The following is a 57,671-nucleotide window of genomic DNA, read 5'->3' on the forward strand; positions in this document are numbered from 1 at the left end:
AGTGCTCTACCAACTGAGCTATCAGGGAACGTTAAATAGAATACTAATAATTTATCATGACTTCTTAGGGGAGTCAAGCGATAGAAGTGTAAGACGTCCGCTGCACTTTCCGCACCTGTACCGGGCCGGGTTCATCTTCCGTTTCCGCAAATACTCGGTCCCGCAGGCGCTGCAGCGCAGCATATAGCGGTAAGGTTCCGGCTGGCGGCCCGTTGCCCTGCCCTTCGGCAAAGATTTGCAGAATCGGCTTCCTCCAACGGCTTGCAGCAATTTTTTGAAATCGGCATCCCGATGCTGATACCCCCTCCCTGCAATATGCAAATGGTAATGGCACAGCTCATGCTTAATAATCTTCTCGACCTCTTCCCTGCCGTGCGTAGCAAGCTGATGCGGATTGATCTCGATATGATGGCTCTTCATAAAATACCGGCCGCCCGTTGAGGACAAACGCCGGTTAAAGGTCGCCTGATGCCTGAACGGAACCCGGAAGCTCTCCAGCGAAATTTTCTCAACCCAAGCCTGCAGTTCTTCATTGCTCATCTCGTTCATCATAACAATATCTGATCCTTCCTTTACCTTATAAATGCTACTTGAATTTTAACTTCTCTCTGGGCTACACTGTCAAGTAGAAAGTATGGAGGGAGAACCTGCAATCATGCCGAACATGCGTTACGTTATATTAAAGGGACACGAGGGGCTGCAGTTCGTCGAAATGCCTGGTGACCACGCTTACCAGCTCAGTGCTCTGAATTTACGCCTTAACAAGGAAATCGATAAACTCACCGCTCCAGGCAAACCTCAGCTGCCTCTTGCTGTAGCTGAATGCGACAATCTTGATCTGCTGCAGGAATCGCTGAGCATTCAAGGTGGTCTGGACTACATAAATGAGCTTGAGCAGGCTTTTGCTTCCCTTAACGAAACAGAGTATCCACTCATCTCACTGCTAACCGAGATTCGGGCTCTTCAAGCCCAGCTTGAGCAGTGGTACGAGGAAGAGGCGTAATAATCGAGGTAGACCTGCACGCTTTGGGCTTTTTCCCCATATGCTATCCATACAGATGGAATTAGCAAGAGGAGGAGATACCCTTGCCGCAATGGCTCTGCAATCAATTGATACGTGCTTTCCGTAAAAAGGACAGACGTCAGATCAAGCTGCTGAACGAGTGCTGGTACTTTTACCGGAATTCACCGGGCGAAGAGAATTCGAATGCCCGATAGGGCGCTGCAACCGATCCATAAGTATGACAATAAGCCGGACTGCTGTCCGGCTTATTTTTGTGTGTATTTTATCATGATAGCTGAAGGGGAGCACGATCTACTGCAACTTACAGAAAGCTGCGCTTAGCCGGCCAGGAGCCTTGCAGCTTCCGCAGAAAAATAATTTGTCCCGTATGGTATGCATCATGCGTAATTAAGCTGGCTATCCGCTGTGGAGATTCGGTGATCTCTTCTTCCGGCATCTGCTCTATTTTTTGTCTTAACGCAGTATGAACTTCCTTCAGCTGCTCCTGAGCTGTTTCCCACGCCTGCTGGCTTGGATCGTGTATGAGAAAGGTCTCGTCATTGCCGATTCCTTCGTTACTAAGGGGTGTCCCTTCCAATCTTGCGAGCAGCCGCTGCTTATAATACAGCAAATGCTGCACGTTCTCCCAAATGGAATTCGCGGCCTCCCCCTCCGGTTTCCAAAGAGCCTGCTCAGCCGTCACATCCTTCAGCGCAGGAAGAATCGGCGGATACCAGTCCTCCTGCTCCATAACGTTATCCCAGTAAAGTAACAACAATTCTCGCATGTTCATATTCGATCGCCTCCATTTTAATATGTAACCACCTTAAATAAAATAGATCGTTACACATAAACTAACATACTGCCACCTCCATTACAAGTAACTAGCAACATAAATTTTTACTTGTTACAATAATGGAATGAGAAAGGATGAGTTTCATGTTGTGGGATGATTTTCTGAACAGTGAATGGCATGACTGGAGAGGTAGCGGCCGGTCAGAGGACAGACTTTATCGTGAGGATTGGCTCACCGATTTTATAGACGAATATCATCTTCAAATGACCCTGCCATTAAAAACGGATGAACTGGATCTGTTAAAACAGCTTCGCTCCTTCCTCCGAAAATGCGTGCAGCACATCGTTGCGGGAGAACCCCCTTCCCGCCAGCAATTGGAGGAATTGAACCGCTGGATGGCCGCAGGGCCAGTCGTGCGCCAGCTTGGGATGCAGGGGGACCAGAAATTCGTGCTGACCTACACCCCTGTAACTCCGGATCTTCAGACGTTTTCCGCGGAGATAGCGGGTTCTTTTGCGCAAACCTTGGAACAAGGCGAGCTGGCTCGATTCCGCATCTGCACCAACCCGGATTGTCTGTGGGTGTATTACGACGATACGCGCAACCGCTCCAAGCGATACTGTGATGACAAGGCCTGTGGCAACCTCATGAAAGTGAGACGGTTTCGGGCGAAGAAAAAGCAGCAAGCCGATATCGAGAACTAAGCTAGGGTTAGGGCGCTCAGTAGATCGTTTCTTATATTTAAATGGGTTGGAGGTAAAAATCATGAGTATAAAGAGGGTTACTGAAGCAGAATTAGCTTGGGTTAACCGGCAGTATGAACAAATCGGATTTATGCCAAGCAAGCTACAGAATGAAATCATTGCCATCGTTATGTCTCAAGGCCACTATGCCGGTGTTGGCAGACTGGTTATGTTGAATGCGCATGAGGCTGAGATGGGCGGCATTTATATACTGGATGCATTTCGAGGACAATTCCTTGCACAAGAGCTCGTTTCATACCTGGTAGAAGAATCGAAAAGACAGAACCTCAAGACGGTGTATTGCATTCCGTTTGAAGAGTTGCAGCATTTCTATGAGAAATTCGGCTTTCATGCATTCGATGCCCCTGCCTCCAATGCCAATCCCCGGATTTTAGAAAAATATCACTGGTGCCTCAAAACATACGATAAAAACGTCCTGCTTCTAAAGCTGACCCATGACGGGTAAGCTCTGGGTAATAAAAAGCAGCGGTATGCCGCTGTCTGAGCTTCACAAGCAGTAGAACGAATAAGAGCCGTAACTCCCAATGGGAGATACGGCTCTTTCATCATTTTATACGCCATTGCGTAAGGTTCGTTCGATCCGGGGATTGCTTGGATTGCTGTCGGCCAGGTGTTGAACTAATATGGGATCCTGTTACTGGTCCTTTGGCTTACGCATCGTCAAACCGACGCGGCCTTTCTTCAAATCAACGTTCAGCACCCATACCGTAACGTTATCTCCCACGGAGACAACATCCATCGGATGTTTCACAAATCCATCACTCAGCTGGGAAATATGCACCAGACCGTCGCTCTTGATGCCGATATCAACAAAAGCACCAAAGTCGATAACATTGCGCACCGTTCCCTGAAGCTCCATTCCCGGCAGAAGATCTTCGATCTTCAGTACGTCCTGACGGAAGATTGGCAGCGGCAGTTCCTCACGCGGATCGCGTCCCGGACGCTGCAAGCTGTCCAGAATATCACGCAGCGTTGGCACGCCAACCTCCAGCTTCACCGCGAGGTTCTCCGGCTGCTGCGCATCCAGCAGCTCAGCCAGCTCCTTGCTTCCGAGCTTGTCCAGCCCTACCTGAAGCTCCCGGAACAAACGGTCAACGACCGCATATGATTCCGGGTGAATCGGCGTACGGTCCAGAACGTTCTCCCCTTCCGAAATCCGCATAAAGCCCACGCACTGCTCAAACGTCTTGGCGCCTAGCCGCGGAACCTTTTGCAGCTGCTTGCGGCTTACAAACTTCCCGTTCTCCTCCCGATATTTCACGATATTCTTGGCAATGGTTGCGTTGATCCCTGCCACGTACGAAAGCAGGGATGGCGATGCGGTATTCACGTCAACTCCGACATGGTTAACCGCAGACTCCACGACAGCTTTCAGGCTTTCCTCCAGATGCTTCTGGGTTACATCATGCTGATATTGACCCACGCCGATCGATTTCGGATCGATCTTCACCAGCTCGGCAAGCGGATCTTGTACCCTGCGCGCAATTGAAGCCGCGCTGCGCTCGGCTACATCCAGATCCGGGAATTCTTCCTGTGCCAGCTTGGAGGCAGAGTACACACTTGCTCCGGCTTCATTAACGATGAGGTAAGCAAGCTCAGGGTCAGCGATTTCCGCAATAACCTCTTCTGCTACAAATTGCTCCGTCTCACGGGACGCCGTCCCGTTGCCAATGACAATGAGCTTGATCCCGTATTTCGCAATCAGCTGTTTGAATTTCGCAGCAGCCTCCTGCCTCTTGTTCGCTGGCGGCGTCGGGTACGTTACCGCTACTTCAAGCAGCTTGCCCGTGTCATCAACCACAGCAAGCTTGCAGCCGGTGCGATAGGCCGGATCGACACCCAATACACAGCGTCCCTTCACCGGTGGCTGCAGCAGCAAGCTGCGCAGGTTCCCTGCAAAAATAGAGATCGCCTGATTCTCCCCTTTTTCCGTAAGCTCGCCCCGAACCTCCCGTTCAATGGATGGTGCGATGAGTCGCTTGTACGAATCCTCGATCACCGCGGTAAGAATATCCGATACGGATGACGGGCCCTTAAGCACCTGTTTGCCGATGTACCCATGAATGGATTCGGAAGGAACCTCAAGCCCCACCTTCAGAATGTTCTCGCGCTCCCCGCGGTTAATGGCCAAAATCCGGTGTGGTGGCATTTTCTTCGCCAGTTCCCGGTAGTTGTAATAGTTCTCATACACGGATTCTGCCTCGGTATCCTTCGCCTCTGAAGTCAATATGCCATGGTCCATACTGAATCTGCGCACCCAGGAACGAACGGTTGCATCGTCGGCTATATTTTCAGCCAAAATATCCATCGCTCCTTGCACTGCCTCTTCGGCCGAAGCCACACCCTTCTCTTCATCAACATACTTGACGGCCTCAAGCATCACATCGGCTTGCTTCGGCTGCGACCAAATCCACTCGGACAGCGGCTCGAGCCCCTTTTCCTTCGCGACGCTTGCCCGTGTCTTGCGCTTCTGCTTATACGGACGGTATAAATCTTCTACTTCCTGAAGCTTGACAGCAGCCGTGATCGACTTCCTCAGCTCTTCCGTCAGCTTGCCCTGCTCCTCTATGATGCGAATGACTTCCCGCTTACGGACTTCCAAATTGCGCAAATAGTTTGTCCGCTCTTCAATGTCACGTAATTGATTCTCATCCAGCTCGCCTGTCATTTCCTTACGATAACGTGCAATAAACGGTATGGTATTGCCCTCATCCAGAAGCTCAACGGTCGTACGCACCTGTTTCTCGGACAATTGAAGCTCTTTCGCCATTTGCTTGACGATCCGTTTTAATTCTTCCTTGCGAATCTGTTCTTCATTTACTTCCACAACAGCTTCTAATTCAGACAATGATATCCCTCTTTCTTCAATGAAACTATATTACCTATTATCCCAAACTTAAGCGCTCATTTCCACCTCATAGCTTACATCATAAGGGTTTAAGCTGTTTTTAATGTCGATTTCATCTCATTTTAAGATTCGCTTTATATTCTTAATAGTAAGAAAATGCTGCTGCCGGATATCCACACCTTCATGATGATCAGGGGGTCACCTTAGATGAATGACAAACAAGCCATTGCCTGGTCCGTTGCCTGCCTCCTGTTTATTGCAGTCGCGGTCACCACGGCCTACATTCTCATCCCAACTAACACCTAAATACGAATCTTCAATAAGAAGCGTGCTCCCAGCTTCTCATACGCATCGCAGGCAGATGGCAGTGCGGCCATCTACGTAAAAACCCTCAAGGAGTTCGTCCTTGAGGGTTTTTATGGCCATCGTTCTATGTGGAACATGCAACGCTTGGATTGAATTAAAAATCAATCAAGCCCAGACTTATTTGCAGGGAATCATCCACCTTGCTCATCATTTCATCATCAAGATGGGTGATTTTGTCAGTTAGCCGCTGCTTATCAATCGTCCGGATCTGCTCTAGCAAAATGACGGAATCCCGATCAAATCCATGCGACGCCGCGTCGATTTCGACGTGAGTCGGCAGCTTGGCTTTTTGAATCTGTGCCGTAATGGCTGCAACAATCACAGTCGGACTAAACCGGTTGCCGATATCGTTCTGGATCACAAGAACCGGCCTTACGCCGCCCTGCTCCGAACCGACAACGGGTGATAAATCCGCAAAAAATACGTCGCCCCGTTTAACGATCACTGTCTACACCCCGCTTACTAAGCGGTCTAGAGTGTTGTCTGCATCTTCCTCCGCGTGAAACGCCTCAGAAGCCATGGTCAGGTTAATTTTGGCCATTTCCATATAACCTCGCTGCATGGATTCACGAATGTAACGTTTCTTCCGTTCATTCAGGTACAACTTCATGGCCTGCCTAATAAGCTCACTGCGGTTGGAATTTTCCAGCTGAGCGATCCCGTCCACTTCCTGCAAAAGATGATCCGGCAAACTGATCATGATTCGTTTGGTGTTCTGCATATTGGCCACCTTCTATCACACCCCCACAACCTTCTCGCCCTGTGCACCAGTATTACATTATTCAAGGAAATTTATACAAAAGAATATATATGCCGAAGGTATATCAAGTATGCTGCATATCATTATAAACTACAATCGACACTTTCGTACAGACTTTAGCGACATATTCCTATTTCGAGGGTGTCTGTACGTATTCCTTCTTTCCTGAATAAATTACTTGGGGCACAAAAGGCCTTTAAAGGTGATTCCAGAGTGCATTTACCGTCTTAACGGGTATATCGTCGCGTATATACTGACGTGGTACCCGGTGGGCAATCATGCAGACGACCTCGTAGTGGATCGTTCCCAGCTTGGCTGCCAGCTCATCTGCCGTGATGCATTCGCCAGATTGCTGGCCGATGAGTACAACCTCTTCACCAGCTTTAATTTGTTCCGCCTCCTCGGCGAAAGGTTTGAGCGATACCATACATTGGTCCATACAGATATTTCCGACTACAGGGGCGCGGCGGCCGCGTATCAGCACTTCCGCTTTACCGCTCAGCATACGTGAGAAACCGTCGGCGTAACCGATAGGAAGGGTTCCAATTCTCTCTTCCTGCTCTGTTACATATTTCGACCCGTAACTGATACCGGAATGCGGAGGCAGATTTTTGACGTAGACAAGCTTGGTCTTTAACGTCATGACAGGGCGGAGGCTCACTGCCTTCCGATTCACCTCATCCGAAGGATACAATCCATACAGGCTAATGCCAATACGAACCATATTATAAGATAATTCGGGTGTATCGATGGCAGCAGCGCTGTTACCCGTATGTATGATCGGGATATGGTAGCCCTTATCCCGAAGAGCGTCCGCTACGCCCTGAAAACGGCGGTACTGTTCCAATGTATAGTCTTTGTTGTGTTCATCCGCTCTTGCAAAATGGGTAAACATTCCTTCGACAACAACCTGCGGCAGTGAACATGCTTCTTCTATAAAAGTAAGAGCATCTTCACCAGGAAGCAGGCCCAAACGACCCATTCCGCTGTCAATCTTGATGTGTACCTTAAGTGGCTTCTCCGGCTTGACCGGCAGTGCCTTTATCGCTTTGAGCACTTCCGAACTGAACAGGGTTATGGTTACATCATACTCATAAGCGGTCTCTACCGCCTCCGGTGGTGTATAACCGAGCACCAGGATCGGAATAGAGATGCCTCCTTGCCGAAGCTCGAGCGCCTCATCAAGGAAAGCTACGCTCAAGTAAGCCGCTCCCAGTTGCTGAAGTTCGCGTGCCACTTCTACAGCTCCGTGACCATACGCGTTAGCCTTCACACATGCAAGCAACTCCATGTGCTTGGGCAGCGCCTCACGAAAAACGTTATAGTTAGCGCGCAGATGGTCCAGGTTGATTTCCGCCAGGGTAGGTCGATATATCGCTTGCAATTCCAGTCACCTTCTTACCATTTTGAAAAAAGCATTAGGTTTACATTAGATTAATGGTAATGTTCCCGCGAGCAACTGTCAATTGAGCCAAACTGCTTATTTCTGAAGCTCGCGGTACCCTTGTAGTGACGAAACTTGGTGAAACATCGGAATATCTGCAAGAAATGCAGGCAGAACCCCTGACGGATTGCCTTTATTTGGAAAATAGGCGAATGGCCCCATTGTCGGAATTTTGCCCTCCTTCAATGCTTGGTATCCGCCTACTTTGTATTATTTACCCGATTCTCCCTGCATGGAAGCAGCGACTTTCACCATTTCACTCACAGGAAGATTTGCGCTGGTGATTCGGTATTCGACTCCTTCTGTATTCCAGGTCAGCGTTCTTTGCTGATCGCCAGTGAGCAGCCCTACCGTTGTGAAGTCGATGTAAATCGCTTCGCCCGGTACGAGGGAAACCGCACGATCCACCGGTCTGGATTCCATAATCGTGTATTGGTACACGCCGTCATACTTCAGGATGACCGCATGATCCTTGCTCTCTGCAACCTCCATGGTGTCCTTATTGGTAACCCCGGCAGGAAGATACTCCGGATAAATAATGCCGAACGATCCCATGTCGCCGCCGGAGGCCGTTGGCGTCAAACCATCTGTTCCCTGGGCCCCATTGCCATCTGCTCCGGAAGCCACCGGCACTCCATTCTCGTCCACTTCCGCAAGCGTTCCCTTCGCATCACTCATTGCGCTCAGATTCTTGTTGGTATCAAACGATTCCTTCGTCAGATTGGTGTCAAATGTAAAGGTATTGAATTTAACCTCAACCACGACATTAGCTTCCGAATCCGATACTTGTACCTGTTTCGGAGTGTAATTGTCCTTGGCGAGCCATATCTTCTGACGAATCAGGGAATGGCTGTGGTAGTTCGCCGCCACTATCGAACACGTAGCTATCCTTATCCTCGGCAAACTGACGGGTATTGTCGCTCAGAATGCTGCCCAGCAGCGTCTGATACAGATATACCTGTCCCTGATTATCCGGCCAGTCGCTCTTGAAGCGGAAGCTCTTGTTCAGGCTTGGCGTCAGGACGAACACACCGTCATCATTACGAAGCACGATTTGCGTAATATCCTTTTGCCCATTCGTTAAACTGATCCGGTAGTAAGATGGTGACTGATACCATACCTCCACCTGGTACTCCTGCGGCGCCGAACCGGTATGTATGGTCATAACGCCCGCTCCCTGGTAAGCACCCTTGGCACTTTCCAGCTTATCAGCCACCTTGCCCAGATCCTTCACAACGCTGTCCGCATTTTTCTTCCCGCATCCCGCCAGTATTGTTGTTAAGCATAATACTACCGCGAGCAGCACCCATGAAATCCGGCGCATGTCATCATCCCCTTCAACACTTGTTTTGACTTGATTGATACATGTCTATGAGGGACTTGGTCACATTATGCAGACTAGCCTGACAAGCACCGTTACGGCAGGCCTCGCAAGGGGTTCATTGTCTGGGACAAGAAAAAAAGCCCTGGCGGATTCAGCGGATCGTTGATTCCATAAGGGCATATTTTCTTAAAACATCTTGATTGCTCTCATAAGTCATCCAGAGCATCCCCTCTTAAGGAGCTGAGTGAAGAGCAACAGACTCATCAGGGACAGCATTCGTATAGGGCGCGAACCATTCCTCATCCACATGGTCTGGAGATGGAAGGCCTCGTGTCATCGGATCAAAAATCCAGAATATACCTACAGCGAGGACAGCAGCCCCACACCCGGCGATCACAGATGAACCAGCAAACACAACACCCAGGGTTCCTCCGATCAAACTTCCCAGCGGCATCGCAATCCCGCTGATTCCGCTGGCTGCCGCCAATACGGTTCCCAGTCTCTTCTCGGGAATTGCCTTCTGGATGACCGAAATAATGATGACGTTCGTAACGCCTCCAGGAAACCAGGCCAAGCCGTACACCAAAACGACAAGCCAGGTCCATGGGGTAAATACGCTTAATCCCCAGGCAGCTCCGGACAAACAGAATGCACCGGCAAACAGATAGCCGAGCGGTAAGCGCTCAAGCTTCATATAAGGCGTCAATATGGCACCCAGGAGGCTTCCGCAAGCCGAAGCCATAAGCAGCATTCCATAGATGCTGGCCCCACCAAGACTGTCAGCAAATGCTGGCATGACCGTAAATGTTGCCCCGCCTGCTGCATTAATGACGATAATCCCGATTTGGATCCGTGCAAGAGGCGTTGCCAGCATGTAGCGAAGCCCTTCCTTCATGTCACTCCAATAACTTCCCATCGTGTTCCGAATACTTTTAGATTTTGATGAACTCGCCTCTGATATATTATTATCGTTGTTATCAGAAGTTTTGGTGGATTTCTTGATCTTCAATTGCGCGAACAACAGCGCACCGATGAAAAATCCGGCCGAATTCCATAAGTAGAGTGAAACTGCACCTAAAACCACAATCAGTACGCCGGAGATGGCGTTACATGCAACATCTATGCCCTGATTTGCAATCGAGAACAACGAATTGCCCTGTGTCAGCTGTCTTTTCTCAAGAATACGGGGCAGCGCCGTCATTTGCGCCGGATAGACCCACATATTCAGTGTCGATAAAATCGGGGTGATGGTCAGGACCAGACCAACCGTCAAGAAGTCAAAATAGAACGCAAGCGGTATGATCAATAACATTAAGGCCTGAACCAGCTGGGTGTTTACCAGCAGTCCACGTAAGGGAACACGATCAATCATCGGACCGGACAGAATCTGAATGATTCGCGGCAGGATGGACAGGAAGCCGGCAATTCCGGTATACAAGGTTGAACCGCCGAGGTCATAGACCAGCCACATCGCTGCAACCGCATATAAACTGTCACCAATATTCGTTAAAATCCGGCCGATAAACAGCAGCACAAAATTTCGGTTCTTGAAAATTTCCATTCAGCTTCTCTCCATTTCGAAGTTTAATAGTTAAGCCTGGTAGAGGCCGTGTTGGCCTCTATTTATCTTCGAGCTCCGTTGAAATCACATTGATTCCGATTGCAAATTCCTGACTGTCGCTTGATTTCGTCGCGATGGTTTTGTTCACCCATTTCTCGAGCAGTTCCTTGAATTCCGTAGTCATCTCTTGATATTGATCGCCGTTCAGCTGCAGCCTCAGGCTTATCCTGGTTCGGGTCGCCGCCGCATAATCGTCGGCAAGGACGGGGTCCATCATTTGCGTTCCCTTGGTGTTAAACCACTTGGCTTTGGATTTATAATATTTCTCTACAATGCCGCCGACAGTCCGGGTCTCCACCAAATCTATTAATCCGCCGTCGTATAACTTCTGAATATGATAGTGAATGCTTCCTGGCGATTCTCCCAATTCGTCCGCTACTTGCTTGGCGGTTTTGGCCGTATCCAGCATGGTTCCGAGAATCTTCACGCGTTGTGCACTGCCGAGCAGCTTGGCTTGTTCCACCGATATCTCAATGCTCTGATTATGATCTTGATCCATGTTTGCCAGCACTCCATTCTAATTGAATTGTTCATTCCAATTCTGTAATTTGATTTGTTATTTCCGTTCATTCCATTTTAGTTTATCATTCTAATTTTCTAGATCGGTATGTCACAATAATAAACCACCTATTACCATTTGTAAATAGGCGGTTTATTTTTTTGTGTTTTTTTTCTAAAGAGGTTTGACCATGTGGTAATAAACGTGCCCGTTAATCATAATTTCCTTATCCGTGCTGTACCCTCTTCTTTCATATAAAGAATGAGCGCGATGATTGTCCGTCACAACAGCGAGCGCGATTTTATCATACTGAAGTTCCTTCGCCTTTTTCTCCGCATGGCTGATAAGTGCCGAACCTATTCCCTTTCCGCCAAACTGCGGGGAAACGGATAAGGTATCGATATAATACTCATCCTCATCGGATTCTTTATCCAGGGCGATGGCCTTGTCATTCTTCAGCTTCCGCAAACGCTCCAGGATCGGACGATCCAGTTCCGCCACCTTATCTCCCCCGTATGCCACGATAATGCCCGCTACTTCGCCGTCTACCTCTTTTACGGCAGCCTGCCGGTGACTGAGCCTGCCTTCATCCGCACGAAAATATTGCTCCAGCACTCCAATCGCCTTCTCTTCGCTTTCTTCCCCTGTCAATTGGTGCGCTACATCGTGCAGCGCATCATACAATAGCCTTACCGCTGCAGGAGCATCTTGTTGTCTTGCTAATCTGATTGTCATGTCAGTTAAGCCTCCGATTACATTCAATAATTCAAACATCCCAGTCCTCAACCTCATAAAATAAATCTATCTCGGATGAAGCTGTAAAGGATCGACGGTTTAATCCGCTGGTTCCGATCTTCTCATGCAGTCCAAAACCTCTGGATACCTTGAAAGCAAAAGTTAAACCATGAGGTATCATTGCACTTCCTCTATACAAACCCTCTCCGCAGTATGGAAGCTCAAATCCGGCATAAATGGATGGATAGGGCGGTGTGGATGGTGGCACTTTCACCTGGACGGTGACCTTCACAAACTCGGGCATCTCATCCACGACCCTCATTTCTTTATCCGCGGTCAAACCCCCATATTGAAGAAACATACGGGTGCTGCCAAGTGCTCTGGGTGTGATGCTTCCGTCAGGCCATACACGAAGCACATCCGGATCCTCGACATGGAATGTCCCGTTCATGAGCGTTTGAACAAATCCACTGGTATATGTAATAACCGGATTCAGCTGTTTGAGAGGTCCGTTTATGCCCACAACGCTATCCCCATGGAGTTGAATAGAAGCTGGTTCTCCGATATGGCCAAAAAAATATAACAACGGCGCTTGAGCTCTGCCTGCCCAGTCTCTCTGACTGTGGCCTGCGCCCGGATCGAGGAACAGCATAAGATCCTCTCCCGGTACAAAGCCGTCATGAATGAGTCGCTCTGCTTCCACTCTGGCGTATTTTTCCATGAAGACCCCTTCTGCTCCGCCCATATCCAGCCATATTCGCAGGTTCGGATGCGTACCGTATCTTTGGTAAAATGGATATTCCTGCAGTTGGCCCTCAGTGTCAAACTCAGTCTTCACGAAAAAGGGTGACATCACGGCGATGCTTCCAAAAATCTCCGGACGGCGAAATCCTATGTTATAGGTGACAATGCCGCCTGCCGAGGAACCCATCATAGCCGTGTATTCCGGCCCTTGCAGCGTTCGAAAGGTTGCATTCATGTAGGGCATCACTTCTTCAATGATAAAGGCTTCATATTGTTCACCCGCAAACGGGGGGTCGGTCACCTCATGCATCCTTGGATTGTCATGGAAGTATTCGTTCAGTCTTTGATGGGGAACCGTTGCGATACCAACGATAATAATCTCCTCCATCCGTCCTTCGGAAACAAGTACGATCTGCTGTCTCATGCATCTCCCAGGACTCCCCGGTCACGTCTGCAGAAAAAACATGCTGCCCATCATGCATATAGAGTACAGCATAACGCTTCTCCGTATTCACATGATAGCTGGGCGGAAGATATACATACAAACTTCGGGTATTACCAAGGTTAACCGATGGAAAATCCGCGATTTCCACCATTCTTGAGGACATACTGACCATTCTAACCCCTCCTGCCTATTTTTGCACCACAAGGACCACTAAATGCTGCTTACACTGGCAAAAAACGTTACCTGAACAACAAAAAAGGCACAACCCGATAAATCAGGTTGTACCTCTGAGGTAAGCATTGCCTTACCCGTCATTATACTGGGGAATTTCCCCAATTTCAATATCAGGATTTACCCTCGGGCGGCTCTTTGGGCACATAATTAAAGATATCGCCATCCACAAAAGTATCGATCAAACGCTCCAGCCATTTATAATAGGCGACGGCCTCACGCATTTTAGCCTGATCCTCTTGCAGCACCGCTGCCAATACTTCATCATGCTCATGCTCCTTATGGAGCTTCTCGGTTTCATCCAGCGCTTTGCGCAGAACCATAATGTTGCTCTCCACCGATTTTCGCCACTTAATATCAAAGAAGTCCACGAAGCTCTGATACCAATCGTACTCGACTTCATACAGATCTTTGCGGGAACCCTTCTCCCACACTTTGTTTACCATTTTATAATCGAGCAGTGTCCGCACGCCTGTACTCATGCTGGTCTTGCTCATCTTCATTTCCTGTCCCATTTCATCCAGGTTCATCGGTTTATCCGCAAAATAAAGCAGTCCGTATAAATGCCCCGTTGAGAGTGGAATGCCGTACAAATCCATATTTCGTCCAATATTCTCAATGACACGCTTACGAATCTTATGCACGGCTGCCTGCCGTTCATCATCTAAATGGTACAAGCCCATGCTTGCAGCCTCCTCTATCTGTAGCCATCCAAGAAGTCATATCAACCTAACCAAACCAGGTGGACTCGAATTGTAGTGTGAACGATCTCAAAGAAATCTAATCAATCCCAATTCCACACACATTCTCTGATCTATTGTAGGGAAAGCTATTTTAAAAGTAAAGAAGATCGCTCCAGAGGATATAGGAGCATATGGGAGCATATGAAAGGATAACTTTGTACAGTTTTTACTGTACGTACTTTATGTACGGATATAACGTTTGATACTTTACGTATCGGTTGTTACAATGGGTGACATGGGTTTACGAGACGACATCGGTACAGACTCGGTCAATTGGACGCGTCTCTATACATTCTAAAAGGAGGAGTACTTTTGGCTATTCTGCAAGTTAACAAGGTCAGCAAATTGTTCGGCACGAATCCGGAACAAGGGATTCAACTGCTTGAGCAGGGCTGGGGTAAAACGCGAATTGCGAAAGAGAAAAATATAACGGTTGGCGTTAACCGTGTCAGCTTCGACATTCATGAAGGCGAAATCTTTGTCATCATGGGGCTGTCCGGCAGCGGCAAGTCTACATTGGTCCGTTTGCTAAATCGGTTGATTGAACCAACATCGGGTGAAATATTGATTCATGGCAAAGATCTTCGAAAAATGAATAAGGAACAGCTGCGGGAGGTTCGACGCAAGAAAATCAGCATGGTGTTCCAGAAGTTCGCTTTGTTTCCCCATCGCTCGGTTGTAGAAAATGTGGAGTACGGATTAGAGATTCAAAAGGTAGACAAGAGCAAGAGACGCGAAGCCGCCATGAAGTCACTTGAGCTCGTAGGCTTGAAGGGCTGGGAAGAAAAAATGCCCGACCAGCTTAGTGGCGGGATGCAGCAGCGCGTCGGGCTTGCCCGCGCACTGGCCAATGATCCAGAGATTCTGCTTATGGATGAAGCATTCAGCGCACTCGATCCCCTCATCCGCCGAGATATGCAGGACGAATTGATTGAGCTTCAGGACAAAATGAAGAAGACGATTGTGTTCATCACGCATGACCTGGACGAAGCCCTGCGAATCGGCGATCGCATTGCCCTGATGAAGGACGGCTCCATCGTTCAAATCGGAACACCTGAAGAGATCCTGACTCAGCCTGCCAACGACTACGTGGAACGTTTCGTGGAAGATGTGGATCTGTCCAAGGTGCTCACGGCTTCCCGGGTTATGCGCCGTCCCGAGACCATTACGATGGATCGCGGACCACGCGTTGCACTTGAGCTTATGCGCGAACGTGGAATCTCGAACCTGTTTGTCATTGACCGTTCCAAGAAGCTGCTTGGCGTCATAACGGCCGAAGATGCATCCGATGCGATGAAGAATAACCGCAAGCTTGAGGACATTCTTATCACGGACGGCCCGAGCGTCGGACCCGATACACTGCTGAATGAATTGTTTGAAATTACAAGTATGTCCAAAGTGCCATTAGCCGTTGTGGATGATAACGGCAGGTTGATGGGCGTCATCGTCCGCGGTGCTGTGCTCGGTGCTCTGGCTGGAGAAAGCAAGAGTGGGGAGGTGACGCAAGATGCCTAAGATTCCTCTCGCAAGCTGGGTTGATTCACTGGTCGAATGGATGGGAGACGTGTTCTCCGGCTTCTTTGACGCGATCTCTTTGATCATCGAGAAAATCGTGCAGCTGTTTACGGATCTGTTCATGCTTCCTCATCCGTATCTGTTCATTGTCATTCTGGCTGTCATCGCCTATTTCTTGGGCCGCCTGCCACTGACTTTATTCACGGCGATCGGTTTTCTGCTCATTGATAACCTCGGCTACTGGTCGCAAACGATGAGCACGCTGAGTCTGGTCATCACGGCAGCTTTAATATCGGTTCTACTGGGTGTTCCGCTTGGGATATGGGCGGCTTACAGCAGGTCCGCATCCCGGATTATTATACCGGTTCTCGATTTTATGCAGACGATGCCGGCGTTTGTATACTTACTCCCTGCCGTCACATTCTTCAGTCTGGGTGTTGTTCCAGGGGTTATTGCTTCGGTTATCTTCGCGATTCCGCCAACGATTCGTCTGACTCGTCTCGGGATTATGCAGGTATCCGGTGAATTAACGGAGGCTGCGGATGCATTCGGTTCGACTTCCGGACAGAAATTGTTCAAGGTTCAGCTTCCGCTGGCCATGCCAACCCTGATGGCCGGTATTAATCAGACCATCATGCTGTCCTTGTCGATGGTCGTTATCGCTTCGATGATCGGTGCTCAAGGCATTGGTGCCGAAGTTTATCGTGCAGTGACTCAGCTGCAAATCGGGAAAGGGTTTGAAGCTGGCTTGGCCGTCGTTATTTTGGCGATTGTCCTCGACCGCTTTACACAAAATATATTTAAATCGAAAAAAAGGGGTGCTTAATTTTGAAAAATCAAAAGTTTTGGTTGTCGCTAAGCTTGGTCGCTATTTTAATCCTGTCCGCATGCGGCGGAAACGGCGGTACGGATGGAACTACGGATAATGGAGCAAACAGCGGCTCCACCGCTTCCCTCGGCGAACAAGTAAAACATGAAATCATCGGTATTGATCCAGGTGCAGGTATTATGAAAGCAACGGCTGCTGCTATCGAGGAATATGGATTGACAGACTGGAAACTGATCGAGGGTTCCGGTGCAGCCATGACGGCAACACTGAATAAAGCTATCAAGAACGAGGATCCTATCATCATTACCGGTTGGACGCCTCACTGGATGTTCGCCAAATATGATCTGAAGTATCTGGAAGATCCGAAAAAAGTATTCGGCGAAGCTGAAGAAATTCACACGATTGCCCGTCTCGGACTGAAGGAAGATCATCCGGAAGCTTACAAATTCCTAAGCAATTTCAAATGGACCTCTGACGATATGGGTCAAATTATGACTGCTATTCAAGAAGGGCAAGATCCGGAAGCTGCTGCTAAGGAATGGGCTGACAGCAACACAGAGAAAGTGGATGCCTGGCTTGAAGGCGTGCAGCCGGTTGAAGGAAAAACTTTCAAATTCAGTTATGTCGCATGGGATTCCGAGATTGCCAGCACCAACCTGCTGAAGGTCATCATGGAAGACAAACTGGGCTATAAAGTAGAGGCGCTTCAGGTCGAAGCAGGCCCGATGTGGACCGGCGTTGCCAACGGCGACGTTGATGCAACCGTAGCAGCTTGGCTGCCATTGACGCATGCCGACTACTGGGATAAATTCAAGGACAAGGTCGAAGACCTTGGCGCTAACATGGAAGGTGTAAAAACCGGCCTGGTGGTTCCATCCTACGTGGAAGCTAATTCGATTGAGGATTTAAAATAAATACTTGTGAAGCCATCCCATGGAATATGGGGTGGCTTTTCTTCTAAAGAATGAGTCAAGATTGTCGGCCTGTGTTGGAGAGAGGATGTATCCGTTCCGGTCGCGTTGAAACCAGGAAAACAGGATGATACTCTTGCGGCATTTTCCCGGTTTCAAAGGCGAACGCCAGGTCTCCTCCACAGATACATCCTCTTTTCTTGACTTCGGCCTCCAATCTTTCCACGTAAAAAGAGCCATCCCATTCATCTTGGGATGGCTCTTTGCGGTGGCGGGACTTGGCTGACCCGTATTCTACACGGTCAGCTAGCCTGAGTTATTGCCAGGCAAGCTGTGAGGTCCCCATTGGGGCTCACAGGCTTGCCGGCCGCTTCTTGCGGGCTGTAAGTCCCTTTAAGAGACTTGCAGCTTTTGCTGGCGCGCACGCGGCTAATCTTTTATCGTTACCGTTACTGGCGAGTATTCGGCGATCACGGTTTGACCGTGCACCGATACGCTGCCTTGCGGCGTGAGGTCTTTTTCAGTCATGATGCCAAGGGCAATGGTGAATTTATTGAATTTGATCGGGATGTTGTTCTCCCGGCGAATTTCTTCTCCATTTACGTAGAACACCGCTTCGTCCTCGGCACGGTTATACGTAATTTTGTAAGTATTGAACTCCAGTGGTGTAAAGTGTGTGTCTTCCTCTTTAAAAATACAGAAGTAGCGGGTCTTGTCCGATTCCGGCACCTGAACGCCCGGGAACGGCAGAACAGCATATACGCTGGCATACTTGTCGTTCGAAGCAAAGAAATCCAAGGCTCCGCCGGTGCTAAAATCAAGCAGGTTCAGGGATACATAGCCGTCATACAGGTCACCAGGCACCGTGCCCTGGGTGCGCGCCCGAATCTGCAGCTCGAAGGTGACCTCACCGGATTCCGGCACTTCCACTTCCTCGTTGGAATAATACATATGCTTGGCATTATCGAGAATTTGGATCTGGTTATTCTGGCGGCTCAGCGGCGCGCGAACGTACAGGATTCCGTTGCGTACGATAACGACAGCATTCGGCTCCCGATACTCCCAGAACGAACCGTCCGGCAGCGGGAAACCGCCGATCTTCCATACCTCGCTCTCGGACAGGATGGAGTGAAAATCACCAAAAACGCGTTGTTGTTCCATCTAATTCCCCTTCTTTCTTACAAAGTCTGAATAATTCCCTGGATGATCAACGACAGGATCAGCACGCCGCCGCAGCGCATGGTGGTCATGGTTGACGCGCCCATTAGCGGTAAATACGCTTCGGAACGGTTACTGTCCTTCAGTCTTCCATATACAAGATACAACGGAATAATCGTAAGCAGTGCTATCAGTGCGTAAGGCGGAAGCGCTCCGGCTAATACGCAGACTATCAAAGACAGGCAGGCCAGCAGCAGCAGAACACGCGAGAAGTTCAGCGCTCTTTTTTCACCCCATACCACGACCAGGGTCTTCTTCCCGGCCTGACGGTCCGCCTGCCAATGCAAGAAGTGATGATTGAACAAAATAAGCGTTGTCAGCAGCCCGATAGGCAGTGACAGCAGCAGCGCCCGTATATCCAGATGTGAGGTTTGAACGTAGTATGCACCCATCACAGGACAAAATACCGAAGGACAGCAAAATAGCAATTTCACTGAAGCCCTTGCCCCGATATCCGAATTGGATGGGCGGTGCGACATAGAAATACGCAATCAATCCGCCAAGTGCACCGAAGACGAATGCCCACCAGCCACTGATTAAACTTAGAATAATGCCGCTCAGTGCAGCTAATCCGAACAGAGACCAGGTGATGAGCTCGAATTTGCGAAGCGACCAGACGCCTTTCGTAAGGAAGCCCGAATTCGTGGAGATGGCATCGACATGCTCCTGCGCTTCCGTATCGGTTCCGTTCTTATAGTCCCACAGATCGTTCACCATGTTGGAGAACAGATGCGCAGCCCCGCTTCCGATCAAAGTCAACAAAAAGAGGCCTATATGAAATTGGCCTGTCCATACATAAGCCCCGAGTGCTCCCAAAGCAACCGGAATCAGCATGACGGGAATGACTTTGATTCGGGAAGCTTTTTTAAACTGTGTAAGGGCATCCACGTTGATATGCTCCTTTCTCTTCTATTAATACAGAATAGAACGCCTGCAAGTAGCTTGCAGACGTTTAGCGTTGTGAAACATAGAACTTGCATAAATAAGAATATCATAATTGTCGAACTTTGTAATCCGTTTGTTAGAACTTGGCTGCCCAGCCATTATACCGATGACCGTTCGATGAGCTCGAAGGCAAGCTCCTTGCGAACCGGTTCCTTCAGCTCTCCTTGAATATGTGCATAAACAATCCTGAAGGCCTCCGACCCCATATCGAACAATCGGTTATCAATCGTGGTCAGCCCCAGCATTTTGCCGATCGGCTGATTGTCGAACCCGATAACAGCAAGCTCTTGCGGTACGTTCAGTCCTCTCTTCTCCGCTTCATAGATCAACCCGGCTGCCACATGGTCGCCCGTGACCAACAAGGCACTGGGGCGTTCCTTCATGTCCGACAGCCGATCCATAATGGCAGCGCCGTCCTCAAGATCTATACAGCCATCCAGGATCCACTCCTCGCGGTAAGGCTCCCCGATCTCCTGAAGCACTGCTCCGTATGCCTTTTGACGTGCTCTCGTGCTCGGGCTGTCCAGTCTGCCTACCGTGAATCCGATGCGCCGATGTCCCCGCTCCATTAAATAATGCATAGCGCTGCGAAATGCCTCCGCATGGTTAATATATATAGAAGAAAATAATCGTTCCCCTGCATCCCGGCAGCATACAATCGGTCCATACGTGCAGTAGGCTTCGATCTGTTTAGGAGTAACCGACGACGATAAAATAATGATGCCGTCAATCTCGCGGTTGCGCAGCATCTCCAGCACTTCCAGCTCCTTATCCGGCGCATATCCGGTCTGGCACAGGATTAGGCGATAACTGGCGGCAAGCGCTTCTTGGCCGGCTCCCTCCATCAGTAAGGAGAAGTAGGCATGATTAATAAACGGCAGCATAATGGCAATATTCATCGTTTTACCTGTAATCAGATGAACCGCATTCATATTTCGGGCGTATTTCAGCTGTTTCATCGTCTCCAGCACACGTGTCCGCTTATCTTCACTGACATAGGGATGATTATTCAGGACCCTGGATACCGTTGATACTGATACGCCTGCCAGCTTAGCGATCTCTTTGATATTTGCCATATTCCGTCATGCCTCCTTTTATCCACTGGTTCCTTCCTGATACTATCATGATTGCCTCTCCTATTCAAAGCGAGGCCATGAGCGGGTTAAAGCCACTGAACCAGCATAAAGATCATATCCACTAATTACTTTTTTTTGGTACTATGAATGAGTGACGAATGACTTCAGCTCTATGGAGGGATCGGTATGTCTAAACTGTTCAAGGCCCTTGGTGCCATATGGCTTATCGGCGGTTTTATTGGAGGGGTCATCGTATTCATCATCATGGAGGGCAATTGGTTGACAGGGATTACTTGGCTTATCAGCGGTGCGATCATGGGCGCATTGTTCTATACGGTGGGCGAAATCCATGAAATCGTATGGGAGAATAATGCCCTGCTCCGGGAGGTGCTTCACCGTCTTCCACAGCAGCCTGGCGATAAGAAGCCTCCCCTTGGAAATTCCAGAGCCAATCTTAGCGCGTTGAAGGATTATAAGATGAACGCAAAAGATTAAGACACCATAAAAGAGTGCTTGCTCTGGTATGCTTTTCATACTTTACACTGAATCTGGGTGGAAACCTTCATTCATTGTCAGCGTGACCCAAAGGGCGTGATGGCAAGAGCAAGGCTTCTGCCTTTTTATCGAAAGACTGAAACTTACATCTTGTCCGTCACGTTATCCTTGTCAAAAGGAGTTGATGGATGATGGAGACATTCGGCAGAGGCTGTTTGTACATTATTATTGGTATGGTTGTGGTGCTGCTGCTGGCCATACTGATCGGGAGCACCATTACAATCCCTTGGTTCATTTTCATTCCGCTTGTCATTATTGCCTTTGCTGTGGCTGCATCGAAGAGCAAGCGGAGGGATGATGATTAGACTCTGGCTTGGAGGTTCGCCTAAAGAACCCTTGACACAGGTAGTATTTTGAATACAGACTCATATCCTATGTAAAAAGAAAAAGGACCCCGCCGGAGTCCCTTTTTCTTTATGCAAAATCTGAATAGGCTTCGGCCGTAAAGCTTTCCGGACCGACGCGGGTAGGAAATAAAGTAATACCACCAGGCACGCTGATCAGAGCCTGATAAATAATAAATCCGGGATTTGGCGGATGGTAGTCGACTCCGCTTCCCGACAGGAGAGTAATCTCCGTGACTCCTGCCAGTAAAGGCAGTGTCTCGGTGGCAGTATAGACAGTTGTTGTTACCCCGCTTACAATACGATTAACCGTCACTGTAAGAGGAGTCAACACCGATAACAAACTGCTCACTGCCACGGTAAAATCAAATACAACTCTTAAATCTGCTCCTGCTCCTGACGTATTCAAACCGAGTGTACCGAACAACTCAGGCGTAGTCGATACCGGGATTGCAATCGATCCGCTTGTAGCAGCATTCAGGGAAACTTGGCTATCCACTAGAAAATTCGCCATTTTATCAAAACCTCCCAACCTTTGAGATATTATAGAGTATGTTGGATTACAAGGATTGGTATAGACGGGCCGGGTATCTATCACTAGAAAATAAATATATTCCATGAAAGACGAGTAATTTGCTGTAAGATTCTATATTTAAATCTATATAAAGACAAAAAAGACTCCTGCCAGGGAGTCTTTTATAATTAATGACCTAACCAAGACACGCTGCTGTATCCTGGTCATATCTTACTTCGAGATATTCTTAAATGCCTCTGTTTGCTGCTTGATACCAACCTCTGTGGCAAAACGCTCAATGCTGGATGCTCCGAAGAATCCTTCGACACCCTTGGTTCGGGATAATACATACGCTGCATCCTCTGGCTCCGCGATGGGTCCGCCATGGCACAGAATCATAATGTCCGGGTTAACCGCTTTTCCGGCATCGCAGATCGCTTGAATCTTGTCCACGCAATCATCCAGCGTCATGGCCGTCTTGGCACCAATCGTTCCCTTGGTAGTCAGGCCCATATGGGCAACCAGTACATCGGCTCCGGCTTCCGCCATCTTCTTCGCTTGATCAACGTCAAACACATAGGGGGTAGTCAGCATATCCAGCTCATGCGCCTTCCGGATCATCTCAACTTCAAGATCATACCCCATGCCGGTCTCCTCCAGATTGGCACGGAATACACCATCGATCAGGCCTACCGTCGGGAAGTTCTGAACTCCCGCAAAGCCCTGCTCCTTAAGCTGCTTTAGAAAAATATCCATGATCCGGAACGGATCCGTGCCGCAAACACCTGCCAATACAGGCGTATTCTTCACAACCGGCAGCACCTCGTTTCCCATGTCCACCACGATCTGGTTCGCATCTCCGTATGCCATAAGTCCGGCCAGGGAGCCGCGTCCAGCCATCCGGTAACGGCCAGAATTATAAATGATGATGAGGTCCACGCCACCGGCTTCGGCACTCTTGGCCGATATGCCCGTACCTGCTCCCGCTCCCAGTAATACCTTGCCCTCTGCTACCTCTGCCTTTAACTTGGCTAATACGTCCGCTCTCGTGCTCATTGCCATGATATGTTCCTCCTTCAGATATGAATACTTGGTGTATTGGTGAGCTATTGCTCCAATCTTACTTACGCTTCATCAGTTCCATCAATTTATCGGCGGCTGCCACTGCAAAAGTTTGATCATTAATGTCGGTCTCCATCTCCACCAGTTCCACCTTCTCACGATTGATGCGTTGTCTCAGCGTATTGAACAGCATCTCATCCTCTTGTGCCCCCCGGAATGCCTCGCCCTCCACATCCAGCATGGATACGCCTTGCAGGGGAAGCATCAACACCGTAGGACCCTCCGAAAGATTCAGTTTGTCCGCAATGATCTCGCCAAGCTGCCGGTTCTCCTCCACCGTCGTCCGCATCAGTGTAACCGAGGGGTTATGCTTGTACAGGTTCCGACCCCGGTATGCCTCAGGCACAGTATCATAAGGACCGAAGTTGACCATATCCAATGCTCCAGTTGATACGACCTGCGGTACCTGGCAGCGTCCAGCGGCTTCGAGCCGATGAGGTCCTGCCGCCAAAACGCCGCCGAACAGCTCATCGCACCATTCCGTTGTTGTCAAATCCAGTACACCGTCTATAAACCCGGCATCAATCAGACTTTCCATCGTTTGCCCGCCTGTACCTGTTGCGTGAAACACAAGAACCTCGTACCCATGCCGCTCCAAATGCTCCCTGGCATAATCAATGCAGGGTGTCGTTACACCAAACATCGTTGCTGCAATCAACGGCTTTTTATCCATCGGTGGTGCCGATTCGAACGACACCATACCTGCTACCGCATGAGCCGCATTGGTAAAAATCTTCGTGGAGAACGAGTTCAGACCGGATACATCCACAATGGAGGGAAACATGATAATGTCACTCGTCCCTACGTAAGGTGCCGTATTCCCGGATGCAACGGTAGATACCATCAGTTTCGGAACTCCGATCGGCAAGGCTCTCATGCCTGTGGTTACAATCGACGTTCCCCCTGTACCGCCGAAAGACATAATGGCGTCGAATTTCCCCTCGGCATACAGCTTCGGCACGATTTTTTCCATCCCTTGAGCCAAAACCTCGGTCCCGGCCGACCGGTCCTTCCGGGCAGCGATCTCGCGTATATCCGCCCCAGCCGCCTCTGCAACTTCGATGTTGGATACATCCGGCGCAAACATCGGCTCGAACACACCGCTGTGGATCGTAAACGTTTTTAGCCCCAGGCTCTCGATAACGGATTTCACGTATAAAAACTCGGCACCCTTGGAATCCAATGTTCCCGCTATGGCTATTGTCTTCACCGTACAGACCTCCTCAATGTCGCTTATCAGGATCGTTTGCACCAGTCCTAAAGAGGCCCGGCATGTGATCCCTATACATAAATAATACAGCGCTTTCAAATAAAAAAGATCGTATCCATGTACGATCTTTATGTATATTTGTCTTCGATGTGCTGACGATAGGTTTGGGGAGAGGTTCCCGCGTACTTTTTGAAGGTTTTGCTGAAATGGACATAGTCGGGATAGCCGACCAGCTCCGCAATTCGAGCGAGCGCCAGCTTGCTCTGCTTCATGATCTCCTGGGCTTTGTGGATGCGGTATTTGGCTATATATTCAGGAAAGCTGCACCCCACTTCTCTGTTGAACAGCGCGCTCAGATGCGTTCTGGAAACATGAATCTGTTCTGCCAGCTCCGTCAATGAAATATTGTCCGCATAATGGTCGGCAATATACTCTTTTACGTAAGTTACATAATCCATCGGCTCCGCGAGGTGTGCAAGCTTATCCATCAGCTGCTGGTCCTGCTCCAGATGGCCGGTCGCCTTGAAGCGATGTGTTGCATCCACGATGGCTTCCTCCGTCGGTGTCCGTTCAAAGCTGGAGCCGCCCACGTAGCCCATAGCCGATGTGTTGTCATACATATACTGGACATCCACCGGCGTGTGGACCGGACCGCCATACAACAGCTTGATCGGCTTCTTGCCCGAAGCGTCACATACGTCAAAAATTTCTCTGGCGATCTCGGCTCCCTTCTCCAGCGACCATGCTTTTTTGGTTCCCATCAAACCGCCCGCCGTGACGCCCAGGTGTGCGCAGATGATATCGGCTCCCGCGTCCAGCATCCACAAGGCATGCTCCGGGTTAAACACAAAAGCCATCGTAAACATTCCATGCTCATGGGCGAGCCGGATGGCTTCCACCTCTTGCCGGTAAGTGATTCCCTCTTCCTCCAGGGCTTCGCGGAATTGCCCGTCGATCAATCCCAGCGTAGGGTAGTTGATAATGCCGGAAAAACCGCTGCTCCGAATTAAATCCAGGTAACCCGGCAGATGAATGGTCGGATCCGTTCCGCACAAACCGAATATAACCGGCGCATCCCGGACCACCGACAGGATCTCCCGTGAACCGAACTCCATCACCATATCATTGCAGTTCGCGTAAGGCATCAGCCCCGCAAGGGAGCCGAGCCCCATCTGCCGGAAACGCCCTGAATTCAGGGCCAGTATAAGATCCGCACCGCCCTTTACCGCATATTTGGCCGAGATCCCGGCTCCGACTGCCACGCCGATGATTCGTTCCTGGGTCTGGATTCCTTTATGTAATGTATCTAAAATCTGTTCTCTGGTCGTTATCAAAGCTACTGGTCCCCTTATCTTCAATGTGACCGGGCTTATATGTATCGTTTCCTAATGCCGCTGAACCTATTATAAACCAACTTTAATAGAGACGTTTCTTATAACTGTCCTGAAGCGCCTGGGCAACGGACTCTTCCGTCACATGGTCTTGATTCACATGATCCGCTATAATCCTGGACGGATTCGGCAGCTGTTCTCTGGATAACCAGGAACCAGAATCCCAAACCTGTGAACGCATAAAAGCTTTTGCGCAGTGAATGAAACATTCCTCCACTCGTACCCCAATCCCAAGCCATGGCCTTTTTCCCTGTACGCTCAGCAGGTCAAGCAGGTCCTCATCTCTGATTAAGACGGCGCTGCCGTTGATCCGCAAAGTCTCCTTCAAACCGGGAATGACAAACACGAGGCCGACCCTCGGGTTGGACAGTATATTTCGCAGCGAATCAAACCGTCGATTACCCGGCCTTTCCGGAATGACCAACCAGGATTCATCCATGATGTGAACAAACCCCGCCGCATCTCCTCTCGGTGAGACATCACAATACCCCGATGCATCGGAGGTTGCCATAAACAGCAGCGGACTCTTTGCTATGAAGTCTTTACAGTGATGATCCATTCGATCCAACGTTTTATGCTTGACCACATGACTGGATTCCCCGAACAAACCGCGAAGCTCCTCCTCCGATGTCATCACGGATTGAAAAGGTCCTTTTATCATCAGAATCACTCTCCCATTAGATACCTAACTTCAAAAAGCACCCTATCTGTTTCTCATCCTCGGCTGCTGGTACGGTAGATACGGTATAAAAGAAGCTCCCCACAAGTTCACGGAACCTATGCGAAGCCCTTCTTCATTCTTATAAGAACACCAGCAGCAGAATACCGACAACAAAGCAATAATATGCAAAATACTTCAAATTCCCACGCGCCATAATGTTCATGAACCATTTCATTGCAAAATAAGTACAGATCAGTGTAGCTATAAACGCGAGCAGATAAGGCATCATCAGCTTGGAAATGTCAGGATCGGACGCAATATCCGAAATGCCCAGCACCATGCCTCCAAGGCTGATTGGAATATAGAGCATAAAAGAAAACCGCAGCGCTGTCTCCTGCTTCATGCCCACAGCAATCGAAGTGATTACGGTTGAGCCAGATCTGCTAATGCCTGGTATCAGCGCAACAGCCTGGGCCAGCCCTACGATAAGCGCGTCCTTGAAGGACAGGTCATTATCCTGCTTGCGGCCGCGAAGATTCCGAATCAGCCAGAGGGCAACTCCCGTGAACAGCAGCGCGATTCCTACCGTACGTACGGAGGAGAATATCGACTCGATCTGATCCTTAAACAGCAAGCCAATAAGCACAGCGGGGATCGTACCCACAACAATATACAAAATGAACATGAAATCGGATTTATACTCCGGTTTTCGTGTGCGCAAATAATTCAGGCCATTCACAAGCAATCTCTGCAGATCCTTGCGAAAAATAAACACAATCGCAATCAGCGACGCCGTATTGGTCAAAATTTCAAATGACAGCCCATTCTGCTCCATGCCCATTAATCGTTGGGCTACAATCAGATGACCGCTAGAGGATACCGGAATCGGCTCCGTAACCCCCTGCACGATGCCCAGCAGCAAGTACTTCAACCACAAGATCAAATCTTCCATAACTCTCCTACTCTCTTTGAAACATTTGTGTTTCTTATAAAAAACACTAGTCTATCATAGCCCAAAAAAATAGCAACAATCAAACCTCGCATATGTGTATGTTGATATATTGTAGAAAAACGACAGATTTTGTCGAGTTTTTGTAGAGATCGATTTTATATACTGCTTTAGTGATTTCTTGCGGTTTTTGGAGGAGGCGTCCCTGTTTCATTTCCGCAGGGGATACAACAATATGAGAGTAGAAAGGGGTAAAGTTTTGAAAAGATTTGAATCAGGACCAAGGCGCAGCGCCAAGAGCTGGATCAGCTCCTGCCTGGCATTTGTGTTTTGTTTCACTGCTGTTTTTCCGCTATGGTCGACCGGTACAGCTTCAGCGGCCGCGAATGTAGCAGTGGATGAGACGAAAAACTACATATCACTCAAGAACACCGATTTTTCGTCAAACAATCCGAGGGTCGGAAATTATGCGAATTTTGCGTACCAAACCGAAACACCTCCAACCGGCCTAACCCAATTGGGTAAAGTCATCGCTAAAGACCTGCAGTATAACTACGGTGTGAGAACCAGCACCGCTCCATACAGCGATTCTCAAATCAAGAGCCCAAACAATATTGTGGGCTTCAAGGATGCCGGAAACGGCCTGTTTCCGATGCGTCTGGCTACCAACAAGCCGGAATCGTTTGGAAGCATGTTTAACAAAGAGCGCGTAACCTTATCCAACAACCGCTCATTCAGTACGTATTTCAGTTTTAAAATGCATGGGGGAACCCAAGCGGACGGCATCGTGTTCGTGGTACAAACTGCGTCCAACGAAGCAGGTGCCAGCGGCGGCGGGCTCGGTTATTCCGGCGTAGCCAAGAGCATCGGTGTGGAATACGATACCTGGTACAACAAGGGTCTGGACAACGGCACACCGCGGAATGATCCCCGAGCTATTGGAACTTCAAGCGGCAACCGCGCCTCCCACGTAGCCCTCGTCCTGGACGGCAACGTGGATCATGATGCTCAACCGAAAGGTGCGGTCGACGGCAAGAACATCGCCAATATGGATATCAAAAAGCTGTCCCTTGCCCAAACTCCTGGCGAGGCGGCATCGGATCCGTACAAGCTGTTCCATACCTGGATCGACTATGACGGACTGACAAAGAAGTTTAATGTCTATCTGATCCGCGAGAACAATAACGGCACCTATCTTGTGCCTCAAGTCGGAACCGACGGCAAACTGGTTATCGCCGGGAACGAAGTTGCAACCCAGGAGGTTACCGAATTCCCGTATTTGGAAAATGGACAGCTCGTATCCCGTACTTCGGGCGGATCTGTCATTCCCGTGAAACCCATCATGTCTGACACGCAGGACCTTTCGTCCATGCTGCTTCAGGATGATGCCTACATCGGATTTACGGCAGCCACGGGCGGTTCCTATCAGGACCATGACATCTATTCCTGGCAGTTTAACAACTACAGCGGACTGATTGTGCCTGGCACGAATCAAGGACAACAGGAAGTAGAGCAGGCCCCGACCCATATCCAAATTGTAAATACGGTGCCTTTAAGAAATGCAAGCGGCCTACCTGTTTTCTTCCAGAAGGATACTAATGGCAGTAACGGCGTACTGGGCGTTAAGCCTGTGACCGGTGCAGCCGGAGATACTCCAATGGACGGCATAAAAGCCGGGGGATCTACTGCAGAGATCCAAGCGGAGGTCCGAACTATCGATGGGGACCTTATCGCCGGTTATCCGGTTACCTTCTCCATGTATTATGTATTGGCAAATACTCAGGTCGACATCGGCAGCGGACGCAAGGTATGGTCCGAAACGCTTGCCGACGATTCCGATATGTATCTGACCGCAGACGGGTACGAGGTTCGAACACAACGTTATGATCGGAATGGACAAGAGGTTCTGGTCCGGGAAATCACCGTTCCGAGTGATGCCAACGGTGTTGCCAGCGTCAACCTCTGGAACCTTGGCGACTACCCGCACCTGAGCTATGCCAAGGCACGGATCGGCGGCGAGCTGAACGGCAAAGTGTATGGCGGCGGCAACTTCGATACGACGCCTGTCTACTTCGAGTCAGGAAGCGCTCCTGTCGTCACAAATGCCAAGGTCGGTGACGACCGTAAAACGATTGTCACCACACTTGATATGCCGGTAACTTACGATCCTCATGATACCGGCGGCTTTTACATTGAAGTTCCTGACCCGGCGGATCCCTCAGCAACGGTGAAGATTCCGCTTGTTGTAAAGGGGCATGCCAAGGACTCTCAGGATGAAGACGATCCTTTCCGGCTTGTACTGGAGATCGATGCCGATTCTCCCGACTATCCTCCAAGCCTGCCGGTGGATTATGTGATACCTCCCAATGTGCAAACGCCCTTGAACTATGACAAGGATAAGGGCTCTGTCACCGGAACCGGTACAGGCGGCCTCCCATTGGAGAGCTTCCCGGTCAATGGAGGCGTTACCGTGCCTGTTGAGAACCGACTTTGCTCCCGTAAATCATGAGGTCGTGAATACTCAGGATCGCGACTCGATCCGCATCACGTTTCCCTGATTCTATCGTAACCTGTGGCAGCTAATGCTATGACCGCGTTCACAGTGACGATTAGCGACGGTGTGCTGCCGCCGGTGAAACTGGTGTTGACGCCAGCGGGAACTTCATTCACGCAGGATACGGACAAGCATTTAACGCTTAAGCTGGATCTGAACAGCGCTCCTGGCGTACCGCCAGCTTGGAACGGGAAGATCCCACTGGCTGCTGAAGTGAGCATTTCGTATGAGCCCGGTAAGCTGAATGCTGCTGACCTCATTAAGAAGGCCGACGGTTCGAACGAGCAGCTGGATCTGTTCCTGAACGACCCGGTGCGCAACCAGATGCAGCCGACAGCGGCTGAAGTGATCAATGATGAGTCACGCAACAAGGTCAAGGTGGAATTTGCGGAGCCGCTGAACGCGGCGAGTCTCCCTGGAAGCGCCCCGGCATTTAGCTTCAAGCTTGATGGGATCGCTGCTCCGGTGAGTGCAATAAATGTGGAGATGGATCCGGCCGATCCGACAGGCCAAACGCTGATCTTCACGTTGGATGCTGCCAATCTGCCTGCAACAGGCATTCCTTTCAAAGCAGATGACAGCGCGCCAACCAATATCACCATGAATTACAGCACAGGTATTACCGGTGCAGATATCAAGGAACTCCTCCCCCTTCAGCGCAGTCTGGGATGGCTCGAACATTTTGATGTCAAGAACCAGACCTCGGCTTTTGAACCGGCCGCTGCTGCTGTGGGTACAGACCGCAATACCGTGACCGTCAAATTTGAACGGACCGTGGATGTGATCGGTCAGCCCGAACTATCTCTCACATGGGATAACGGTGCCACGGTATATCCGGTTGATATGATCGGAAATGGGACAACGGATCAAGATACCCTGGTTCTGGCTCTCCCGAACGGTATCGAAATACCGGAGAACGCCAATGTACAACTAACGTATACTCCCAAGGCAGGGGATCGCATTATCGATCATCTTGACCCGTCTCGTGTTCTGCGGCCGCTTGGACCGGTTTCCGGGGTGAACGGAGACTTTCCGGTAAGCAATGTGGGGATTGCCATAACCGCTCCGGCAAACGGCTCCACGATTCAGCACATTACACTGCCTGTTCAGGGGACTTACAGGGATGCTGGCACTCCGGTTCATGATCATGTTGTGGTGACTGTGACTGGCGCAACCTATGGTCCTGTAAATGGAACCGTAACTGTTCTTCCTAATGGAGAATGGACATTTACGCCAGACTCGTACTGGAGAGACGATATCTATACGGTGACACGCCACCGCGAAGGACGTACTCGGCAAAATCGTGGATGACACCATGACCTTCACCGTTGTCGGACCTCGCATCTCGGTTACTGGCCCTATGCAGTATGGTCAACACATTCAAGGTCCCGTAACCGTAATTACCGGTATGATCGAGTCTTCTGCCGATCTGATTGAAGTTGAAGTCAGAGATGGACTGGGCCAATTGATTCCGGGGCAAGCCCTTAAGCTGTCAAACGATCCGGAGCGCTGGACCTTCATACCGGATGAGCCGATAGCTGCTGACGGAACCTATACCGTTATCTCCAAAGGAAGAGACGCAAATGGTGATGAGTTTTCCAGCGAAGCCTATCCTTTTACCATCGATACGGTTGCACCTGTAGTTACCATTGATTCACCGGCAGACGGCTACATTGGAAGTCCAAACGCCCCGGTGGATAAAATCGTTGTGAGTCCTAATGAACCCGCCACCAGCGTAACCGTTTCGGTCTACGACCGGAACAATCGCGTTGTTGCACAAGGCCTGGCTATTCCGGGTCCCGGGGATCAATGGACATTCACGCCGGATCGTCCGATCTCCTCTGTCGGTACGTACCGTGTAGAGGCTCTTGCCATGGACATGGCTGGCAATCTGAGTACGGTGTCGATCCGTACGTTCACCATCCGGTCGGCCAACTCTGGAGGTTCCGACGATTCAGGCTCTTCCGGCGGCATTGGAGTACCTATCCAACCTCAGCCAAAGCCTGACCCTGAGGCACCAAAACCGGTGCCCATTGATCTATCAGCCGTAAATGTGAACCTGGAGATCAGCCGCTCTATCCATCCGGATGGAGGCCAGGCCTCTGTAAAATTAAGCTACAAGAATCTTTCCGGCTCCACCGTTCATGGTGGACAAATTGAACTTATCCTGCCAAAAGGCGTTGAAGTCATCGATGCCGCCGGCGGTAAAGTGATTGACGGCAAGATCGTATGGGACATAGACAAGCTGGATGCCGGCCAATTGAAGAGTTATCATATTAAACTTAAATGGCCACAACTGGCTCAAGGCGTAGATGAACAAGCATTTACGCTGTCCGCTCAATATACAGCATCTGGAGACCATGTATCGGGCAAAGCCAATACCGATCGGCTTCAGCTGCTCGTGTATGGTGCAAATGCGGGAGCTTTGAAGCATGAGCGTTACATTCTTGGCTTCCCGGACGGCGACTTCAAGCCGCATAAATCATTGACCCGCGCCGAGCTTGCCGCTATTATCGCAAGATTGCTTGGGGATTACGAGAGTGCAGCCGACAGCTATAAGGATGTACCGAAAGGCCACTGGGCCTATTCATACATTCGTACCGTCACCAAGCATCAAATATTTGAAGGCTACCAGGATGGCTCCTTCCATCCGGACCAGCCTGTCAGCCGGGGCGAGCTCGCCTCTGTCATGGCACGTTATTTGAAGCTGGACCAAGCGACGTCGCTGGAGCTTCACTTCAACGACGTAACGGCAGGCAGCTGGTCTGCCTCCGCCATTGAAACACTGGCTCGTCACGGTATGCTTCAAGGCTATTCGGACGGAACCTTCCGACCGAACCAAGCCATCGTCCGTTCCGAAGCAGTAGCCTTAATTAACCGCATGCTGTACCGCGGACCGCTGGTGGACATCGATCCTACCTGGCCGGATGTACCAAAGAGCTTCTGGGCTTTTGGTGACATCCAGGAGGCGTCCGTCTCCCACCAATCCGCCCGCAAAGAGCGGAATGGCGAGATCGTGGAAGCCTTTAAAGAACAGTTGAACGACCTCGTAAAATAAAAATAAACCCGCCTCCGGTTCAGCGATCTACCGGAGGCGGGTTTTTGCATGCGTTTATGGTCTGTACAACCATATGCAGACAAGAGAAGCCCCTCTAACCACGGAATTAGAGGGGCTCCTGATCTATATGTTAAGAGGTGATTCCATCATAAGAGATGTAGCTTAATGGAACCTTAAAGCTTCATTAGGGGGACATAAAAAGTGTGGGTGGGTCATCGACACTGTGCCAAGCATCGAGAACGTCCGGTATTCATCAGAAATAGTTCTTTAATCCTACCGAATTCTATTTTTCTACATTTTCTTCTTTTTTCAGATTAATTATAGAAAAATATACCTAGTTCTGATAGACTACTTTGTAATATCCTTATTTTTCTCTTATAAGTATAACGGAAACAAAGATGCACCAGATTGACAACAAGCGGAATCATTTCCGGTGGAGCAAATACCCTAACCGATGGGGACTTAAGAAATGAGAAGAACAAATGAAAAGCACAGTAAAATCAACGATATTCATTCTATTCCTATTGGCCCTTCTTACTGCGTGCGGTGCTGAGGAAGATACAACCGGAACTTCATCCGTTCCTGCACCAGCAGAAAACGAAGTGGTGAACAATACAGTTTCTGCAAGTACAGAAGCAAAAGAAGAAACCCAACTCTTTACGGGTGAGAGTTTCTCGTTTTCTTACCCATCATCCTGGAAAGACGCAGACCTTAACATACCTCAAGTTGTTGCTGCATTTGTAAATCCTAATCCCAAGGGAGGTTTTGTTGATAATTTAAATTTGATTATCGAGGAATCATCTGCCACCCCTGAGGAAGCGGCTAATTTATCGGCGCAAGGTTTATCGAATGGAGATGGCGGGGAATTAATTCAAAATTACAAGAAGTTGAATTACGTCGACGTTCCAGAGAAAGCAGCGGGAATTTTAGAGGCTGAATACACTCACGGAGAGTTAAACCAACAGGTAGTATTGACTCAATATTTTGTTTCCAATGGCAATGCGCTTTATACTCTTTCGACTTCCTACTCCAAAACGTCCTACGATAACGGTGGAAAAGCGACGATCCAAAACATATTGGACTCATTCAAGATTACAGAAAGTGCTATGAATAGCATTGATACCAGTGCAAACGCCGACAGTAGTCTTGAGGGCTTTACGGAAGAAAATATATTTGCCGAAATGATGGCTTACATTATCCCTACGGAAATTGAAGACGGAGCTCTTGATGAAAAAACGTATAACTATATTATTCAACATCATCAGTTATTCCCAGCGGTAACACCTGAGGATCAAAAGAGTGCAAAGGCTGAAGTCGATCCAACAATTACTTCACGTCACCTCCTCAAAAATTTAAATCCTTATCTTGATAAAATGATGGAGGTAAGTGGCTACGTTATTGATATCACAGAAGAAGAACTCGACGGGGGCATTACCATTGCAGAAATACACATCATCGATGATAACGATAACTCCATCGTTGGTTTTTATGCCAACTCTACGGGCGATATTCTGGAAGACGACTATGTAACTTTGCGAGGAGTGCCGGCAACATATTATTCATTTGATAATATTAGTGGTGGAACCACCATTTCAATTCTTCTGGGCGTTTCGACTATTGATAAGGTTGAATAAACGAATAGTGTTCCTGGACATGCCCTGTTCCAGAATAATGATATGGATTCAGAAGAAAAAGCACCGCGCAGGTGCTTTTTTTCTTTATTGTTTATAAATGATTAAAATATCATATGTTCCATCGGCAGATGAAAGCTTAACATCCTTGACATCATCAGGATGAAGTTTATAGAGGAACTCATTAACCTGATCCTGCAGCTGGTCCAAATCAGAATCGCTAAAGAGTTCAACTTTCAATGTTTTTAGCATGTAAGCACCCCCCCACTACAAACTTCGACATCAGTCGGGTTTTCCCTGCCTGGAATGGAGCAAATGGCTATCCTGTTGTTCATGCGACTTGTTTTTTATCGAACGGAAATAATCTCATCGATCTTAATCCAATGCCATTCACGGTCAGCCATGGACAGCTTGATCTCTCGTCTAACCGTATGAATAAGAACGACAATGCCTGTCAGCTCCTTATCCTCGTACTCATCGAATAATCGAACTTTAATTGCAGTATGCTCGTGAAAAGACTCGGCCAACGCGCTTTCGATCAATTCCATTTCCTGTGGATCCAATGTCGGTCGTTCTTTTCTTCCCTCTTCCAGTTGTCTTCGAATAATGGTTTCTTTATGCTCTGGAAGCATCATCCGACTTGATTCCCATAACCCGTTACCCTCCAGCTTTTTTCGTGTTGTCATTTATAGTGTCCTCCTATCTTAGCTGATCGGTCCAGCGCTTGGCCTGCATCTGTCTTGGATACCGCTCTAATAACAATCGAATTCCCATATTTATTCTTAAGGGCATCCGTCACGCGCTCAAGAGCCATCGACCGCTCCCGTCCTGTATCAAACAAAGACATTTGATATTCCGTATCCGGGGAAAACTGCGACAAACTAATACCCACCCTCCGGATCGGCAAGCCGTCCCAATAGGACTCAAGCAGCCGGCATGCCCAGCGATAAACCTGGTTCGTTATATTCGAGGGATCATCCATCTTCATTTGTCGGCTAAATCCTGTGGGACGGTCAAAGTCAGCCCCCATACAACCGACTGATACTACATGCCCCATAAAACCAAGACCACGGCATCGCTGGCAAACCAGCTCCGTGAGCTCAAGCAGTATCTATAAAATTTTGAGCATATTTTGTTGTGTGCATTAATAATTAGCATAAACCTTGATTTATCAAGGCTTTATACTAATTTGAGGACCTTTTCTTTATGAGCATTATTGATTGCTTAACACGATAACAATGATATGGTAACATATTAAATATTTCGAATTCATGAATGAGCATAATTATTTACTGAATTAGATGTGGGGGTGTTTAAATGAGCCTGAATAGTTCAATCTTGCCTTTTTCAAGAAAGATTGATGAGTTACGTTTTAGTGTACAAAGTGTTGGAATTGAGTTTTGGAAAAGGTATCGAGATAGCGAACCTGTCCTTAATAAGCATGCTGTAATTGTTTTGCAAAACAAAATGAATGGTAGACTATGCATCCATCCTCTTACAGAGTTTATTTTTCACTACTGGAAATATAGAGCGTATAATTCTCAAAGGCTCCATGCTAATTACCTTTGCTCTTTTTTAAATTACATACTTATTGATAATCAGCAAAAATATAAGCTTTCTTCTTTAAAAGAACTTCGTTTTTCTCATGGAACTGACTATTTGAACGAACTAACGAAAAAAGACAAATCAAGAATGACACTTAGAAAGGCGGAAAGAACCTTAACCTTATTCTTTGAGTTCTTGGCGAAGAAAAAACTGTTGGTTCATGTTAACGAAAGTTCCTTTAAAAAAAGGCTCCTGTACGGAAAATCAAACCAAAAATATACGGTCTCCCCATTTAAAGGAGTGATAATGCCGAGAAATAAGCAAGGCCATATAGCTCATGATTTGCCTGAACAATATATTTTACCTTTTATTGAGCTGGCTGTGAAAACCGCGAATCCCATTGCCTTGGGAATTTATATGCAGTGTTTCGGAGGAATTAGACAAGGAGAGCTTGTGAACATTCGAAAATCCGATGTAAATTCTATCGGCTCTTATGGAGAATTCGGTTTAGTAGTTCGCCTAGAACAAAAAACCTTGCGAATGGATATTAAAGATAGTGCTGGTTCAAGTGGTGTAAAAAAACCAAGAAGACAAATCGTATTCCCAATTCAAGATTGGTTGCAGATGCTGTATCGTAATCACATTGAAAATTATCCTCCTATGGATGGATCTGATGCGTTATTTGTAAATCGGGATGGGAAAGCCATGTCAGGACAAAGTTACAGGGCCTACTTCAGTAAATTAAAAAAAGAATTTTTGAAGCAACTGAGGAAATCGTCTAATCCAGATGATCTGATTTATGCAGTCAAACTGGAAGAATATAAATGGTCCACTCATCTAGGCAGAGGCATATTTACAAATCTCCTAGCCGAAGAAGCTGATAATCCATACGATATTGCTTTGCCAAGAGGAGACTCCAATCTTGCATCATCTCTTGTGTATCAAGGAAACACGGAACGAATGAGAAAGAAACTTGAGAACCGGATGCAACATTTATATAAAGATTACCTACCAAAATTAATAAAAAATTGATTATTGGAGTAGAAGAAACATGTCTTATTTAAGTCCTGCTGAAACTGCAGAAAAATTAGGAATAGGCTATAGAAGCCTACTACGCTTGGTGAAAAACGGCGCGTTTACAGGAGCAATAAAAGTATTGGGTTCGTGGCAAATCCCTCTGAAGTCTGTGGAGGATTACAAGGCATTATTAAACATGCCCGATGAATATTTGACTATTGCCGAGATTGCTGAACGACTTAATCTTTCCGAGCTTTGGGTTGGCAGACTTATTAAGAGAGGAACATTTGCTGGGGCAAAGAAACATAGAGGTTCTTGGATAGTGCCTTCCATGTCTGTGCAGGAATATATTCAGTCGTCCTCTTCTCCCGAAGGATTCCTCTCCTTCCCGGAAGCAGCTGAATATTTATCCGTAAGTGAATCATGGATCAGAAAATTAGTATTAAGAAACATTTTATCGGGTGTCGAAGTCATCAATGGTGTTCGTTACATTCGAATAGAATGTGTGGACGAATATTTATTATCGATTTCACCACCTGAAGGATATCTTTCCGCGGATCAAGCTGCACAAGTATTATCACTGAGTAAAGCAAATATTAGCTCATTAGCTAATGAAGGTGCATTCACGGGTGCAAAAAAACAAAAAATTACCCTATCATCACGCGGGATGGATTATTCCTATTGAGTCCATAAATCAGTTTAAGGAATCGCAATCTTTTTTAAGTGATTATGTACCTCCTACTGATATTGCCGCAAGTTTGGGTGTTAGTAAAAAATGGGTGTCAGAGTTGATTCGGGAGGGAGTAATTCCTGGAGGTATAAAACATAACAATGAGTGGATGGTACCTTCTGATGAGTCCATTAAACATATTGAAAAGGAAAGAAATAGAAAACAAGAATTAGCGGAACTATCGGGACCAATTGATTTATTTGAATACAGGTTGGCTGAACTGGAAGTGCCTGATACGTTGCAAAAAACAGTAGATCTCTATCGTGAATTTGTTATCTTAAAAATTAATAGCAGCCACGGTAACAGCAAAACAATCCACAATAAGGCTCTGGAGTATATCAGCACATTAAAGCGTTTATTCCGTCTACTAAAGACTGAAGTATTCTTGATGAATGCAGAACAATTAGAAACTATCTTTCGAAATCCTGGAATGGGAATTCGGGATAAAAGCACTTTCATTTATTTTTTGGAATATTGCACAGGTAAAGGGCTATGTTCATTCTCGAAAAGTTATGCTATCACTTCCCTTCCTATAGAAGAAAGAGAGATGTACAGTCCGGAACAATTTTTAGCTTATTACAGTTATGTTAGGGATGTCGACCTTCACATTGAGCAGGCCATCCAAAGTAGGGATTACGCTGTAACATGGTTATATGTCTTAATGCATGTCATTGATGCGTGGAGACCATCAGACATTATTAAGCTGCCGAATATTGAGCTGGAGGTCTGCAATTTACAGACTTTTGATCAACTAAGGGAAACGAAACTGTCAAAGGAGCAAGCGCAAGCAGTCATCAACCATCTGTATAAACGGGTAGAACGAATGTATATTAGCAAAACTGGTGCCCTGGGGCATTTCCTCGTTAATCAGGACATGATTGTTCCCACGGCTACCGTTCTTGTGATCACAGAAATCCATCGTAGAATGCAAGGAGATCAACAACTACTCAGACTGGGCCAAAGAAGATTCGTCCACTTTGAAAAAGAAACGTATATCCGATTATTTTTCGATAAGCGGCCGGATCTTGTTGATTTCCAAAGTCGAAAAATGAATAGAACTCTCTTGACCTATTTCTTTTATAGTGTCGTAGAGGGGAAAGGAAGTGCGGATATCGCGTACGAACTGTCTCAACGAATGAGGGGGCATACCGATAAAAACTCGACTGCAACCTATATTCAAGCAGTAAACAAAGATGGTTCAATTGAACGGGTAAGTTTAAACTTGTTTAACCGAGGGCACTTTGGATGGCTGTACCATCATCTCATTCGTCTATCTATGCCAAACGCGCCTCAGTTAGAGGTAGAGCAAAGTACCGCACTGATCGAACAGTTTCGAAAAGAACTTTCTCCTTATCAATTGGAACAACTTGGCCAATTCTTAGTACGCCAGCAACAAAGTAAACATTCATTGGCTTTGCAACTATCGAATCTTACTGAAACAGAGCTGATGACTTTGTTGCATAAAATCTATAAAGGTGAGATGCCCGCCAAACTGCAGCATGTTCAATGCTTGACCTTCCCAAGTTGCACTTCACCAACGGCAACGACTTGCTTACATTGTGAGAACGCAATACCGAAGATATATATTCTAATTTCTATTCATCATGAACTTGATCGATTGATTGTATCGATTAAAAATACCAAGTATCCTGCCGTTCGGGTCAGGGACCGCAAGTTTTTGTTTCAAATTCTAGATCTTTTAAGTCAGGCGATACAGCAATTCGGCAAAACCTATGTTCAGACTTTTATCGATCTTAACAATTTAAAGGAAAAGATGATTGCTATTCAAAATTTAATTAGTGAGGAAGTTTAATGGCTAAATTCCACGCTGCATTACACAGAAGAAGAACCCTAGAGGAATTAAGCGATAGACTAATTTTAGAAAGTATTGAGTCTGTCACCTTTAGTTTAGAAGAACTTCACGATTACAAGGATATGTTCAGAGAATTGGAACGCAAAGGGCTTATTGTAACAGGCGATTTTGAAGACTTCTTGTGGTCGGCTAAAGGGGAATCCAGTAATTTTCTTTTTCAGTTTGATTGTGAAATCTATGGTGAAATCAATCAAGCTTTGAAATGCTATTCTGTCCAAAAAATGTATAACGGCATTACTACGCAAACCGTTCGCCAAAATATAGGACAAATAAAAGAGGCTATACGAATTACCCGAGGTTTTCGATTAGACCATCTCAAACATTTAGAAGATACGTTAAATCATTTCGGAGACCATAAACAGTTTGCCATGGCTACCAGTATAAAGGAGTTTCTGATTTTTTATAATCATCCTCATACTGAGTTGTATTGCGACTTATGTGCTAATTATAATGCGAAAGTCTCCAATGTACGTGAATTACCTAATTTTCATGATATCTTGCTTTTCGATGTTGCTTTGGATGACTATTTTATAACATGTACTTCAGACGAAGAAAAATTGCAATATTATCCGATTTTTTTATGGTGGAGGATTACTCGGATTATTCCCATGCGCCCCGTCGAATTTTACTCTTTAAGCAGGGACTGCACAATGAAGGATGATGAGGATAGATATTGGATGATTGTACCTCGAAGAAAGAATTTATCCAGCCGTCCAGGAAAGCTAGCGGTCACGGATACTATCCAAGTGAATCGGGAAGTGTTCGAATTAATTGAGGACTATAAACGACTTACATTAGCTTATGCAACTGAATCTTCCTACTTGATATCGTATAAAGCTTATCGAAAGTACGTTAAATTAAAATCAAAGGAAATAACGCGAGAAAAGATAGGAGCTTCCCAATTTATTAATATGATTGATCGATTTTATGATGAAATCGTTACTGCGAAGTATGGCGACTTGGAAAGAATAAAGCCTGGCGATACCAGACATTTTGCCTTCTGCAATATGATGTTGCAAGGGTTTAATATGTTAACTATTGCTCGCATGGGTGGACATAGTCAATTAGAAACCCAATTACATTATCATAAACATTTGGATCACTTCGCTCAATCTTTTGTCCATCACGCGGCGCAGATGCTTCGAATGAAACGTGTGAACTTATGGAGATCAAATTGGGATGTTGCGACTCAGGGCATAATTGCTAAAAGTAGAATTTATCAAATAAGTGATTTCCAAGAGACGCACAAAGTGGAACATGGCTTTTGTACGGATCACCCATCTCGCTGTCAGGTTGGGGATTGCCGGTTTTGTGAATTTTATTTTTTCTCACCAGAAGACAAACAAAAGGGATTAGCCTGGTTGAAAGATTGTTCTGATGCTCTTGAAAGCAGATTAAAGAAACAACTGGAACTCATACGATATGTCACAAAATCCATAAATTACGATTGTGCTACGTTAGACATATCAGCATACTAGTCAAGAAAGGCTATCCTCAGCGAGTAATGAACTGCGAAGATTGATGGATCAAAAGGCGATGGTCGATTCTTATTTGCTGGAGGACGAATTATGAAAAAAGGTGCGCCACAAAAATATACGGATAAGCAATTAAAAGACATCTTGTTAAAATATATATCAAAAAATCCTGGGAAGAAGATTAACCCTTCTATTTTGGAAAGAGAGACTGGGGTAAACCGCTTTGTATGGAAAAGAAGAATGTCCGAACAAATCGCAATGATTAACGAGCCCATGCAGCTGGAAAATACAGAAACTGAAACTTCACTTCCCTTACCTAATGTTGTGGAACTTGTCGAAACATACTGGAATAATAAATCAGGCTTGATTAGCGCGTTATCTCATTTCAATCAGATGCTAAATGCTTTGCATCAAAAAGCGAAGGAGTCAGATACAATCCTCGAGCAAAATCAAGACTTAGCCGCTAACTTGTCTATAAAGGAAAAGCAGATTAAAATGCTTGAGAACGAAATTAAATTACTCAGACAACAGTACCTTGAAGTTGCTGTTAAAAGTACTTATAAAACCTTCCAGGATGAAGAGGCACTAGAAAAAATCATATCCATCACTAAAAATAAAAAATCAGAAGATCGTGCCTTAAATGCTGATATTGTAAAAATGTATCCAGAGCTATTTGATAATTGATGGTGGGAAGATGCGCTAGGCTTGCGTCTCGATTTGAGTAAAAAATCGGATTAATCCTTAGCTGAACAACTAAGCTTTAAGGAACTCTCATATAGCTCGGACAAAGATGAACTAAAATAATTTGTTGTGAATAACTCAACTTTCGCAGAGCAAAAACTAGCCTAAATCCTTGCAGCCACAGGGCTACTAAGCAATCAGATACATGGCTTGCAAAATAGAAAAACACCGCTTCGTTTGGTAAAGTGAAAGTGCGAGCAATCACTATCAAACAGAAGAGGTGTCTTCCATCATGATAGACCATCAGCCCGATCTTAATCAACTGCCAAACGAATTAAAGTCTGCTTTTCAAGAACTGAACGTCATGAAACATCTTCGACAAGCTGGGTTGCGCAAGCGATTTGGTTTCAGCTGTGCCCGACTGTTCCAACTCGTCTTTGTCCTGTTGTTTCATCAAAAGAAACTGGTTTCGTCTGCTCGAGAGCAGCAAGGGAGAATCGTTTCCCGGCAAAGATGCGGTGTATCGCTTCCTCAATCATGCCGGCTTTGCCTGGCGTCGCTTTCTGACATCACTCAGTGTCGCCACGGTACGGAAGGTCAGCACTCTTACGTCTGTCGACCGGGACACCGTCTTCATCGTTGACGATTCGATGTTCGAACGCAATCGCAGCAAGGCTGTTGAGTTGCTCGCCCGATTCAAAGATCATGCCACCGGCGCTTATTACAAAGGATTTCGTATGCTCACCATGGGCTGGTCCGACGGGCATACCTTCTTGCCGCTCGACTTCGCGCTGCTCAGTTCAAGCAAGTCTGCCATCAACGGCATGAGCGAGAACATCGACAAACGATCGCACGGCTACAAGCGCCGTCAGGAATCGCTCCGATCGGCTCCGCAGGTCATTGCGTCCATGCTGGATCGCGCTTTGGCAGCAGGGGCGACCGCCTCCTACGTCTTGATGGACAGCTGGTTTACGCATGCGCCTCTCATTGGCGAAGTCATTGCCCGCGGGCTCGACGTGATCGGCATGGTCAAGAATGACAATAAGCGTTTCCTGGTTCAAGGCCGGAAGCTGTCGCTCAAAGAACTGTACGCGGCAGCGTTTCCTGTGGTGAGCAACAAGCGTGGCATTCTCCGCTGCATTCGAACCGAGCTTGCCCCAGACATTCCGGTTCGCGTGGTGTTCGTTCGTCATCGTACGAAGAAGAATGAATGGCTCGCTATTTTGACGACAGACCTTTCCCTTTCCGTAGAGGACGTGATCCGCATCTACGCGATTCGCTGGGACATTGAGGTCTTCTTCAAGTGCACCAAATCACTGCTTCGTTTGCAAAAAGAGTTTCAAGGCCGCTCCTATGATTTGCTGATCAGCCATACGACGCTTGTGTTTTCGCGCTACATCCTGCTGGCTTGGCAGCATCGGCAAAGCACCGATGCGCGCTCCTTCGGAGGCTTGTTTTATTTGCTATGCGACGAAGTCGGTACGCTCGATTGGGCGGTTGCTTTACAACAATTGCTCGATCACATCAACGAAATTGCCACGAAGGCCGGCAAAAAGCTTTCGGCTCTGATACAGCGTCAACTCCAGCAATGGATTGCCGTTTTGCCCAGTTACATCAAGGCTTGTTTGCCGATTTCATGCTGCGAAAGTTGAGTGAATAAAAAGAGTGGTAAAGTGCTGCGTTCTAATTCCAAATCCATCTCTCTGAAAACAAAAGGCTATTACGGTTAGAGAATGCCGACAATTACTTGCCAAAGTATAGTGATACTTAAAATCCCTCCACATAAAAAAAGCTTTAATTGTAATACTAAAGATAAACTTAACTTTTTCGGAGGTATTATGAAGAAGCTTTTGATTTGTATTTTGCTTGCTTTCACAGTTCATCCTGTTGTCCATGCTGAACCTGTTCACGATAAGAAGCCTGAGGTTGGTTATGGCTATGATGCACCATTAAGAATAAAAAAACCAATACATCCTGAAGTGCCTAAGAGTTGGAGACTTGAAACAAAAAAAATTTGAAAACAGCATTTTATTAGCTTATTTTGACTCTGATGATAATGATTTAATTATGACCATATTTGAAGAAAATCGAAGATCAATGGTCCCTGTAGCTCAGTCAGAACAAACGGTAATCAATAATACTACCTATTCTTTTTACCCCTGGAAAAGCAAACAACGCGGATGGGTTCTTAGATGGGTTAAGGGCGATGTTTATTTTGAAATGAGTAGCTTCACACTAAACGTAGATGAAATGATTACAATTGCAGAAACCATAACAAAGCAAGTTAAAGAATAAAAAAAGAACTGCAGCCTCACGGGTTGCAGTTCTTTTTTAGTATACTGAGTATTTTTTTAAAACTGTGACACGTTCCCGTCGACGCCGAGATAGAAGCCCCCCTGCATAAGGTTGTTAGTGTGTGATTCTATAATAACTTGATAATTCTTATAGCTAACAACCGGTACCAAAATCGGCGGTTTATTTCTGAGGTCTTGGTCTGTCATGTAGGTTTTTGAATATATTGTATTTCCATCTACATCAGCTACACGCAGAGTGAAATATGCTGGGTTTCCTGAATTAACACCATAAACTCTAAGGTTTCTGATCTCCATACTATGGTTAGAGTTAGGTTTTACTAAAGCTCCATGTATAGCACCGCTATATTGGTATAGGCCACCGAAAGGTCCATATTCTTGAAAAACTTGCGTTTCAAAATCTCCGCCTGAATTACTTTCCTCGCTAACGTTGCTCCCAGTAGAGGATTGGCTTAGAGAGGCATCTTCGGAAGAGATTGTTGGATCAGCAAAAGCAGAACCAGTTAACATTGCAGATAAAATAATACATGATATCAAAGAAATTTTAAATTTACTTTTCATGATTAATCAACCTCTTTTCCCAATTTTTAGGCCTTCATATATATAAACGCTAAATAGATTAATAAGTTAGCAGAATCCTAAATTTTTTTTGGAATCTTTAAATCAATATAAAAAGAAACGCTATCAGCTATATGCCGATAAGCGTTCCTTTTTCAAAATGTGCTTGCAGAAGTAATATCATCTACTTTTATCCAATTCCATTCACCCTCAGAGATAGACAGTTTGATCTCTCGTCTGAACGTATGGATTAGTACGACAATACCGGTTAACTCCCTTTCTTCATACTCAACAAACATCCTTACTGTAACAGTGCGGTGCTCATGAAAAGATTCGGCCAACGCCTTCTCGATTAACTCCATTTCTTGGGGATCAAGCGTGGGCCGAGCCTCCCTGCCCTCTTCTAATTGCCGGCGAATGATTGTTTCTTTATGTTCAGGAAGCATCATGCGACTAGACTCCCACAGCCCATTACCCTCCAGCTTTTTGCGTATTGTCATTTATAGTGTCCTCCTATCTTAGCTGATCGATCGAGCGCTTGGCCCGCTGCTGTTTTTGAGACTGCTCGGATTACAATTGCATTACCGTATTTGAGTTTTAATGCGTCGGTTGTCCGTTCAAGTGCCATCTGTCTCTCCCGGTCAGTATCAAACAGCGATAACTGATATTCATTGTCGGGGGTGAGCTGCGTCAAACTAACGCCTATCCGCCGGATCGGTAAGCCATCCCAATAAGTTTCAAGCAATCGGCGTGCCCAATGATAAACCTGATTGGTGATGTTGGATGGATCCTCCATCTTCATTTGTCTTGAAAATCCCGTTGGCCGATCGAAGTCAGCTCCCATACACCCCACCGACACAACATGCCCCATGAACCCTAGTGCCCGGCAGCGCTGACAGACCAACTCTGTTAGCTCGAGCAATGGAGTTAAGATGTGGTCAAACTCCCGATAATCAAAAGGGAGGGTCATCATATGGCCTACTGACTTTGGTGCAACCTGGTGTGTGCCTGATCGCACTGGGCTATCGTCGATTCCGTTTGCGATGCGCCAATACATTTCCGCCTGGATGTCGGAGTTCTTGCCAAACTTCCGCCGCATCATCTGCTTCAGCTTTACAAGAGGTGTCTGAGCTACACTTCCAATATTCAGGAGTCCCATAGCATTGAAATGTCGGGTCATACGACTGCCGGCCATAAACATGTCGCTGACGGGACGTTTCCACAACGTCTCGGGCAGCATCTCTTTGGTGAGGGTATATATGCCGGATGGATTCTTTTTGGCGTAATTGTCACATGCAGTCTTTGCAAGGATTTTGGTTTCGGCAATCCCGAAGCGAGTATAAACGCCTGTCGCAGCTTGTACATGAGCCTGAATGATCCGGGCCATTTCTTTTGGTGTATCCGCAAACAGATGCATCGAGCCGGTCACATCTAGAAATTGTTCGTCAATGCTGTACGGCTCGACCAGATCTGTGTAGCTCTTGTAAATGTCCGTGATCAGCATAGACACATCGATGTATCGTTGCATCCTCGGCTTAATAACAACAAGATCCGGGCATTTTGCCACTGCCTCCCCAAGGCGCTCTGCGGTAGTAATCCCCTTTGACTTGGCAATAGGGCAAGCTGCCAGCACAATTCCTGAACGACGTTCCGGATCCCCAGCAACCACCAAAGGCCGATCCTTGTACTCAGGATGTTCGGCCTTTTCTACACTCGCATAAAAGGATTGGCAGTCAACGAGCATGACCACACGTTTAGATGATTTCAACACATATCCCTCCTTCTTTTAATCCAAGGACGCGTATGTCATAGAATCAAACTCCGACCATCTATGTTTGTCAATAGAACACGTCCTTCATTCGACTAAAAATGAGCATAAATAGATAGAATTATGCTCATTTTTTATTTGTGCTCGATATCAAACAACTTGAAAAATATTATTCCTCCAAAGAATTAAAAGATTAGACCCTTTATGCACACATGTTTTTATATAGATACCCAATAGCACGACCTTGATCTCCTCCAGCTTTGCATAATCACGAGGCAAGGTCATCATATGACCGACTGACTTGGGGTCTACCTGGTGCGTTCCCGGACGCACGGGGCTATCGTCGATTCCATTAGCGATGCGCCAATACATTTCAGCGGAGATATCGGAGTTTTTGCCAAACTTACGACGCATCATTTGTTTTAGCTTAGAGAGGGGAGTCTGAGCAACGCTGCCGATCGTAGGCAAACCCATTACGTTAAAATGGCGCGTCATCTTGCTGCCGGCCATAAACATGCTGCTCACCGGCAGTTTCCATAAGGTATCTGCAAGCGTATCCTTTGACAAAATGTAGAGTCCCGACGGATTCTTTTTCGCGAAGTTATCACATGCCGTCTTGGCAAGTATTTTGGTTTCGGCAATTCCAAACCGAGCACGAACACCTGTCGCCTCCATGACGTGCCGCTGAATGATCTGGGCCAGCTCCACTGGCGTTCCATAGAGGTGTAAGGAACCCGTGACATCGAGAAACTGTTCATCAATGCTGTAGGGCTCGACCAAATCCGTGTAGCTTTTATATATCTCAGTAATCTGCATCGAGACGTCTATATACTTTTGCATACGTGGTTTGATGACAACGAGGTCTGGACATTTGGCAAGCGCCTCGCCCAGCCTCTCGGCTGTCGTTATTCCTTTTTCCTTTGCAAGTGGGCATGCAGCCAACACGATTCCTGAACGCCTTTCCGGATCACCAGCAACTACCAGGGGGCGATTTTTATACTCTGGATGATCGGCTTTTTCAACAGAAGCATAAAAGGACTGGCAATCCGCCAGCATGACTACCCGGTTGTTTGATTTCAATGCGGCCCCCCCTTGTCTGCAATGTTCAGCCCTAAATAGGTATAGGACCTCTGCTCAATTTCCGCTTCAATCAGTCCCCAAAGCATGGACAGTTTATGGTGGTATCCTCTGCACACAAATTCAACTTCAATGCCTAGATTGGTCTTTCGATGCTGGTACACTTTTAAGTCATTCTCACGCATGCTCCTTCGCGCTGCCGTTAAATCGGCTAAGGCTGCAGTCTGTAAACGGTCGATCATAACACGGGTCACTTCGGATGTCTTTAAATCAGATTGGCAAAGAACACTGCGATCATTTTCCAGTACATCAAGCAATAAAGGCAATAATGTGTAGTCCTTTACTAACTTGCTTTCATCTGGCTTAAGTCCAATGCTCAACATATTTATATCCACCTCGCAATGGGAACATTCGTTTGTATTATATGCGAACATTCGTTCTTTTATCAATGTAAATTTACTCCAAACCAAAAACAGCTCCTGCGAAAAGCAGCAAGCTGTTCCCATTCCATTCATTACAGGCATTCACTTCAACAGCCAAACGGATGAATATATAATATATTGAACTAAATCTGCAAACATCCGAAAAAGGTGGTTTTTCCCCTCACTTGTAGTATTATTGTTTCTAGATAAGGGAGTGACTGCTAGTGAAAAAAGTAATACTTCGGTGGATCATTGCTCTCTCGGCATTGTACTGTCTGGGACATATTTTATTTGATTTTAAAGAAACACGCCCCATGCGGATCATTACGGGGGCAATTGAAATATCATTCTTTGGAAGCATACTGCTCTATATGAATTTGAAAACGAAAGAGGAAAAAAGCAATCATTCAACAGTGCAAAAAAAATAAACCATGCTTGCAATTATGCGGAAGAGTTATTTTATCGATAATTTTTACATAAAACGGGGTGTTTAGGATGAAAACTATAGGTCTTATTGGCGGCATGAGTTGGGAGTCATCACAGCTCTACTACCAAATCATTAATCAATATGTAAAGGAAAGTCTAGGCGAGCATCATTCTGCAAGAAGCCTCATGTATTCGGTGGATTTCCAAGAAATTAAGAATTTGCAGCATCAAGGGAACTGGGATGAGGCTGCGAGAATTATGATTGATATAGCACAAAAACTTGAAACGGCTGGAGCGGATTTACTTGTCATCTGTACGAATACCATGCATAAGATGGCAAAAGAAGTTGAAGAATCGGTATCGATTCCGTTAATCCATATTGCGGATTCGACAGCAACGAGAATCGTTACAGATGGAATTAAGAAGGTCGCGTTATTGGGTACTGCATTTACCATGGAACAAGATTTTTACAAGGGCAGACTTACAGAAAAGTTTGAGCTCGAGGTTATTGTGCCAAATGAAGACGATCGATTGGTTATACATGACATAATCTATCAAGAGCTTTGTCTTGGCATCATTAGTGAAGAGTCTAAGCAAACCTACTTAAAGATCATAAATCATCTTATACAACAAGGCGCAGAAGGTATTATTCTGGGATGTACAGAAATAACGCTGCTCATCTCACAGGATGATTGCAATATACCCGTATATGATACAGCAACACTCCATGCTAAAAGTGCTGTTGACTTTGCTTTAAAAGAGACCCTCCATCATAGTTGATTAATGCAAGGGCCCTTGTTAAGCGAAATAGAACGTTCATAAAAAAGTGGATAACCAAAACTTGATCTATCACTTTTTTTGCATATAACCACAACCGAACATTACTGCCACTACTTCTATACAAGTTCATTTTTTATAAAAGTATGGCCCACACATTGATTCATGGGTATGTACGTAAGTCCATTTGAAACTCTTGTCGAATATATAGATATCTTGCTCAGAATCAAAATTGGCCGATACTACATCCTTAGCGTTTTTATACTCAAATACGATATCGGGGGAGTTTTGATACATAACATATAATTCATTTTTAGTAAGAATATCAAATGCATCCCTCGCTGCTTCTCCTTCTAAACACTCTTTCTTTTTGTAGCTAAATATGTGCCACTTATATTGATGATAATGGATCTCTTTTTTGATTTCATCGCTAATGTTTTTAGCAAAAGCCCTATCCCATAAATCTATAATTTCTTTTGCTTCCTCAATTAGTTCTAATATAACTACACCTTTATCCAGCAAATTTTTATTGTATAAGTGCTTTCCAAGGGTAACGTTAACAAACCAGAAAACTTTCCTCAATTCTTCTTCTGGTAAGCTGTCTAACATCTGATTAATTTCGTTCCTATAATTAGATGAATCCATAAAGCACCACCCTCCGATCCTTAATTTTCATTAATAATTATAACCCGAAGTGCAAACGGAGTAACTTTGAACATTAAAATCTAGAGATAGACCGAGGTAATTCGCACTCTCCCTTGATTCCTAGAGCTGTAGGAGTACCCGGTAGCGTTCTCGATGAATTCCGTGCGGTCGATTATTCAGGCAGCGAGAGAAGTTCGAAGATTTTGTTTGCTTGTCGTGATCAACTCCATTTCTTGAGGATCCAACGTTGGTCGATCTTTTCCTCCCCTCTTCTCAGCTGCGGCGGATTATTGTTTCCTTATGCTCTGGCAACATCATCCGACTTGATTCCCATAGTCCGTTACCCTTCAGCTTTTTGCGCGTTGTCAATTGATATTCCCCCTCTTGTTATGAGAACGTTTGTTTGTATTATATACGAACACTCATTCTTTTATCAATGTAAAAATAAGCTGCTCGGCCACTTATTCATCGATTCAAGAACAATGAAACCTATCGTTTTCTAAACTAAGAGCATTTTAGTGATACATAGATGGTTATTCGCACAAGCAAGGACTAAAGGCCTCAATACACTGTTAATAAATCCTTAAGGGAAGTGGTGAAAGCCTTGGTGGATTTGGGGATTGTCATGCCTCTTTATAAGCAAAAGCCTGAATTCCTGAAAGCGGCACTTCATTCCGTGCTGAACCAAACAATCCAGCAGTTTAAAATGGTCATTGTCATCGATGGGGCTCCCGAAATGGAACCGTTGGTCCAGTCTCTCGTAGGTAACGATTCCCGAGTGAACACGGTCTCTTACGCCATCAACCAAGGAGTTCCACATGCACTTAATACGGGGTTTGCAGAGTTGTTTAAGGATAGAAGAATCCAATTCTTGACTTGGGTATCGAGCGATAATATCTATGGTCCGCATTTTTTGGAGGTGCTCCGTGCCGCCTTACTGAAAGGCCCTGAGGAGCTGGGACTGGTGTATAGTTCTTTCCAATCAATTGATAACGACAATAAACCTTTGAACGATGAGGTTGCACTCAGTGCATTGCGTAAGTATCAAGGGAAACCCAAAGAGGCGCTGCTTGACTCCTCCATCGTTGGTGTCTCATTTATGTATAAATCATGCTACGCTAAGAAAGTACCAGGAGGTTACAGTTTGGCTCCGGTTGAGGATTATGATTATTGGCTAAAGCTTACGGACTACTGTGACATCAAATATATTCCAGTTGAGCTAATGGAATATCGGGTGGACTCGACCTTCAGCGTTTCAGCACAACTTAAGACCACGGATGCTCATCGGAAATGGCGATATGCTTATCATCTGGCCAGACATGATGCAAGAAGGCGGAGGGGAATTGCCCCGGAAATTAGTATTCTGCTTCCACTGCGTGAAGTTTCGGAAGAAACGATAGATCGAATTGAAAATCTCTATGAGCAAGTTTTCAGTAACTATATATGTTATGTGTTGGACCTCTCTTCAGATCAACATGTGAGTGCTGCCCTGAAACAGATCCCGCATCCATGTTCAGTCTATGCAACGTACCCGAATTGGGAGAAGGATGTGGCTGTTCTGGCTACTGTTCGAAGTCTTCATACTCCTTTTACCATGTTGCTCGATTTAAAAGGTTTTCAGAATGTAATGGATTTACAAATTCTGATCAACCAGCTTCATAAATCAGGCCTTAACATATGGTCCACGTATTATACGGATAATCACGCGGTCATTGGTTACCGTACCGTGGATTTGATTAATCCCGTGCTTTCCAATGAATTGTTCCGAACCAATAATCTAGTTCATTTACTTGAAGAAAGGGTTAAACACGTTGGTGATCCATCATGAAAGTGTTGTTTATGTTTTACAACCCGAGCGGAGGGATGGAGACCCTAAACCGGATTCGAAGCAAAGCGTTGATAGCGCACGGAGTTGAATCCCATCTTCTCTATAAATTCGATGGGGAGGGCAGAAACAACATCAAGAACATCACGACATTTGTTACTTGTGAAAAGGAAACCATCCGGGAAATCATTAAGCGCGAAGGTTATGATGCAATAACGGTATGCTCTGACATTAACATGCTCGCACAGTTAAGAAGCTTTGGGTACAGCGGCCGACTCATTTTTGAATTGCAGGGTTTGGGAAGACATGAAGAGCGGCTCCTTCTAACGCAGTCCTTCAAAGATCAAATTTATGAGCACGCGGATGCAATACTTTATCCTTATAATCAACAACTGAGAGAACTCATGAGTTCGAATTATCCTGAAATTCCTCAATACAGTTTTGATGATCCTCTGGATTGGGAATACTTCGGATATACAGCCTATCCCAGAAAACCCTTCCCGATTTTAGGCTGGGTGGGGCGTTTACAGTCCAATAAAAATTGGCGTGATTTTTTATTGTTAGGACAGACGCTTATCGGTTTGTATCCAGATCTATATTTGTGGCTCTTTGAAGACGAAACGATGGCCGATCCTGCAGAACTTGAGGATTTTAACGAGATACTTGCGAATAACCCAACTCTCAAGGCTCGTCTTATCCGTTACTCAAACGTACCTCATGATCTTATGGCGGACTATCTAAGCATCATTGGCGATTCAGGGGGATTCCTTCTTTCGACCTCGATTTCTGAAGGATTTGGATATGCTGTTGCTGAAGCTATGTTGTGCCGCTGCCCGGTTCTGTCTACTGATTCAGGAGGGGTTAGGCGATTTATCACTCATAACAAGACGGGTAAGTTTTATACTCAAGGTAGAATAGAGGAAGCCACTCTGGAGGCAATATCACTGTTGACTAACAAGAATGAGAGAGAGCAACTGATTGTTAACGCAGAAGCTCATATCAAAAGGCATTTTTCCAGTAGCGTATATGCTAATCGGTTTAGCACCATGTTGAATCATCTAGACCAAGGTCGTCGAGTTAACAGAAACAGACTGAGATAACAAAAAGGCTAATAGCTATATAGCTTTGTCCACACAACCCGGAGATCTAAATACGTATACTAGTAAAAACTAATTGAAGGGCAGTGGTTATATGGCGTTAACAACAGGCATGATTACGAATACTGGTTCTCCTAATGCTTCGAACATTGTAATTAACATTGCTAATGATAATCTCAGTTTCTCATCTAATGTGGTTTATCACATTTACGTGTGGAATACTTTGGTGAGTAAGGCGCTGATTTATTCCAATATGCTAAATATCAATGCAAATACCAGCCAAATTCTTAATTTCAATATCGCTGGCAACTCTTCATATGAGGTCCAATTTCTTGTGACAGGGACGGTTCCGACAGACACTGTTATCAACGTATTCGGAACTGATTCATCCGGCAATGTTATTCATTACCAAAAGGTGTTACAGCAAGAACTCACTCAAATTGGGCAGCTCAACCCGTAATCTGAAAAAATAAGAATGATCTGTTTCATGTTAACAAGGGTGGTGACCATGGTAAATATCCAAATCTCGCCAAGTGCGAGTAGCCAGTTTGAGCCAACCATCGCCGTAAATTGGCTTAACCCCTCTGTTATGGTGGTGGTGGCTGTAGATTTTCGAGCAGGTCCGGCAAATATTGGATTATACAAGTCTATCGATGCCGGCGCAACGTGGAGCACGGTGTTGCTGCCTTTACCAGCTGGGTTCGCTGGAATAGAAGCTCCTCATATTGATTATATTTTCCCTAATACGTTTGTCGTGGCAGCACACGCCTTTGATGCTGATGGACTTAGCGGTTCGATCGTAAGTTATATTTCTAACGATAACGCTTCATCTTTTGGAGCACCTGTCATCGTGAACCAAGGATTCGGACAGTTCGTTAATGACGATCAGGTGGTGGTTATCAGCGACAAGGCTGGGTCCAGCCCATTCTTTGGAAACATTTATACTGGTTATACGCATGATTACAACACGCAATTCATCCCGGGGAATACGATATTCTTCAATCGATCGCAAGATGGCGGAAACTCGTATGAAAGGCCACTGCTCCTATCTTCAGTAAATGTATTTGAAGAATTTCCTGGTATCGCAATCACGTTAAATGGAATACTCATTGTAGGATGGATTACGCAACCTCCAGGAACATCTGAATTTATCGTTCGCATCTCACAAGATGGTGGATCAACATTTGCGGCTCAGACTATAATAACATCTGTCGTTGTAGTACCCTCGCCGCTTCCTGGTTATCAATTCCGTTGCCTGACGTATCCTTCACTTGCAGCGGACATCTCTAATGCACCAGCATCACGAGGGAACGTCTATGCCGTGTGGCAAGATTATCGTGAAGGTTATTCCGATATCTTTCTCTCAATTTCCACAGACTTTGGCCAGACCTGGGGAGCGCCTAAACCCATTGCAAACAGTCCGGTGGGATCCCAAAATTTTTTCCCGGCCATCACCGTCTCGCCAACAGATGGAGCGGTATTCGTATCCTATTACACCAATCGGGTAAGTCCGCTGAATCTTGACGTATTTCTTGCCACGTCCAGGGACGGTGGAACTACGTTCATCAACACCCGTATTACGACAACTTCGTTTAGTGTCGCGGGGTTACAAGTGATAGGGGACTACATCGGAAATGCGATAGTTCCTCAAACAGGTCGGCTCGTAACAGCTTGGACTGACACCCGTACAGGGACTGAAAACATCTGGTTTGGCGATAACCAATAAACATGGGATGAGGGACCAAGTCAAAGAAGGAATCTGGTTGAAAACAATATATCCTTTGGATGAAATTGAACTACTCAGCTCCGGCTTTATTTACCGCTTTGGTCTTGATCTGGATAACAACACCTGCACACCGTCATACTCGGCAGCAAGACGCTGTTTACCCAAGGAAACCTAAACAATATTCTTGTCCTTCAGCCCAGTTACCGACTGCCCTCGGATCTTTACCACCATGTCCTGCATCAATCCATACCTTTTTCATTCAGAGGTTCCGACTGAAAAGATGAAAAAATGCTGATGAGAAGATCAAAAGCCATTTCGCTGATATTCTTGATTTCTGATTTTTGCAGAGAATGTGATTTTTTTGTGATTTATAATAAAAGGCTTCCTTTCGGGAGCCTTTTAAATAGCGGTATTATAAGGTTTTTAAGGCCTTACTTACATCATGCCGCCCATATTTGACTATAATTCGCTTCGGTTCACCTTTGAAATTTTAGGTATAAATCAAAGTTGAATTTGACTCACTCGAAATTAATCAATCGCCAGTATTCATATTCGACCGGAATTTTTGTGACTTTTTTTGTGACCTTTAATAAGGCCACATCGTCCTCTTTGAAAATAGGTTCAGTGAGCAGAATCAATTCTCATCGATCTTGATCCATTGCCAACCTACTTCAGAGATGGACAATTTGATTTCCCGTCTGAACGTGTGGATCAGTACGACAATACCTGTTAACTCTGTATCTTCATACTCATCAAACAGCCTTACAGTAAGGGCACGGTGTTCATGAAAAGATTCAGCCAGCGCTTGTTCGATTAATTCCATTTCCTGTGGATCCAATGTCGTTCGATCTTTCCTGCCCTCCTCCAGCTGCCGGCGGATTATTGTTTCCTTATGCTCTGGCAGCATCATCCGACTTGATTCCCATAGCCTGTTACCCTCCAGCTTTTTGCGCGTTGTCAATTGATATTCCCCCTCTTGTCTGAGATATCGAACCCCAAATACGTGTACGACCTCTGCTCACTCTCTGCTTCAACCAGCCCCCAAAGCACGGACAACTTTTGGTGATATCCTCTACATAAAAATTCAACTTCCACGCCAAGACGGGTCTTTCGCTCCTCGTACACCTTCATTCCTCGCCGACGCATGTCTTGACGTACCTGTGACAAGTCAGCTAGTGCCGCTTTCTGCAGTCGTTTAATTATGGTGTTTGTTATTACAGGCATCTTTAAGGCTGCAGCGGACAGGATACCTTGATCTTTTTCCATCACATCGAGCAAGAGAGGTAACAAGATAAAATCCTTCACTAATTTTGATTCATCTGGCTTCAGACCAATGCTTATTAATTCCACCTCTTGTTACGAGAACATTTGTTTGTACTATGTGCGAACAATAGTTCCTTTACCAATGTAAAATAGAGGAAAAGGCACGTAACTGGCAAATTAATTCTTGGACAGAAGGCGAATAGTAAATATGTGTGGTAAAGAATTAGATTTGGCGATCAAAAACTGAAGTTGGTTAATGTTAGGCTTTGGGGTGCGGACTGGGAGGGTATTCTATCGAACCACACCGTTCGTTTTAATTTGTAAAATTCTGAATAAAGAAATACATAGCTCTCACAGATATACAGCGTGTAAGTTGGCTAATATCAATAAAAAACCCTACCAGTATAACCGATAGGGTTTGAACTCTTGAGACTTCTCGTAATTCTAAACACTTACGCTTTCTTCCTTATTGTGTACTCCAAAAAAATCCTTAAGGTTATGCATTCAAAACCCCAACGTTTTTTTTGTTATTCTTCTTTCCAAACAGTATACCAATGTGTGGCTGTAGATTTGTCATCATCTATGTACCAAAAAAAGTACTCCACTCCATCAACAGTAATGTAATGTAATGGCGTAAAATAGTCTCTGCTATACTGGCTTTTCGGGTACATATAACCTGCTTTTACTTTACATGGGTTACAATATTGAGGCGTTATCTCAGATTCTGTCTGTGAGATAGAACTTGCAGATACTGGTGCTGCTACAGTCATAAAAGCTGCAATGATCGAAGAGAATATTACTAATTTTTTTCCCATCTTAACCATACTAACACCTCCCGATATTTATAAAGTTAATTCACATTAACTTTGTTTTCAATTGTAACATTTGGATATTATTGGAGTATATAGTTTTAAAGAACCTTAATTTGGTATAATCATGTTAAATGTTTTGTCGAATCTTCCATTTGTTCGAGCAACTAAGCTAGATGACATCAAGGCTACCACCATTACTTACCACCTCTCTATCACATTGCCAAGCACTATAATTCGGTAAAGAGTGTTGTTTATGTTTATTGATCCGATGTTACTCGCAACCGCACCAGCTCCTTTTTCAGATTCGCACTATATATTCGAACCAAAGATTGATGGGCATAGGCTCCTGTTCTCCCAACAGTCCGGCCGGATCCGGCTTTATACACGTCATGAGACGGAATGTACCCAACAATACCCCGAATTATTGGTTCCGTTTGATGATGACATTCTCCTGGATGGTGAGGTAGCATGCACAGTGCCAGAGGGCGTGGACTTTGAAGAAGTCAGGACCCGGTTTAAGGCTACCAAGCATCTGGTAGCGACGTCCCCAATAACATATGTGGTGTTCGATATCCTGCAGTATAAAAATCAGGACCTACGGAAGATGCCGCTGCTGCAGCGTAAAGAGATCCTTGCCGGCATACGTATGCCGAATCAGCACTTCTGCGTCATACCCTTCGTGGAAGGTGCGGGAGAAGGATTGTTTGATCAGATGGTGAACCGAAAACTTGAAGGGATGGTCGGCAAGCGGAAGAATAGCCTTTGGCGGGTTAAATTTAGAAACTGGTTCAAATCGGGGCTGTTGCGGACGCCAGTATTAACGGAACTCGTAGGAT

General features: G+C 46.2%; 61 protein-coding genes and 4 pseudogenes (1 of these 65 running past the window's edge). 28 read left to right on the plus strand and 37 right to left on the minus strand.

The features are described 5' to 3' along the window. Positions 1-54: 54 nt before the first annotated feature. The gene (locus PVOR_RS25230) at positions 55-552 is read right to left on the minus strand and encodes a SprT family protein (RefSeq protein ID WP_006212380.1); all 498 of its coding nucleotides are present in this window, start codon (positions 550-552) and stop codon (positions 55-57) included. Positions 553-655: 103 nt separating this feature from the next. On the opposite strand from PVOR_RS25230, the gene PVOR_RS25235 reads away from it, so the two are divergent. Together PVOR_RS25235 and cmpA are read left to right on the plus strand one after the other, a co-directional pair. Continuing rightward, complete coding sequence (locus tag PVOR_RS25235) at positions 656-1,003, plus strand: hypothetical protein (RefSeq protein ID WP_006212381.1); 348 nt, start codon at positions 656-658, stop codon at positions 1,001-1,003. Positions 1,004-1,086: 83 nt separating this feature from the next. Next, on the plus strand, positions 1,087-1,218 hold the full coding sequence (gene cmpA / locus PVOR_RS30060) for a cortex morphogenetic protein CmpA (protein WP_006212382.1): 132 nt from the start codon (positions 1,087-1,089) through the stop codon (positions 1,216-1,218). Positions 1,219-1,325: 107 nt separating this feature from the next. Here cmpA and PVOR_RS25240 read toward each other — a convergent pair whose 3' ends face one another. Further along, on the minus strand, positions 1,326-1,796 hold the full coding sequence (locus tag PVOR_RS25240; RefSeq protein WP_006212383.1) for a DinB family protein: 471 nt from the start codon (positions 1,794-1,796) through the stop codon (positions 1,326-1,328). A gap of 146 nt (positions 1,797-1,942) precedes the next feature. Between PVOR_RS25240 and PVOR_RS25245 the strand changes: the two genes are divergently transcribed. Next, positions 1,943-2,503: a CGNR zinc finger domain-containing protein gene (locus PVOR_RS25245; RefSeq protein WP_040681006.1), complete on the plus strand. Its 561-nt coding sequence runs from the start codon at positions 1,943-1,945 to the stop codon at positions 2,501-2,503. Positions 2,504-2,564: 61 nt separating this feature from the next. Continuing rightward, positions 2,565-3,008: a GNAT family N-acetyltransferase gene (locus PVOR_RS25250; protein ID WP_006212385.1), complete on the plus strand. Its 444-nt coding sequence runs from the start codon at positions 2,565-2,567 to the stop codon at positions 3,006-3,008. A gap of 189 nt (positions 3,009-3,197) precedes the next feature. Here PVOR_RS25250 and PVOR_RS25255 read toward each other — a convergent pair whose 3' ends face one another. From PVOR_RS25255 to PVOR_RS25300, 12 genes and pseudogenes are all read right to left on the minus strand, one after another. Beyond that, entirely contained in the window at positions 3,198-5,333 is a 2,136-nt protein-coding gene (locus PVOR_RS25255) for a Tex family protein (RefSeq protein WP_179087367.1), read from the minus strand. Between the two features lie 538 nt (positions 5,334-5,871). Further along, positions 5,872-6,222, minus strand: coding sequence for a type II toxin-antitoxin system PemK/MazF family toxin (locus PVOR_RS25260; RefSeq protein ID WP_006212388.1), 351 nt, complete (start codon positions 6,220-6,222; stop codon positions 5,872-5,874). A 3-nt stretch (positions 6,223-6,225) separates the two neighbouring features. Continuing rightward, positions 6,226-6,507: a CopG family ribbon-helix-helix protein gene (locus PVOR_RS25265; RefSeq protein WP_028406492.1), complete on the minus strand. Its 282-nt coding sequence runs from the start codon at positions 6,505-6,507 to the stop codon at positions 6,226-6,228. A 226-nt stretch (positions 6,508-6,733) separates the two neighbouring features. Beyond that, positions 6,734-7,921 (minus strand): alanine racemase, encoded by a 1,188-nt coding sequence (gene alr / locus PVOR_RS25270; protein ID WP_006212390.1) that lies wholly within the window; start codon positions 7,919-7,921, stop codon positions 6,734-6,736. Between the two features lie 96 nt (positions 7,922-8,017). Next, positions 8,018-8,167 carry a hypothetical protein gene (locus PVOR_RS30830; RefSeq protein WP_160164035.1) on the minus strand — a complete coding sequence of 50 codons (150 nt, stop codon included), beginning with the start codon at positions 8,165-8,167 and terminating at the stop codon, positions 8,018-8,020. Positions 8,168-8,191: 24 nt separating this feature from the next. Beyond that, positions 8,192-9,305, minus strand: a pseudogene (locus PVOR_RS25275) (LolA family protein). Positions 9,306-9,537: 232 nt separating this feature from the next. After that, positions 9,538-10,866, minus strand: a complete 1,329-nt coding sequence (locus tag PVOR_RS25280) for an MFS transporter (protein WP_006212392.1) — start codon at positions 10,864-10,866, stop codon at positions 9,538-9,540. Positions 10,867-10,924: 58 nt separating this feature from the next. Further along, positions 10,925-11,425: a winged helix-turn-helix domain-containing protein gene (locus tag PVOR_RS25285; RefSeq protein ID WP_006212393.1), complete on the minus strand. Its 501-nt coding sequence runs from the start codon at positions 11,423-11,425 to the stop codon at positions 10,925-10,927. Between the two features lie 174 nt (positions 11,426-11,599). Next, complete coding sequence (locus tag PVOR_RS25290) at positions 11,600-12,160, minus strand: GNAT family N-acetyltransferase (protein ID WP_040681022.1); 561 nt, start codon at positions 12,158-12,160, stop codon at positions 11,600-11,602. Positions 12,161-12,191: 31 nt separating this feature from the next. Further along, positions 12,192-13,328, minus strand: coding sequence for an alpha/beta hydrolase (locus PVOR_RS25295; RefSeq protein ID WP_006212395.1), 1,137 nt, complete (start codon positions 13,326-13,328; stop codon positions 12,192-12,194). Continuing rightward, complete coding sequence (locus PVOR_RS33115) at positions 13,225-13,521, minus strand: alpha/beta hydrolase-fold protein (RefSeq protein ID WP_419144526.1); 297 nt, start codon at positions 13,519-13,521, stop codon at positions 13,225-13,227. The genes PVOR_RS25295 and PVOR_RS33115 overlap by 104 nt, the downstream gene beginning before the upstream one ends. A 172-nt stretch (positions 13,522-13,693) precedes the next feature. After that, entirely contained in the window at positions 13,694-14,263 is a 570-nt protein-coding gene (locus PVOR_RS25300; protein ID WP_006212396.1) for a GbsR/MarR family transcriptional regulator, read from the minus strand. Between the two features lie 372 nt (positions 14,264-14,635). Between PVOR_RS25300 and PVOR_RS25305 the strand changes: the two genes are divergently transcribed. Genes PVOR_RS25305 through PVOR_RS25315 form a run of 3 tightly spaced genes read left to right on the plus strand, consistent with a single transcriptional unit; the run spans position 14,636 to position 17,581 of the window. After that, a complete protein-coding gene (locus PVOR_RS25305) occupies positions 14,636-15,838 on the plus strand; it encodes a quaternary amine ABC transporter ATP-binding protein (protein ID WP_006212397.1) in 1,203 nt (400 codons plus the stop codon). Then, positions 15,831-16,664: an ABC transporter permease gene (locus tag PVOR_RS25310; protein ID WP_006212398.1), complete on the plus strand. Its 834-nt coding sequence runs from the start codon at positions 15,831-15,833 to the stop codon at positions 16,662-16,664. Before PVOR_RS25305 ends, PVOR_RS25310 begins: the two co-directional genes overlap by 8 nt. Positions 16,665-16,666: 2 nt before the next feature. Continuing rightward, entirely contained in the window at positions 16,667-17,581 is a 915-nt protein-coding gene (locus PVOR_RS25315; RefSeq protein WP_006212399.1) for a glycine betaine ABC transporter substrate-binding protein, read from the plus strand. A 426-nt stretch (positions 17,582-18,007) separates the two neighbouring features. Here the strand turns inward: PVOR_RS25315 and PVOR_RS25325 are convergent, their stop codons facing one another. From PVOR_RS25325 to PVOR_RS25335, 4 genes are all read right to left on the minus strand, one after another. Next, positions 18,008-18,739, minus strand: a complete 732-nt coding sequence (locus PVOR_RS25325; protein WP_006212401.1) for a DUF6081 family protein — start codon at positions 18,737-18,739, stop codon at positions 18,008-18,010. 17 nt (positions 18,740-18,756) lie between these two features. Beyond that, positions 18,757-19,143, minus strand: coding sequence for a prenyltransferase (locus tag PVOR_RS32380; RefSeq protein WP_234973102.1), 387 nt, complete (start codon positions 19,141-19,143; stop codon positions 18,757-18,759). Beyond that, positions 19,025-19,684 carry a prenyltransferase gene (locus PVOR_RS25330; RefSeq protein WP_234973097.1) on the minus strand — a complete coding sequence of 220 codons (660 nt, stop codon included), beginning with the start codon at positions 19,682-19,684 and terminating at the stop codon, positions 19,025-19,027. The genes PVOR_RS32380 and PVOR_RS25330 overlap by 119 nt, the downstream gene beginning before the upstream one ends. 155 nt (positions 19,685-19,839) lie before the next feature. After that, complete coding sequence (locus PVOR_RS25335; protein WP_006212402.1) at positions 19,840-20,817, minus strand: LacI family DNA-binding transcriptional regulator; 978 nt, start codon at positions 20,815-20,817, stop codon at positions 19,840-19,842. A gap of 186 nt (positions 20,818-21,003) precedes the next feature. Here PVOR_RS25335 and PVOR_RS25340 point away from each other — a divergent pair, with 186 nt between their 5' ends. Together PVOR_RS25340 and PVOR_RS30835 are read left to right on the plus strand one after the other, a co-directional pair. Next, positions 21,004-21,312 carry a hypothetical protein gene (locus PVOR_RS25340; protein WP_006212403.1) on the plus strand — a complete coding sequence of 103 codons (309 nt, stop codon included), beginning with the start codon at positions 21,004-21,006 and terminating at the stop codon, positions 21,310-21,312. A gap of 188 nt (positions 21,313-21,500) precedes the next feature. Further along, positions 21,501-21,677, plus strand: coding sequence for a hypothetical protein (locus tag PVOR_RS30835; protein ID WP_155984628.1), 177 nt, complete (start codon positions 21,501-21,503; stop codon positions 21,675-21,677). A gap of 109 nt (positions 21,678-21,786) precedes the next feature. Here the strand turns inward: PVOR_RS30835 and PVOR_RS25345 are convergent, their stop codons facing one another. From PVOR_RS25345 to PVOR_RS25370, 6 genes are all read right to left on the minus strand, one after another. Next, positions 21,787-22,230 carry a hypothetical protein gene (locus tag PVOR_RS25345; RefSeq protein WP_006212405.1) on the minus strand — a complete coding sequence of 148 codons (444 nt, stop codon included), beginning with the start codon at positions 22,228-22,230 and terminating at the stop codon, positions 21,787-21,789. A 231-nt stretch (positions 22,231-22,461) separates the two neighbouring features. Beyond that, complete coding sequence (locus PVOR_RS25350; RefSeq protein WP_006212406.1) at positions 22,462-23,292, minus strand: phosphoenolpyruvate hydrolase family protein; 831 nt, start codon at positions 23,290-23,292, stop codon at positions 22,462-22,464. A gap of 58 nt (positions 23,293-23,350) precedes the next feature. Beyond that, the gene (locus PVOR_RS25355) at positions 23,351-24,562 is read right to left on the minus strand and encodes a Tm-1-like ATP-binding domain-containing protein (RefSeq protein ID WP_006212407.1); all 1,212 of its coding nucleotides are present in this window, start codon (positions 24,560-24,562) and stop codon (positions 23,351-23,353) included. 128 nt (positions 24,563-24,690) lie between these two features. After that, entirely contained in the window at positions 24,691-25,896 is a 1,206-nt protein-coding gene (locus tag PVOR_RS25360; protein WP_006212408.1) for a phosphoenolpyruvate hydrolase family protein, read from the minus strand. A gap of 82 nt (positions 25,897-25,978) precedes the next feature. After that, entirely contained in the window at positions 25,979-26,614 is a 636-nt protein-coding gene (locus tag PVOR_RS25365; protein WP_006212409.1) for a pyridoxamine 5'-phosphate oxidase family protein, read from the minus strand. A gap of 139 nt (positions 26,615-26,753) precedes the next feature. Further along, positions 26,754-27,566 (minus strand): undecaprenyl-diphosphate phosphatase, encoded by an 813-nt coding sequence (locus PVOR_RS25370; protein ID WP_006212410.1) that lies wholly within the window; start codon positions 27,564-27,566, stop codon positions 26,754-26,756. 256 nt (positions 27,567-27,822) lie between these two features. Here PVOR_RS25370 and PVOR_RS25375 point away from each other — a divergent pair, with 256 nt between their 5' ends. From PVOR_RS25375 to PVOR_RS25390, 4 genes are all read left to right on the plus strand, one after another. Continuing rightward, the gene (locus PVOR_RS25375) at positions 27,823-30,072 is read left to right on the plus strand and encodes an L-type lectin-domain containing protein (protein WP_040681013.1); all 2,250 of its coding nucleotides are present in this window, start codon (positions 27,823-27,825) and stop codon (positions 30,070-30,072) included. Between the two features lie 63 nt (positions 30,073-30,135). Next, entirely contained in the window at positions 30,136-31,428 is a 1,293-nt protein-coding gene (locus PVOR_RS25380) for a hypothetical protein (RefSeq protein WP_234973098.1), read from the plus strand. After that, positions 31,421-33,175: an S-layer homology domain-containing protein gene (locus tag PVOR_RS25385; protein ID WP_006212413.1), complete on the plus strand. Its 1,755-nt coding sequence runs from the start codon at positions 31,421-31,423 to the stop codon at positions 33,173-33,175. The genes PVOR_RS25380 and PVOR_RS25385 overlap by 8 nt, the downstream gene beginning before the upstream one ends. Before the next feature lie 482 nt (positions 33,176-33,657). Continuing rightward, entirely contained in the window at positions 33,658-34,809 is a 1,152-nt protein-coding gene (locus PVOR_RS25390) for a PsbP-related protein (protein ID WP_006212414.1), read from the plus strand. Positions 34,810-34,893: 84 nt separating this feature from the next. On the opposite strand, the gene PVOR_RS29910 is transcribed toward PVOR_RS25390, so the two are convergent. The 3 genes from PVOR_RS29910 to PVOR_RS25400 form a co-directional block, all read right to left on the minus strand. Continuing rightward, positions 34,894-35,058 carry a sporulation protein Cse60 gene (locus PVOR_RS29910; protein WP_006212415.1) on the minus strand — a complete coding sequence of 55 codons (165 nt, stop codon included), beginning with the start codon at positions 35,056-35,058 and terminating at the stop codon, positions 34,894-34,896. A gap of 95 nt (positions 35,059-35,153) precedes the next feature. Then, positions 35,154-35,492, minus strand: coding sequence for a YolD-like family protein (locus PVOR_RS25395; RefSeq protein WP_006212416.1), 339 nt, complete (start codon positions 35,490-35,492; stop codon positions 35,154-35,156). Beyond that, entirely contained in the window at positions 35,489-35,917 is a 429-nt protein-coding gene (locus PVOR_RS25400; RefSeq protein ID WP_082834449.1) for a DinB/UmuC family translesion DNA polymerase, read from the minus strand. The genes PVOR_RS25395 and PVOR_RS25400 overlap by 4 nt, the downstream gene beginning before the upstream one ends. Positions 35,918-36,123: 206 nt before the next feature. On the opposite strand from PVOR_RS25400, the gene PVOR_RS25405 reads away from it, so the two are divergent. From PVOR_RS25405 to PVOR_RS25435, 8 genes and pseudogenes are all read left to right on the plus strand, one after another. Then, positions 36,124-37,383, plus strand: a complete 1,260-nt coding sequence (locus PVOR_RS25405) for a hypothetical protein (protein WP_006212418.1) — start codon at positions 36,124-36,126, stop codon at positions 37,381-37,383. Positions 37,384-37,402: 19 nt separating this feature from the next. Then, positions 37,403-38,053, plus strand: a complete 651-nt coding sequence (locus tag PVOR_RS25410) for a helix-turn-helix domain-containing protein (protein WP_006212419.1) — start codon at positions 37,403-37,405, stop codon at positions 38,051-38,053. Beyond that, a complete protein-coding gene (locus PVOR_RS25415; protein WP_006212420.1) occupies positions 37,998-39,911 on the plus strand; it encodes a helix-turn-helix domain-containing protein in 1,914 nt (637 codons plus the stop codon). The genes PVOR_RS25410 and PVOR_RS25415 overlap by 56 nt, the downstream gene beginning before the upstream one ends. Next, positions 39,911-41,449, plus strand: a complete 1,539-nt coding sequence (locus PVOR_RS25420; RefSeq protein WP_006212421.1) for a tyrosine-type recombinase/integrase — start codon at positions 39,911-39,913, stop codon at positions 41,447-41,449. The genes PVOR_RS25415 and PVOR_RS25420 overlap by 1 nt, the downstream gene beginning before the upstream one ends. Before the next feature lie 90 nt (positions 41,450-41,539). Next, positions 41,540-42,130, plus strand: coding sequence for a hypothetical protein (locus tag PVOR_RS25425; protein ID WP_006212422.1), 591 nt, complete (start codon positions 41,540-41,542; stop codon positions 42,128-42,130). Positions 42,131-42,419: 289 nt separating this feature from the next. Then, positions 42,420-43,779, plus strand: a pseudogene (locus PVOR_RS25430) (IS4 family transposase). A 186-nt stretch (positions 43,780-43,965) separates the two neighbouring features. After that, on the plus strand, positions 43,966-44,145 hold the full coding sequence (locus PVOR_RS30435) for a hypothetical protein (RefSeq protein ID WP_138917814.1): 180 nt from the start codon (positions 43,966-43,968) through the stop codon (positions 44,143-44,145). After that, the gene (locus PVOR_RS25435; protein ID WP_006212424.1) at positions 44,126-44,422 is read left to right on the plus strand and encodes a DUF4367 domain-containing protein; all 297 of its coding nucleotides are present in this window, start codon (positions 44,126-44,128) and stop codon (positions 44,420-44,422) included. Before PVOR_RS30435 ends, PVOR_RS25435 begins: the two co-directional genes overlap by 20 nt. Before the next feature lie 56 nt (positions 44,423-44,478). Here the strand turns inward: PVOR_RS25435 and PVOR_RS25440 are convergent, their stop codons facing one another. The 5 genes and pseudogenes from PVOR_RS25440 to PVOR_RS25460 all read right to left on the minus strand — a co-directional run bounded on the left by PVOR_RS25440 (position 44,479) and on the right by PVOR_RS25460 (position 48,225). Next, positions 44,479-45,000, minus strand: a complete 522-nt coding sequence (locus PVOR_RS25440) for a hypothetical protein (protein ID WP_006212425.1) — start codon at positions 44,998-45,000, stop codon at positions 44,479-44,481. A gap of 152 nt (positions 45,001-45,152) precedes the next feature. Continuing rightward, positions 45,153-45,497 (minus strand): YolD-like family protein, encoded by a 345-nt coding sequence (locus tag PVOR_RS25445; protein WP_006212426.1) that lies wholly within the window; start codon positions 45,495-45,497, stop codon positions 45,153-45,155. Further along, positions 45,494-46,765 carry a DNA polymerase IV gene (locus tag PVOR_RS25450; RefSeq protein WP_006212427.1) on the minus strand — a complete coding sequence of 424 codons (1,272 nt, stop codon included), beginning with the start codon at positions 46,763-46,765 and terminating at the stop codon, positions 45,494-45,496. The genes PVOR_RS25445 and PVOR_RS25450 overlap by 4 nt, the downstream gene beginning before the upstream one ends. 210 nt (positions 46,766-46,975) lie before the next feature. Continuing rightward, positions 46,976-47,845 (minus strand): annotated as a pseudogene (locus tag PVOR_RS25455) (DNA polymerase IV); the annotation flags it as partial. Further along, entirely contained in the window at positions 47,842-48,225 is a 384-nt protein-coding gene (locus tag PVOR_RS25460) for a hypothetical protein (protein ID WP_036640751.1), read from the minus strand. The pseudogene PVOR_RS25455 and the gene PVOR_RS25460, both read right to left, overlap by 4 nt. Positions 48,226-48,488: 263 nt before the next feature. Here PVOR_RS25460 and PVOR_RS25470 point away from each other — a divergent pair, with 263 nt between their 5' ends. Both PVOR_RS25470 and PVOR_RS25475 read left to right on the plus strand, forming a co-directional pair. Continuing rightward, complete coding sequence (locus PVOR_RS25470; RefSeq protein WP_006212431.1) at positions 48,489-48,692, plus strand: hypothetical protein; 204 nt, start codon at positions 48,489-48,491, stop codon at positions 48,690-48,692. A gap of 67 nt (positions 48,693-48,759) precedes the next feature. Next, complete coding sequence (locus tag PVOR_RS25475) at positions 48,760-49,470, plus strand: aspartate/glutamate racemase family protein (RefSeq protein ID WP_006212432.1); 711 nt, start codon at positions 48,760-48,762, stop codon at positions 49,468-49,470. A gap of 126 nt (positions 49,471-49,596) precedes the next feature. Here the strand turns inward: PVOR_RS25475 and PVOR_RS25480 are convergent, their stop codons facing one another. Both PVOR_RS25480 and PVOR_RS33120 read right to left on the minus strand, forming a co-directional pair. After that, the gene (locus tag PVOR_RS25480) at positions 49,597-50,112 is read right to left on the minus strand and encodes a DUF4275 family protein (protein ID WP_006212433.1); all 516 of its coding nucleotides are present in this window, start codon (positions 50,110-50,112) and stop codon (positions 49,597-49,599) included. Between the two features lie 218 nt (positions 50,113-50,330). After that, positions 50,331-50,481, minus strand: a pseudogene (locus tag PVOR_RS33120) (YolD-like family protein); the annotation flags it as partial. Between the two features lie 223 nt (positions 50,482-50,704). Here PVOR_RS33120 and PVOR_RS25485 point away from each other — a divergent pair. The 4 genes from PVOR_RS25485 to PVOR_RS25500 all read left to right on the plus strand — a co-directional run bounded on the left by PVOR_RS25485 (position 50,705) and on the right by PVOR_RS25500 (position 54,760). After that, entirely contained in the window at positions 50,705-51,940 is a 1,236-nt protein-coding gene (locus PVOR_RS25485) for a glycosyltransferase family 2 protein (protein WP_234973099.1), read from the plus strand. Then, positions 51,937-53,037 (plus strand): glycosyltransferase family 4 protein, encoded by a 1,101-nt coding sequence (locus PVOR_RS25490; RefSeq protein WP_006212435.1) that lies wholly within the window; start codon positions 51,937-51,939, stop codon positions 53,035-53,037. Before PVOR_RS25485 ends, PVOR_RS25490 begins: the two co-directional genes overlap by 4 nt. 91 nt (positions 53,038-53,128) lie before the next feature. After that, complete coding sequence (locus tag PVOR_RS25495; RefSeq protein ID WP_006212436.1) at positions 53,129-53,494, plus strand: hypothetical protein; 366 nt, start codon at positions 53,129-53,131, stop codon at positions 53,492-53,494. 48 nt (positions 53,495-53,542) lie between these two features. After that, complete coding sequence (locus PVOR_RS25500) at positions 53,543-54,760, plus strand: sialidase family protein (protein WP_040681020.1); 1,218 nt, start codon at positions 53,543-53,545, stop codon at positions 54,758-54,760. 634 nt (positions 54,761-55,394) lie between these two features. Here the strand turns inward: PVOR_RS25500 and PVOR_RS25505 are convergent. The 3 genes from PVOR_RS25505 to PVOR_RS25515 all read right to left on the minus strand — a co-directional run bounded on the left by PVOR_RS25505 (position 55,395) and on the right by PVOR_RS25515 (position 56,847). Beyond that, on the minus strand, positions 55,395-55,721 hold the full coding sequence (locus tag PVOR_RS25505) for a YolD-like family protein (protein WP_006212438.1): 327 nt from the start codon (positions 55,719-55,721) through the stop codon (positions 55,395-55,397). Then, positions 55,718-56,026 carry a hypothetical protein gene (locus tag PVOR_RS25510; RefSeq protein ID WP_234973100.1) on the minus strand — a complete coding sequence of 103 codons (309 nt, stop codon included), beginning with the start codon at positions 56,024-56,026 and terminating at the stop codon, positions 55,718-55,720. The genes PVOR_RS25505 and PVOR_RS25510 overlap by 4 nt, the downstream gene beginning before the upstream one ends. A 524-nt stretch (positions 56,027-56,550) precedes the next feature. Then, a complete protein-coding gene (locus tag PVOR_RS25515) occupies positions 56,551-56,847 on the minus strand; it encodes a hypothetical protein (protein ID WP_006212440.1) in 297 nt (98 codons plus the stop codon). A gap of 256 nt (positions 56,848-57,103) precedes the next feature. On the opposite strand from PVOR_RS25515, the gene PVOR_RS25520 reads away from it, so the two are divergent. Further along, on the plus strand, positions 57,104-57,671 hold the 5' portion of the coding sequence (locus PVOR_RS25520) for an ATP-dependent DNA ligase (RefSeq protein WP_234973103.1). The gene runs 2 nt beyond the window's last position; only the first 568 of its 570 coding nucleotides appear in the window; it begins with the start codon at positions 57,104-57,106; the stop codon is cut by the window's right edge — 1 of its three bases falls inside, at position 57,671.

The organism is Paenibacillus vortex V453 (assembly GCF_000193415.1).
GTDB classification, from domain to species: Bacteria; Bacillota; Bacilli; order Paenibacillales; family Paenibacillaceae; genus Paenibacillus_AQ; species Paenibacillus_AQ glucanolyticus.

Excerpts from the sequence above, each read along its gene's own strand:
- PVOR_RS25230 (WP_006212380.1), bottom strand. The coding sequence starts at position 552 with ATGATGAACGAGATGAGCAATGAAGAACTGCAGGCTTGGGTTGAGAAA.
- PVOR_RS25235 (WP_006212381.1), top strand. The coding sequence starts at position 656 with ATGCCGAACATGCGTTACGTTATATTAAAGGGACACGAGGGGCTGCAG.
- PVOR_RS25240 (WP_006212383.1), bottom strand. The coding sequence starts at position 1,796 with ATGAACATGCGAGAATTGTTGTTACTTTACTGGGATAACGTTATGGAG.
- PVOR_RS25245 (WP_040681006.1), top strand. The coding sequence starts at position 1,943 with ATGTTGTGGGATGATTTTCTGAACAGTGAATGGCATGACTGGAGAGGT.
- PVOR_RS25250 (WP_006212385.1), top strand. The coding sequence starts at position 2,565 with ATGAGTATAAAGAGGGTTACTGAAGCAGAATTAGCTTGGGTTAACCGG.
- PVOR_RS25255 (WP_179087367.1), bottom strand. The coding sequence starts at position 5,333 with ATGGCGAAAGAGCTTCAATTGTCCGAGAAACAGGTGCGTACGACCGTT.
- PVOR_RS25280 (WP_006212392.1), bottom strand. The coding sequence starts at position 10,866 with ATGGAAATTTTCAAGAACCGAAATTTTGTGCTGCTGTTTATCGGCCGG.
- PVOR_RS25285 (WP_006212393.1), bottom strand. The coding sequence starts at position 11,425 with ATGGATCAAGATCATAATCAGAGCATTGAGATATCGGTGGAACAAGCC.
- PVOR_RS25290 (WP_040681022.1), bottom strand. The coding sequence starts at position 12,160 with ATGACAATCAGATTAGCAAGACAACAAGATGCTCCTGCAGCGGTAAGG.
- PVOR_RS25295 (WP_006212395.1), bottom strand. The coding sequence starts at position 13,328 with ATGAGACAGCAGATCGTACTTGTTTCCGAAGGACGGATGGAGGAGATT.
- PVOR_RS33115 (WP_419144526.1), bottom strand. The coding sequence starts at position 13,521 with ATGGTCAGTATGTCCTCAAGAATGGTGGAAATCGCGGATTTTCCATCG.
- PVOR_RS25300 (WP_006212396.1), bottom strand. The coding sequence starts at position 14,263 with ATGGGCTTGTACCATTTAGATGATGAACGGCAGGCAGCCGTGCATAAG.
- PVOR_RS25310 (WP_006212398.1), top strand. The coding sequence starts at position 15,831 with ATGCCTAAGATTCCTCTCGCAAGCTGGGTTGATTCACTGGTCGAATGG.
- PVOR_RS25325 (WP_006212401.1), bottom strand. The coding sequence starts at position 18,739 with ATGGAACAACAACGCGTTTTTGGTGATTTTCACTCCATCCTGTCCGAG.
- PVOR_RS25335 (WP_006212402.1), bottom strand. The coding sequence starts at position 20,817 with ATGGCAAATATCAAAGAGATCGCTAAGCTGGCAGGCGTATCAGTATCA.
- PVOR_RS25340 (WP_006212403.1), top strand. The coding sequence starts at position 21,004 with ATGTCTAAACTGTTCAAGGCCCTTGGTGCCATATGGCTTATCGGCGGT.
- PVOR_RS30835 (WP_155984628.1), top strand. The coding sequence starts at position 21,501 with ATGATGGAGACATTCGGCAGAGGCTGTTTGTACATTATTATTGGTATG.
- PVOR_RS25345 (WP_006212405.1), bottom strand. The coding sequence starts at position 22,230 with ATGGCGAATTTTCTAGTGGATAGCCAAGTTTCCCTGAATGCTGCTACA.
- PVOR_RS25350 (WP_006212406.1), bottom strand. The coding sequence starts at position 23,292 with ATGGCAATGAGCACGAGAGCGGACGTATTAGCCAAGTTAAAGGCAGAG.
- PVOR_RS25365 (WP_006212409.1), bottom strand. The coding sequence starts at position 26,614 with ATGATAAAAGGACCTTTTCAATCCGTGATGACATCGGAGGAGGAGCTT.
- PVOR_RS25370 (WP_006212410.1), bottom strand. The coding sequence starts at position 27,566 with ATGGAAGATTTGATCTTGTGGTTGAAGTACTTGCTGCTGGGCATCGTG.
- PVOR_RS25390 (WP_006212414.1), top strand. The coding sequence starts at position 33,658 with ATGAAAAGCACAGTAAAATCAACGATATTCATTCTATTCCTATTGGCC.
- PVOR_RS29910 (WP_006212415.1), bottom strand. The coding sequence starts at position 35,058 with ATGCTAAAAACATTGAAAGTTGAACTCTTTAGCGATTCTGATTTGGAC.
- PVOR_RS25395 (WP_006212416.1), bottom strand. The coding sequence starts at position 35,492 with ATGACAACACGAAAAAAGCTGGAGGGTAACGGGTTATGGGAATCAAGT.
- PVOR_RS25405 (WP_006212418.1), top strand. The coding sequence starts at position 36,124 with ATGAGCCTGAATAGTTCAATCTTGCCTTTTTCAAGAAAGATTGATGAG.
- PVOR_RS25410 (WP_006212419.1), top strand. The coding sequence starts at position 37,403 with ATGTCTTATTTAAGTCCTGCTGAAACTGCAGAAAAATTAGGAATAGGC.
- PVOR_RS25420 (WP_006212421.1), top strand. The coding sequence starts at position 39,911 with ATGGCTAAATTCCACGCTGCATTACACAGAAGAAGAACCCTAGAGGAA.
- PVOR_RS25425 (WP_006212422.1), top strand. The coding sequence starts at position 41,540 with ATGAAAAAAGGTGCGCCACAAAAATATACGGATAAGCAATTAAAAGAC.
- PVOR_RS30435 (WP_138917814.1), top strand. The coding sequence starts at position 43,966 with ATGAAGAAGCTTTTGATTTGTATTTTGCTTGCTTTCACAGTTCATCCT.
- PVOR_RS25440 (WP_006212425.1), bottom strand. The coding sequence starts at position 45,000 with ATGAAAAGTAAATTTAAAATTTCTTTGATATCATGTATTATTTTATCT.
- PVOR_RS25445 (WP_006212426.1), bottom strand. The coding sequence starts at position 45,497 with ATGACAATACGCAAAAAGCTGGAGGGTAATGGGCTGTGGGAGTCTAGT.
- PVOR_RS25460 (WP_036640751.1), bottom strand. The coding sequence starts at position 48,225 with ATGTTGAGCATTGGACTTAAGCCAGATGAAAGCAAGTTAGTAAAGGAC.
- PVOR_RS25475 (WP_006212432.1), top strand. The coding sequence starts at position 48,760 with ATGAAAACTATAGGTCTTATTGGCGGCATGAGTTGGGAGTCATCACAG.
- PVOR_RS25480 (WP_006212433.1), bottom strand. The coding sequence starts at position 50,112 with ATGGATTCATCTAATTATAGGAACGAAATTAATCAGATGTTAGACAGC.
- PVOR_RS25490 (WP_006212435.1), top strand. The coding sequence starts at position 51,937 with ATGAAAGTGTTGTTTATGTTTTACAACCCGAGCGGAGGGATGGAGACC.
- PVOR_RS25495 (WP_006212436.1), top strand. The coding sequence starts at position 53,129 with ATGGCGTTAACAACAGGCATGATTACGAATACTGGTTCTCCTAATGCT.
- PVOR_RS25500 (WP_040681020.1), top strand. The coding sequence starts at position 53,543 with ATGGTAAATATCCAAATCTCGCCAAGTGCGAGTAGCCAGTTTGAGCCA.
- PVOR_RS25510 (WP_234973100.1), bottom strand. The coding sequence starts at position 56,026 with ATGGAAAAAGATCAAGGTATCCTGTCCGCTGCAGCCTTAAAGATGCCT.
- PVOR_RS25515 (WP_006212440.1), bottom strand. The coding sequence starts at position 56,847 with ATGGTTAAGATGGGAAAAAAATTAGTAATATTCTCTTCGATCATTGCA.